General features: G+C 52.3%; 50 protein-coding genes and 8 pseudogenes (1 of these 58 running past the window's edge). 32 read left to right on the top strand and 26 right to left on the bottom strand.

Going from position 1 to position 57671, the window contains the following annotated elements; translation table 11 throughout:
- Both DO97_RS13100 and DO97_RS13095 read right to left on the bottom strand, forming a co-directional pair.
- On the bottom strand, positions 1-1313 hold the 5' portion of the coding sequence (locus tag DO97_RS13100) for a form I ribulose bisphosphate carboxylase large subunit (protein ID WP_036534144.1). The gene continues 118 nt to the left of window position 1, outside the view; the window shows 1313 of its 1431 coding nt (coding positions 1-1313); its start codon is at positions 1311-1313; the stop codon falls past the left edge of the window.
- 259 nt (positions 1314-1572) lie between these two features.
- A complete protein-coding gene (locus DO97_RS13095) occupies positions 1573-2409 on the bottom strand; it encodes a carbohydrate ABC transporter permease (protein ID WP_036534142.1) in 837 nt (278 codons plus the stop codon).
- A gap of 350 nt (positions 2410-2759) precedes the next feature.
- On the opposite strand from DO97_RS13095, the gene DO97_RS13090 reads away from it, so the two are divergent.
- The 3 genes from DO97_RS13090 (at position 2760) to DO97_RS13085 (ending at position 5008) form a co-directional block, all read left to right on the top strand.
- Entirely contained in the window at positions 2760-3506 is a 747-nt protein-coding gene (locus DO97_RS13090) for a creatininase family protein (RefSeq protein WP_036534139.1), read from the top strand.
- 191 nt (positions 3507-3697) lie between these two features.
- Positions 3698-3844, top strand: a complete 147-nt coding sequence (locus tag DO97_RS25185; RefSeq protein WP_204368622.1) for a hypothetical protein — start codon at positions 3698-3700, stop codon at positions 3842-3844.
- A 264-nt stretch (positions 3845-4108) separates the two neighbouring features.
- Positions 4109-5008, top strand: a complete 900-nt coding sequence (locus DO97_RS13085; RefSeq protein WP_204368621.1) for an EF-hand domain-containing protein — start codon at positions 4109-4111, stop codon at positions 5006-5008.
- 77 nt (positions 5009-5085) lie between these two features.
- Here DO97_RS13085 and mraY read toward each other — a convergent pair whose 3' ends face one another.
- Both mraY and DO97_RS13075 read right to left on the bottom strand, forming a co-directional pair.
- The gene (mraY, locus tag DO97_RS13080; protein WP_338038682.1) at positions 5086-6186 is read right to left on the bottom strand and encodes a phospho-N-acetylmuramoyl-pentapeptide-transferase; all 1101 of its coding nucleotides are present in this window, start codon (positions 6184-6186) and stop codon (positions 5086-5088) included.
- A gap of 58 nt (positions 6187-6244) precedes the next feature.
- Positions 6245-6484 (bottom strand): DUF3134 domain-containing protein, encoded by a 240-nt coding sequence (locus tag DO97_RS13075; RefSeq protein ID WP_036534136.1) that lies wholly within the window; start codon positions 6482-6484, stop codon positions 6245-6247.
- Between the two features lie 87 nt (positions 6485-6571).
- Here DO97_RS13075 and DO97_RS13070 point away from each other — a divergent pair, with 87 nt between their 5' ends.
- Both DO97_RS13070 and DO97_RS13065 read left to right on the top strand, forming a co-directional pair.
- The gene (locus DO97_RS13070) at positions 6572-7159 is read left to right on the top strand and encodes a PAP/fibrillin family protein (protein ID WP_036534133.1); all 588 of its coding nucleotides are present in this window, start codon (positions 6572-6574) and stop codon (positions 7157-7159) included.
- A 15-nt stretch (positions 7160-7174) separates the two neighbouring features.
- Complete coding sequence (locus DO97_RS13065) at positions 7175-8023, top strand: PD-(D/E)XK nuclease family protein (protein WP_036534131.1); 849 nt, start codon at positions 7175-7177, stop codon at positions 8021-8023.
- A gap of 1 nt (position 8024) precedes the next feature.
- Here DO97_RS13065 and gyrA read toward each other — a convergent pair.
- Together gyrA and DO97_RS13055 are read right to left on the bottom strand one after the other, a co-directional pair.
- A pseudogene (gene gyrA / locus DO97_RS13060) lies at positions 8025-10603 on the bottom strand (DNA gyrase subunit A).
- A 337-nt stretch (positions 10604-10940) separates the two neighbouring features.
- Complete coding sequence (locus DO97_RS13055) at positions 10941-11135, bottom strand: hypothetical protein (RefSeq protein ID WP_036534128.1); 195 nt, start codon at positions 11133-11135, stop codon at positions 10941-10943.
- Positions 11136-11219: 84 nt separating this feature from the next.
- Between DO97_RS13055 and moaA the strand changes: the two are divergent.
- A pseudogene (moaA, locus tag DO97_RS13050) lies at positions 11220-12210 on the top strand (GTP 3',8-cyclase MoaA).
- Between the two features lie 20 nt (positions 12211-12230).
- Here the strand turns inward: moaA and DO97_RS13045 are convergent.
- Entirely contained in the window at positions 12231-12860 is a 630-nt protein-coding gene (locus DO97_RS13045) for a 4Fe-4S single cluster domain-containing protein (RefSeq protein WP_036534126.1), read from the bottom strand.
- A gap of 243 nt (positions 12861-13103) precedes the next feature.
- On the opposite strand from DO97_RS13045, the pseudogene DO97_RS13040 reads away from it, so the two are divergent.
- From DO97_RS13040 to DO97_RS13030, 3 genes and pseudogenes are all read left to right on the top strand, one after another.
- Positions 13104-14072 (top strand): annotated as a pseudogene (locus DO97_RS13040) (sodium-dependent bicarbonate transport family permease).
- A gap of 4 nt (positions 14073-14076) precedes the next feature.
- Positions 14077-14385, top strand: coding sequence for a P-II family nitrogen regulator (locus DO97_RS13035; protein ID WP_036534124.1), 309 nt, complete (start codon positions 14077-14079; stop codon positions 14383-14385).
- An 82-nt stretch (positions 14386-14467) separates the two neighbouring features.
- On the top strand, positions 14468-15190 hold the full coding sequence (locus DO97_RS13030; RefSeq protein ID WP_036534123.1) for a carbonic anhydrase: 723 nt from the start codon (positions 14468-14470) through the stop codon (positions 15188-15190).
- On the opposite strand, the gene DO97_RS13025 is transcribed toward DO97_RS13030, so the two are convergent.
- A complete protein-coding gene (locus DO97_RS13025; RefSeq protein ID WP_052128715.1) occupies positions 15187-18477 on the bottom strand; it encodes a glycoside hydrolase family 15 protein in 3291 nt (1096 codons plus the stop codon). The two genes, DO97_RS13030 and DO97_RS13025, sit on opposite strands and share 4 nt — an antisense overlap.
- A gap of 26 nt (positions 18478-18503) precedes the next feature.
- A complete protein-coding gene (locus DO97_RS26685) occupies positions 18504-18716 on the bottom strand; it encodes a hypothetical protein (RefSeq protein ID WP_239651716.1) in 213 nt (70 codons plus the stop codon).
- Here DO97_RS26685 and ggt point away from each other — a divergent pair.
- Complete coding sequence (ggt, locus tag DO97_RS13020) at positions 18715-20388, top strand: gamma-glutamyltransferase (protein WP_239651715.1); 1674 nt, start codon at positions 18715-18717, stop codon at positions 20386-20388. The genes DO97_RS26685 and ggt overlap by 2 nt on opposite strands.
- Here the strand turns inward: ggt and DO97_RS30280 are convergent.
- Positions 20385-21078 (bottom strand): annotated as a pseudogene (locus DO97_RS30280) (glutathione binding-like protein). The gene ggt and the pseudogene DO97_RS30280 sit on opposite strands and share 4 nt — an antisense overlap.
- Positions 21079-21389: 311 nt before the next feature.
- Here DO97_RS30280 and DO97_RS13010 point away from each other — a divergent pair.
- Entirely contained in the window at positions 21390-22820 is a 1431-nt protein-coding gene (locus DO97_RS13010; protein WP_239651727.1) for a GTP-binding protein, read from the top strand.
- 23 nt (positions 22821-22843) lie between these two features.
- Positions 22844-23296, top strand: coding sequence for an SRPBCC family protein (locus DO97_RS13005; protein ID WP_036534120.1), 453 nt, complete (start codon positions 22844-22846; stop codon positions 23294-23296).
- A 15-nt stretch (positions 23297-23311) separates the two neighbouring features.
- On the opposite strand, the gene DO97_RS30275 is transcribed toward DO97_RS13005, so the two are convergent.
- From DO97_RS30275 to DO97_RS12995, 3 genes and pseudogenes are all read right to left on the bottom strand, one after another.
- Positions 23312-23689: an alpha/beta hydrolase gene (locus tag DO97_RS30275; RefSeq protein ID WP_420805874.1), complete on the bottom strand. Its 378-nt coding sequence runs from the start codon at positions 23687-23689 to the stop codon at positions 23312-23314.
- Positions 23688-23960 (bottom strand): annotated as a pseudogene (locus tag DO97_RS30270) (alpha/beta hydrolase); the annotation flags it as partial. The pseudogene DO97_RS30270 and the gene DO97_RS30275, both read right to left, overlap by 2 nt.
- A 356-nt stretch (positions 23961-24316) precedes the next feature.
- Positions 24317-24838: a hypothetical protein gene (locus tag DO97_RS12995; protein WP_036534115.1), complete on the bottom strand. Its 522-nt coding sequence runs from the start codon at positions 24836-24838 to the stop codon at positions 24317-24319.
- A 297-nt stretch (positions 24839-25135) separates the two neighbouring features.
- Here DO97_RS12995 and hemF point away from each other — a divergent pair.
- The 4 genes and pseudogenes from hemF (at position 25136) to DO97_RS12975 (ending at position 28883) form a co-directional block, all read left to right on the top strand.
- Positions 25136-26180, top strand: a pseudogene (gene hemF / locus DO97_RS12990) (oxygen-dependent coproporphyrinogen oxidase).
- 104 nt (positions 26181-26284) lie between these two features.
- Positions 26285-26995: a photosystem II biogenesis protein Psp29 gene (gene psb29, locus DO97_RS12985; protein WP_036534113.1), complete on the top strand. Its 711-nt coding sequence runs from the start codon at positions 26285-26287 to the stop codon at positions 26993-26995.
- Between the two features lie 166 nt (positions 26996-27161).
- On the top strand, positions 27162-27830 hold the full coding sequence (locus DO97_RS12980) for a hypothetical protein (RefSeq protein WP_156120563.1): 669 nt from the start codon (positions 27162-27164) through the stop codon (positions 27828-27830).
- A gap of 873 nt (positions 27831-28703) precedes the next feature.
- A complete protein-coding gene (locus tag DO97_RS12975) occupies positions 28704-28883 on the top strand; it encodes a hypothetical protein (protein ID WP_036534109.1) in 180 nt (59 codons plus the stop codon).
- A gap of 111 nt (positions 28884-28994) precedes the next feature.
- Here DO97_RS12975 and DO97_RS23205 read toward each other — a convergent pair whose 3' ends face one another.
- The 6 genes from DO97_RS23205 to tsaE form a co-directional block, all read right to left on the bottom strand.
- Positions 28995-29210 carry an SGNH/GDSL hydrolase family protein gene (locus DO97_RS23205; protein ID WP_052128714.1) on the bottom strand — a complete coding sequence of 72 codons (216 nt, stop codon included), beginning with the start codon at positions 29208-29210 and terminating at the stop codon, positions 28995-28997.
- Entirely contained in the window at positions 29194-29490 is a 297-nt protein-coding gene (locus DO97_RS23200; protein WP_052128713.1) for an SGNH/GDSL hydrolase family protein, read from the bottom strand. The genes DO97_RS23205 and DO97_RS23200 overlap by 17 nt, the downstream gene beginning before the upstream one ends.
- The gene (locus DO97_RS23195) at positions 29453-29635 is read right to left on the bottom strand and encodes an SGNH/GDSL hydrolase family protein (protein ID WP_156120562.1); all 183 of its coding nucleotides are present in this window, start codon (positions 29633-29635) and stop codon (positions 29453-29455) included. Before DO97_RS23195 ends, DO97_RS23200 begins: the two co-directional genes overlap by 38 nt.
- 80 nt (positions 29636-29715) lie before the next feature.
- Positions 29716-30048, bottom strand: coding sequence for a DMT family transporter (locus DO97_RS12965; protein ID WP_036534108.1), 333 nt, complete (start codon positions 30046-30048; stop codon positions 29716-29718).
- A 31-nt stretch (positions 30049-30079) separates the two neighbouring features.
- The gene (locus DO97_RS12960) at positions 30080-30604 is read right to left on the bottom strand and encodes an FKBP-type peptidyl-prolyl cis-trans isomerase (RefSeq protein ID WP_036534103.1); all 525 of its coding nucleotides are present in this window, start codon (positions 30602-30604) and stop codon (positions 30080-30082) included.
- Positions 30605-30642: 38 nt separating this feature from the next.
- Positions 30643-31221, bottom strand: coding sequence for a tRNA (adenosine(37)-N6)-threonylcarbamoyltransferase complex ATPase subunit type 1 TsaE (tsaE, locus tag DO97_RS12955; RefSeq protein ID WP_081980745.1), 579 nt, complete (start codon positions 31219-31221; stop codon positions 30643-30645).
- Positions 31222-31450: 229 nt separating this feature from the next.
- Here tsaE and DO97_RS12950 point away from each other — a divergent pair, with 229 nt between their 5' ends.
- From DO97_RS12950 to aptA, 3 genes are all read left to right on the top strand, one after another.
- Positions 31451-32593 (top strand): EAL domain-containing protein, encoded by a 1143-nt coding sequence (locus DO97_RS12950; protein WP_239651712.1) that lies wholly within the window; start codon positions 31451-31453, stop codon positions 32591-32593.
- 298 nt (positions 32594-32891) lie between these two features.
- Entirely contained in the window at positions 32892-33263 is a 372-nt protein-coding gene (locus tag DO97_RS12945; RefSeq protein ID WP_036534097.1) for a hypothetical protein, read from the top strand.
- Between the two features lie 68 nt (positions 33264-33331).
- Positions 33332-34663 carry an omega-aminotransferase AptA gene (gene aptA / locus DO97_RS12940; RefSeq protein WP_036534095.1) on the top strand — a complete coding sequence of 444 codons (1332 nt, stop codon included), beginning with the start codon at positions 33332-33334 and terminating at the stop codon, positions 34661-34663.
- 41 nt (positions 34664-34704) lie between these two features.
- On the opposite strand, the gene DO97_RS12935 is transcribed toward aptA, so the two are convergent.
- Positions 34705-36186, bottom strand: a complete 1482-nt coding sequence (locus DO97_RS12935) for an aminobutyraldehyde dehydrogenase (RefSeq protein ID WP_036534214.1) — start codon at positions 36184-36186, stop codon at positions 34705-34707.
- Between the two features lie 344 nt (positions 36187-36530).
- On the opposite strand from DO97_RS12935, the gene DO97_RS12930 reads away from it, so the two are divergent.
- From DO97_RS12930 to DO97_RS12910, 6 genes are all read left to right on the top strand, one after another.
- Positions 36531-37271, top strand: coding sequence for an amino acid ABC transporter ATP-binding protein (locus tag DO97_RS12930; RefSeq protein ID WP_036534212.1), 741 nt, complete (start codon positions 36531-36533; stop codon positions 37269-37271).
- A gap of 31 nt (positions 37272-37302) precedes the next feature.
- On the top strand, positions 37303-38211 hold the full coding sequence (locus DO97_RS12925; RefSeq protein ID WP_239651711.1) for an ABC transporter substrate-binding protein: 909 nt from the start codon (positions 37303-37305) through the stop codon (positions 38209-38211).
- Between the two features lie 71 nt (positions 38212-38282).
- A complete protein-coding gene (locus tag DO97_RS12920) occupies positions 38283-38915 on the top strand; it encodes an amino acid ABC transporter permease (RefSeq protein ID WP_204368619.1) in 633 nt (210 codons plus the stop codon).
- 23 nt (positions 38916-38938) lie between these two features.
- Positions 38939-39580, top strand: coding sequence for an amino acid ABC transporter permease (locus DO97_RS12915; protein WP_052128710.1), 642 nt, complete (start codon positions 38939-38941; stop codon positions 39578-39580).
- 1 nt (position 39581) lies between these two features.
- Positions 39582-39791 carry a hypothetical protein gene (locus DO97_RS25180; RefSeq protein ID WP_052128709.1) on the top strand — a complete coding sequence of 70 codons (210 nt, stop codon included), beginning with the start codon at positions 39582-39584 and terminating at the stop codon, positions 39789-39791.
- 95 nt (positions 39792-39886) lie between these two features.
- On the top strand, positions 39887-41428 hold the full coding sequence (locus DO97_RS12910; RefSeq protein WP_156120561.1) for a hypothetical protein: 1542 nt from the start codon (positions 39887-39889) through the stop codon (positions 41426-41428).
- Positions 41429-41471: 43 nt separating this feature from the next.
- Here DO97_RS12910 and ychF read toward each other — a convergent pair whose 3' ends face one another.
- The 4 genes from ychF to DO97_RS12890 form a co-directional block, all read right to left on the bottom strand.
- Positions 41472-42560 (bottom strand): redox-regulated ATPase YchF, encoded by a 1089-nt coding sequence (ychF, locus tag DO97_RS12905; RefSeq protein ID WP_036534092.1) that lies wholly within the window; start codon positions 42558-42560, stop codon positions 41472-41474.
- A 594-nt stretch (positions 42561-43154) separates the two neighbouring features.
- Positions 43155-43457 (bottom strand): hypothetical protein, encoded by a 303-nt coding sequence (locus DO97_RS12900; protein ID WP_036534089.1) that lies wholly within the window; start codon positions 43455-43457, stop codon positions 43155-43157.
- Between the two features lie 708 nt (positions 43458-44165).
- On the bottom strand, positions 44166-47078 hold the full coding sequence (locus DO97_RS12895) for a cation-translocating P-type ATPase (RefSeq protein ID WP_036534086.1): 2913 nt from the start codon (positions 47076-47078) through the stop codon (positions 44166-44168).
- 116 nt (positions 47079-47194) lie between these two features.
- Positions 47195-47698, bottom strand: coding sequence for a pentapeptide repeat-containing protein (locus DO97_RS12890; protein WP_036534083.1), 504 nt, complete (start codon positions 47696-47698; stop codon positions 47195-47197).
- A gap of 14 nt (positions 47699-47712) precedes the next feature.
- Between DO97_RS12890 and DO97_RS12885 the strand changes: the two genes are divergently transcribed.
- The gene (locus tag DO97_RS12885) at positions 47713-48165 is read left to right on the top strand and encodes a YraN family protein (protein WP_036534080.1); all 453 of its coding nucleotides are present in this window, start codon (positions 47713-47715) and stop codon (positions 48163-48165) included.
- A gap of 24 nt (positions 48166-48189) precedes the next feature.
- Here the strand turns inward: DO97_RS12885 and DO97_RS12880 are convergent, their stop codons facing one another.
- A complete protein-coding gene (locus tag DO97_RS12880; protein ID WP_036534207.1) occupies positions 48190-48579 on the bottom strand; it encodes a hypothetical protein in 390 nt (129 codons plus the stop codon).
- A gap of 318 nt (positions 48580-48897) precedes the next feature.
- Between DO97_RS12880 and metH the strand changes: the two are divergent.
- Positions 48898-52450 (top strand): annotated as a pseudogene (gene metH, locus DO97_RS12875) (methionine synthase).
- A gap of 647 nt (positions 52451-53097) precedes the next feature.
- Positions 53098-53385, top strand: a complete 288-nt coding sequence (locus DO97_RS22260; protein ID WP_036534077.1) for a Mo-dependent nitrogenase C-terminal domain-containing protein — start codon at positions 53098-53100, stop codon at positions 53383-53385.
- A gap of 112 nt (positions 53386-53497) precedes the next feature.
- Here the strand turns inward: DO97_RS22260 and DO97_RS12865 are convergent, their stop codons facing one another.
- Positions 53498-54940, bottom strand: a complete 1443-nt coding sequence (locus tag DO97_RS12865) for a DHA2 family efflux MFS transporter permease subunit (RefSeq protein ID WP_036534074.1) — start codon at positions 54938-54940, stop codon at positions 53498-53500.
- A 107-nt stretch (positions 54941-55047) separates the two neighbouring features.
- Between DO97_RS12865 and DO97_RS12860 the strand changes: the two genes are divergently transcribed.
- From DO97_RS12860 to DO97_RS31255, 4 genes and pseudogenes are all read left to right on the top strand, one after another.
- Positions 55048-55278 carry a hypothetical protein gene (locus DO97_RS12860; RefSeq protein ID WP_036534071.1) on the top strand — a complete coding sequence of 77 codons (231 nt, stop codon included), beginning with the start codon at positions 55048-55050 and terminating at the stop codon, positions 55276-55278.
- A 462-nt stretch (positions 55279-55740) separates the two neighbouring features.
- On the top strand, positions 55741-57045 hold the full coding sequence (locus DO97_RS21135) for a pentapeptide repeat-containing protein (protein WP_052128706.1): 1305 nt from the start codon (positions 55741-55743) through the stop codon (positions 57043-57045).
- Between the two features lie 236 nt (positions 57046-57281).
- Entirely contained in the window at positions 57282-57518 is a 237-nt protein-coding gene (locus DO97_RS12850) for a hypothetical protein (protein ID WP_036532085.1), read from the top strand.
- A pseudogene (locus tag DO97_RS31255) lies at positions 57518-57671 on the top strand (type II toxin-antitoxin system PemK/MazF family toxin); the annotation flags it as partial. The gene DO97_RS12850 and the pseudogene DO97_RS31255, both read left to right, overlap by 1 nt.

Raw genomic sequence — 57671 nt, 5'->3', positions numbered from 1 at the left:
AGGTCACGACCTTCGTTACGAGCTTGGACGCAGGCTTCCAAAGCCACACGATTAGCGGTGGCACCCGGTGCATTCCCCCAGGGGTGACCCAGGGTACCACCCCCAAATTGCAGCACTGAGTCATCCCCGAAGATTTCAACCAGCGCTGGCATGTGCCATACGTGGATACCACCGGACGCAACGGCCATCACCCCCGGCATCGATGCCCAATCCTGGGTGAAGTAGATGCCCTTGGAGCGGTCTTGCTCAATGTAGTTTTCCCGCAGCAGATCGACGAAACCCAGGGTGACGGCTTTGTCACCTTCCAGTTTTCCGACCACTGTTCCGGTGTGGATATGGTCACCACCGGACATCCGCAGGCACTTGGCGAGGACGCGGAAGTGCATCCCATGGTTCTTCTGACGGTCAATCACAGCGTGCATGGCGCGGTGAATGTGCAGCAGCAAACCATTGTCACGACACCACTTAGAAAGGGTGGTGTTGGCGGTAAAGCCAGCCGTCAAGAAGTCATGCATGATAATGGGCATTTCCAGTTCTTTGGCGAACTCAGCCCGCTTCAACATTTCTTCGCAGGTTGCAGCCGTACAGTTGAGGTAATGTCCCTTGATTTCACCCGTTTCAGCCTGGGCTTTATGAATGGCATCGGCAACAAACAAGAAGCGATCGCGCCAGCGTTGGAACGGTTGGGAGTTGATGTTTTCATCGTCTTTGGTGAAGTCGAGACCACCACGGAGACACTCATACACCGCACGACCGTAGTTCTTCGCCGATAGACCCAGCTTGGGCTTGATGGTGCAACCCAGGAGGGGACGACCGTACTTGTTAATTTTGTCACGCTCGACTTGAATCCCGTGGGGTGGGCCTTGGAAGGTCTTCAAGTAGGCAACGGGAATCCGTAGATCTTCCAAACGCAGGGCTTTCAGGGCTTTGAACCCAAACACGTTCCCCACAATGGAGGTCAACATGTTGGTCACAGAACCTTCTTCAAATAGATCCAGGGGATAGGCGATGAAGGCGATAAATTGGTTGTCTTCACCAGGAACGGGTTCGATATCGTAGCAACGACCTTTGTAGCGATCGAGGTCAGTCAACAGGTCAGTCCACACGGTTGTCCAGGTGCCGGTGGAAGATTCGGCTGCGACAGCGGCTCCCGCTTCTTCCGGTGGGACACCGGGCTGAGGAGTCACACGAAATGCCGCCAGAATATCTGTATCTTTGGGGGTGTAATCCGGAGTGTAGTACGTTAGTTTGTAATCCTTAACTCCGGCTGAATACCCAGCTTTGGCCTGGGTTTTTGTTTTCGCGTAAGACATACTTACCTTCCTAAAAAATCTGAATGCTCTAGACAGACCTGTCTCGCTAGTAATGGACTCTAACCAACTAACGCTCCACCCGCAGACACATGAGACGAAGAAATTGAGTTCTCTCTATGGGGTGTATAGAGACCGGGACAACTTGAATATATCAGGGATCACATAAGCAAAACTTCAGAACTTCTTGACCCATTTATAAGTATTCTTGTAGTGTTAATTTTTGTAATATAGCGCTGTATATGTTTACGATCCCCAGATGTCAGCCTTTAACGCCACTTGCTGCTTCTGTGGGCACAATATAGCGCTGCATGACCAAGAAAAAGAGAATAATTGGCGCGATCGAAATCACAGAACCCGCCGCAATGAGTCGCCAGTCCAGGGAAAAGGTTCCCGCTAAGGTCGCGACTCCCAGGGGCAGGGTATAAAGTTCTGGACGATCCAGGACAATTAACGGCCAGAGAAAGTCGCTCCAGGAGCCGATAAACACAAAAATAGCCAGGGTGACCAAGGCCGGTCGAATCGAGGGCAGCATCACGTACCACCAAATGCCCAACTCCGTGCACCCATCCATCCGCGCTGCTTCCTCAAGTTCCTTCGGAACCCCTTGAAAGGCCTGTCGGAGGAGGAAAATCCCGAATGCTGAGGCGATCGCCGGAAAAATCAGCCCCAAATAGGTATTTTTCAGGTGCAGTTGCACGGTCAAGATATACAACGGGATCATTACAATTTGAAACGGAATCATGATCGTGGAGACGATCGCAGCAAAAATGATCTCTCGTCCCCGAAAATCCAGTCGAGCCAACGGGTAAGCCGCTAAGGACGACAAGCATAGGTTCATGCCTACGGTTAAGATTGCAACCACAGTGCTGTTGAACAGATAGCGACCAAAGGGATTACTTTGCCAGACTTTGATAAAATTCTCAACAGTGGGGTGGGCTGGCAGAAATTGTGGGGGAAATTGAAAAATATCTTCAGCGGCGGATTTGAAGGCCGTACTCAGGAGCCAGAGCAGGGGAACCAGCATCCCTAGGGCGATCGCTGTCAGCAACCCGTACATCAAGATCACTTGCCACCATTTTTGCTTTTGACTCAACATGGTTTCCGGGGTTTTTGGGACGAAAGATTGCAGCCTTTGATTGTCAGGTTGGGCAACACTTGCCCAAAAGCATATCAGCGCCTGTGATCAACCGGGATATCCAAAAGGATGGTGCTGAAGAAGACTGCAAGCCCATATCTTTACGTACTCCATGCTGATTTGCTTGATTTTATAGTGTTGGTCAAGTAGCTTAGAACCTTCTCAGATGAGCAACCGTGGATCCTGGGAGGCGGTCTAACAGGCCAGATTTGGCTGATGGCTCATCGAAGCCATCCAGAACCGCTGGCTAGAATCAGAGCAGGTGTCAGAGGATGTCGATCGCCCTCGGTTCATTCTTGTTTGGAGTCCCCATGCTATTGCATTTAAGTACCTGGCCGGAAGTAGAAACCTATTTGCAGCGATCTCAGGGCATGATCATCCCCATTGGGTCTACCGAGCAGCATGGGCCGACGGGCTTAATTGGTACCGATGCCATCTGTGCTGAGGCGATCGCCCAGGGGGTAGGAGCTTCTACCCAAGCCATGGTTGGCCCCACGATCCCTGTCGGCATGGCCCTCCACCACACCGCTTTCCCAGGCAGTATCAGCCTCCGACCCAGTACCCTGATGTTGGTGGTTCGAGACACCCTCACCTGTTTGGTGCGTACTGGGTTTACCCGCTTCTTTTTTATTAATGGCCATGGGGGGAACATTGCAACCCTGCGAGCTGCTTTTTCAGAAACCTACGCCCATGTATCTGACCTCAACTTACCCCAGGGAGAACTCGTTCGGTGCCAATTGGGGAATTGGTTTACAGGCAGTGCGGTGATGAAGTTGGCCCGCGACCTCTACGGGGATCAGGAAGGATCCCATGCCACCCCCAGCGAAGTTGCCGTCACCCAATATTTGTACCCGGAGGCTCGAAAGCAAGCTGCACTCTCACCGGATGTGAGTCCAGACCATAGCATCTACGGAGCAATGGATTTTCGCCGCCGTTACCCGGATGGCCGCATGGGTTCTAACCCAAATCTGGCAACCCCCGAGCATGGGCAACAGTTCTATGAAGCCTCGGTCAAAGAACTCAGCCAAAGCTACCTGAAATTTATGAATGAACTCTGAAGCCACCTAGAGCAGTAAGGCTGCCCACCCCCTCAGTTGGGGATAGAGAAATGTTAGGGCAGCACCGAGCAGAGCATTGCTAGCAGTCCATTGGCCAAACCGAATACTCCAACCACCTGAGCCACTTTCCCATAAGTTGCTAGGGCGATCGCGTTATGTTACAACCCAGCAGATAGCAAAGGATGAAGAAAATGAATAAAACTCTCAAGGTGGCGCTGCTATTACTACCGCTGATCATTTACATGGGAGTTTATTTCTATCTTGCGACTAGTTTTACCACAGAAGTTGATTTCACCAAACAAAAAACTAGCCCTCTGTGCCGCCTCTATCGTTTGTAATTTCTATGTCCTGTATTATCACTATACGACTCCGCCCCATCCTAAATTTTTAATGCTTCCGGCACGAAAATTTTCCATTCGAGTACATGCGATTTCAGGAATCATAGAATTACTCTGTGGCATCGTCGCTTTTTTTAGTAGCGATCCGACTATTTGGGCAACCCTAATGGCTCTGTCAGCCATTATCGGACACATCACTTCGTCAAGTTATCAAACGCCAATTGTCTTTGGTGCTAAGGCGATTATGGTACCCTCCTACATCTTTTGCGTCGGGTTGCACTTGTATTGTGCCGTACAACTACTATTAAATCCAGAATCAACCGTGTGGTTATTAAATACTTTTTTGGTACTGAATATTTACGTCTGGTGTCGAGTTTTTTATTTTTATTTTCAACCCTTGGTATCTTCAAAGAATCCCTTTATTCTAGTTCCATATTGGTTGCTGGCTTCTTGATATTTCCAGCGGTTTTAGGGCCCTTGGGAAATCTATCTTTAGTTGGGTTTTTACTATGCTATATCGGCTTGTACAACCTCATAATGCAGCCTACCCAAGAAGAAAAAATTAGTCTCGTTCGTGAAAGTACTAGACAAACGTTAATTAACGAGCCTGCTAGAGAATTGTGGCTCAGTAATAATTTCAATATTACTGCTGGGGCCAGCGATCGCGAGATAGCCAGATCCGTTTTTGTCCAGTTAGATACAGATGGCAATGGTTGGCTAGACAAGGAAGAAACCAAAGAGATTTTGAAAAAATGGCAAGTCCCCAATAGTTTCGTGGAAGCCTTTATTAGTCAAAAGGGCACAAATGAAGGTTTTAGTTTTGAATTATTTTATGAACATGTCTGGCAAATCCCTAGCGTCAAGCAGCGGCTAACAGCGGCTCAAAGTCAAAATGAATATTTATCCAAAGATCCTAAAACCATTGGCGACGAAGAAAGGGCCAAAATTGTATTCAGTCAATTGGATATTTACCGCAATGGCTTTTTAGATTTCTTTGAAATCCAGACCTTGCTCCTGGAGTGGGGCTTACCAGAGGAGGAAGTACAACAGTATCTCAGAATGTATGATTTGAATGGCGATAGAAAATTTTCCTTCGAGGAATTCTTTCAATATATGCGACCCATCTGGTCTTTTGCTTTCTCAAAGATACTTTATCGCTCCTGACAAAGGATCAGTTCCAAACGGAGGGATCGCCTAGCATCTTTGCAATGCTCCTCAACTGAATTGAGATCACACAATTTTTAGGGCAGCACCAAACAGAGTAGTGCTAGTAATCCATTGACTAGATAAAACACCCCAACCACCTGGGTTTCTTTCCAGCCGGATAGTTCCAAATGGTGATGGAAGGGAGCCATTTTCAAAAGCCGCTTACCCACTCCATCCGGCCCTTTTGTGGCTTTGTAGTAACTCACCTGGGCAATCACCGACAGGGTTTCCAGGAGAAATAAGGTACTGAGAAGGAGTAACGCCCATAAGGTATTACTCAGGAGGGCGATCGCCGCCAAGGCTCCCCCCAAGGCCAGGGAACCCGTATCCCCCATAAATACTCGCGCTGGGTGGCGATTATGGACCAGAAAGCCCAGATAGCCACCGCTGAGACTGGCACAGAGCAACATCAGTCCGGGAAAAGCTGGTGCAATTAAGGCTCCCAATCCCAAGAGGGCGATCGCCCCGGTTCCTGCCGCCAAACCATCCAAACCATCCGTCAAGTTCGTGGCATTACTTTCCGCCACAGGCACAAACCAGGCTAGGGGCCAGAAGAACAGCCCCAAGGGAAGCGCAAGCCCCCAGGGAAAGGACATCGTGCTCAGTTGGGGCTGACTCCAAGCCAACCAGAGGCAAAAGAGGGCACTGAACCCAATCTGCAAGGCCAGCTTCATACGCGGCGATATCCCTTTGTTGGATCGGCGGCGGAGAATTTGCCAGTCATCGAGCCAGCCGATAAAACTGTAGGCCAGGGTGAGGGTTGCCGTGGCAATCACATAGACAAAATCAGAGGACGTAATTCCCAAGGTTAATCCGGCCCAAATCAAGGCGATCGCCACCGCCACAGGGACGAAAAACAACCCACCCATCGTCGGGGTTCCGGCTTTCTGCAAATGGGCTTGGGGGCCATCTTCTCGAATCACCTGCCCAGCCTTTAAGGCTCGCAGTAACGGTACGACCCAATAGCCCACCCCCGCAGTCACCAGGGCACTGGTAACAAGGGGGAAGGTCAAGGATAGAGGCGGGGGATGACCCCAGAGATGATCCAGAATCAGAGCCGTTGCACCTAACCCCCCCCCCGAGCAGCAGCAGCAAATGGGTACCGGAGAGGGGGAAACTACGGGATACGTTAGCACTCACGCCTCAATTCCCTCAACTGTTGAGAAGCTGTCATGTTTGAGCGGGTGACGGGCACTAATCTTCTAAATCCAGAACCTCGTCATCGTCGTCATCGACTTCATAGGTGTTGTCATCGCCACCCATCAACTCTGAAATTTCTTCGCCGTCTGCCGGATAGTCAAAATCATGACCATCACGAGCCAGCAACCGTCCACTGCTTTCCAGCCAGTTCAGGATCGAAGCCCCCGGTTTGAGGGGAATTACGGCTGCCCGTTGTTCACGAGGCTCTTCACGCAGGGAAGGGTTGTAGACCATACTTGGGGTTAGACTCGATAAACAGTAGATCTCAGTCTTTCATCTTAAAACAATTAGCCAACCGCTGTGGTCAGAAGGACGTAGGCAATGATGACAAAGACGACTCTCTTACAGGCGATCGCGGGGAAAAATCGGGGATTACTGGCGACGGAAACGGAAAAACAAGCGATCCTAGCGGCGATCGCCCAATTGGAAGGCTACAATCCCACCCCCCAGCCAACGAAGGCCGCCGCTCTCCTCGACGGGGATTGGCAGTTGATCTACACCACCAGTCGAGACATTCTCGGCATTAACCGTTTTCCCCTGGTTCAGCTTGGCCCGGTTTACCAATGTATCCGGGTTGAGGAGTCAAAACTCTACAATATTGCTGAATTGCAAGGCCTCCCCTATCTAGAGGCAATTGTCAGTGTGGTGGCTCGGTTTCAAGCCGTCTCCGACTGTCGGATATCGGTACAGTTTGAGCGCTCCCTGCTGGGTTTTCAGCGACTGATAGATTATCGATCGCCCGCCCACTTAATTGAACAACTCAAAACTGGGCAGCGCCTGTGGGCGTTGGATATCTCCCTAGAAAAACAAGAGCGTCTGGGCTGGGTTGATATCACCTATCTCGATCAGGAACTGCGGATTGGGCGCGGCAATGAGGGCAGTGTCTTTGTGCTGGTCAAGACATCCTAGATCGAGGGTTACCCCATGGCAGCAATTTCCACCCCACCCTTAATGCGGCTGTCTCAGGGACATCTGAATGTGCTGGCAGACTGCCCCCGCAAGTTTCAATACCTCTATTTAGATCACCTCGGCTCCCCGATTTCCTCCGAACAGCACGATCGCCAAACCTCGGGGAGTCGCTTTCACCTGCTGATGCAACAACGAGCGTTGGGGTTACCCATTGAGCCTTTGACAGCAGGTGATCCCCAACTGCACCAGTGGCTGAACGCCTTTGTGTTGGCAGAAGCAGAAATTTTAGGGAGTGCTGAGACCACCGCCCCTAATCTCCCTGGTAGCCTCACGCCTTGGCGTCAGAGTGAATATCCACGATCGCTCTACTGGCAAGACTTTTGGCTCACTATTATCTGTGATCTGCTGATCGCGGATGGTCAACAGGCTCAAATTCTAGACTGGAAAACCTATCCTCGGCCCCAGCAGCACCGCTGGCTGGCAAACAACTGGCAAACCCGGCTGTATCCCTTTGTCCTCACGGAAACCAGTCCCTATACACCGGAGCAAATTTCCATGACCTACTGGTTCTTCGACACGATGAGCGTGGAGGGAGCAACCCCTAGCCCCCAAAGCTTGACCTTTGCGTATAATACCGCCCTGCATCAGCAGACTCGGCAGGATCTCACCACTCTCTTGAACCAACTCAGGGGCTGGCTGCGAAACTACGAACAGGCACAACCCTTTCCCCAAGTTGCCCTCTCCACCGGGCAATGTCCTAGCTGCCCCTTTGCGTGCCGCTGTCAGCGCAGTTCTCAGCCAGCGACCGCGTTCCAGGCCACCAAGATTCCAGATCTAGCCCAAATTCCAGAAATCGCCCTGTAGTTTACTCCTCTTCTTCGGCGGTGGGAGGCACCAACGCCACGGCCACCACGGCATCGTCTTCATCTAAGCGTTGCAGTCGCACCCCTGTTGCCATTCGCGACTGGTGGGAAATCGCATTGGCCGCCTGACGGATAATAATTCCCCGACTGGTGACAATCATCAATTCATCATCGGCGTTCACCACCCGCAGGGATGCTAGACGATCTTGGGATTTGCGAAATTTGGTGGAGAGGACTCCGTAGCCCGCCCGATTTTGTAGGCGAAACTGGGAAACTGGCACTCGTTTGCCATAGCCCCCCATGGTGACCACCAACACCCACGGCCCCTGTTCCGGTAGGCAGGTACTTTCCTCTAAGGGTGCCTCATCGGTGATCTCAACCTCAGCCACCTCAAGTTCGGGCTCTTCGGTGGTTGGTAGATTGGCGATCACTTGAGCCGAGAGGATATCCATGCCAATGAGGTTATCTCCCTGACGCAAGGCCATGGCTCTGACACCGCGGGTCGCCCGCCCCAAGGGGCGAAGCTGTTCATGGTTGGCTCGGAAGTGGATGGACATGCCGTTGCGAGAGCCAATGATAATGCTATCTTCAGGAGTGGCTCGTCGCACCCACCGCAGTTGATCCCCCTCTTCCAGGGAAATTGCTATCAGGCCATTGGCGCGAATATTACTAAAGGCCGCGAGAACGGTCTTTTTGATGTAGCCCCCACTGGTCAGCATCACCAGATATTCCTGGTTACTGAACTCAGTGACTGGGACGATTGAGGTGATTTTTTCGTCCCGTGGGATCGGTAAGAGTTGGACAATCGGCACTCCCCGGCTGGTGCGAGAGGCCACGGGAATTTGATAGGCTCTCAGGCAGTAAGAGACACCGCGATCGCTGAAGAACAAGACACTATCGTGATCACAACAGGTGAGGAAGTGCTCGACCCCATCATCTTCCTTCATGCGAGTGCCTGACTTACCGCGAGTCGCACGACTCTGGGACTCAAAGGTATCCACGGGCATCCGCTTGATATACCCCTGCTCCGTCAGCAGGATGACGGCCTTTTCATTGGCAATCAGATCAACATCACCAAGTTCCCCTTCGGCGGCTTCAATCACCGTGCGACGGGGGGTGGCGAAGGTGGTTTTCAGTTGGGTAATTTCAGTTTGAATGATCTCCAGAATCCGCTCACGTCGCTCTAGGATGTCTAGGAGATCGGTAATTTGGACTTGTAAGTCTTCGTGTTCCTGCTGGATTTTTTCCGCTTCTAAGGCCGTCAATCGGCGGAGCTGCATCTGGAGAATCGCATCCGCCTGGGGTTCCGACAATCCATAGGTACTAATTAATTCCTGGCGGGCGGTGGGGGCATCTGCGGCATGACGAATCAGCACAATAATGCTATCCAGGTTCGTCAGAGCAATGAGTAATCCTTGGAGAATGTGATCCCGTTCCTCGGCTTTGCGGAGTTGATATCGGGTGCGTCGGGTGATCGATTCCACCCGAAAGTCTAAAAACACCGTGAGAAATTGCTTCAGGGCCAGGGTTTGGGGTTCACCATTCACCAGTGCCAACATATTGACACCGAAATTGGCCTGGAGGGGGGTCTGCTTGTAGAGGTTGTTGAGCACCACCCTGGGGTAGGCATCGCGCTTCAGTTCAATCACCATGCGCATGCCGTCGCGATCGCTCTCATCCCGGATATCAGAAATGCCCTCCAGTCGCTTTTCGTTGACCATTTCGGCAATTTTTTCAATCAGAGCCGCCTTGTTGGTCTGGTAGGGTAGCTCGGTGATAATAATTGCTTCTCGATCGGGGCGGCCTGGATGTTCCAGGGTCTCAATGGTCGCCACCCCCCGCATGGTGACAGAGCCTCGGCCTGTGGTGTAGGCTTCCCGAATGCCGCTAGTGCCAATAATTTGAGCCCCTGTTGGGAAGTCAGGCCCTGGGATGTAGTGCATCAAATCGATATCGGTCAGCTCTGGATTCTCAATCAGGGCACTAAGACCGTCAATCAGTTCGCCTAAATTGTGGGGCGGAATATTGGTGGCCATCCCCACCGCAATCCCAGAGGAGCCATTGAGCAGCAGTTGGGGAATCCGAGCCGGCAATACCAGGGGCTCTTGTTGGGAGCCATCAAAGTTGTCCCCAAAATCAACGGTTTCTTCCTCAATGTCTCGCAATAAGGCCTCTGTGGTGAGGGATTGCAGGCGACACTCGGTGTACCGCATGGCGGCGGGGGGTCGTTGTCAACGGAGCCGAAGTTGCCGTGACCATTGATCAACGGCGATCGCATGGAGAAGTCCTGAGCCATCCGCACCAGGGCATCGTAGACAGCCGTATCCCCGTGGGGATGGTATTTACCCAACACTTCCCCAACCACACGGGCACACTTGCGAAAGGGACGGTCAGGCATCAGACCCAACTCGTGCATGGCGTAGAGAATCCGACGATGCACCGGTTTGAGTCCGTCGCGGGCATCTGGTAGCGCCCGACCGACAATCACGCTCATGGCATATTCCAGGTAGGAGCGGGACATCTCAATCCGCAGGTCTGTGGGGACGATTCGCTCTTGAGTGGGTTCCTGGGAAAAAGTCATCGGGTCAGCCGCTCCAAAAATGCAAATTAAAGATTGGACAACTAAATTAAGTGGTTCAGAACTAATGCCGAAAACCCTTAAATTAACTGCCCAAAACAGTTCGAGACGCTACAATTTTACCACACTCCATTCACCACACCTGTAAAACCCAGACTGAGCACTCACGGGGGTGGCTTTGCATGGTATTTGAGACAGCCCATTTTTGATCCTAAGACTAACGTCAATCATGGCAGTTTCTTCGCCTCAATACTGGAATTTAACCAATGAAAAACCAAGGTTTATGGGTTTAATTTCCCACCGAGGAAATCTGAATTGAACTGACAATTACCTGAGTAATCTAAGCCCCCTGGTAGTTGTGGAGAAGCTCACTCCCTTCAACTTCCTGAAGCATCAAGTCTGAGATTTGAGTCCACTGCTGCCAGTGGTGAGGAAGAACTTGAAAACAATGATGGCTGGTGGCAATCCCTTTGTTGGTCTGCCGCCAGAACTGATGCCCATCGGTAATACCACAGTTAGGGGGATTCTCCACCATGGCAGCGGCAAGAGTTCAATGATTGCAAGTATTGAAAATTGGGAATCAAGTCCTTATCTAGTTCAGATCAGTCACAATAGGAGCATGAATCAGGTCGACTACCTTCGGATCAGCCTCATAGACCGCTGTAACTTCCGCTGCCTCTACTGCATGCCAGAAGCAGAGGAGCTTGACTATATTTTGCAGCAGGATCTATTGACCCATGGGGAACTGCTGAGGCTCCTGGAAGAGGTGATGATTCCAGTGGGGTTCACCCGGTTTCGGCTCACAGGGGGAGAACCCCTGTTACGTCCCGGTGTGGTGGATCTGGTGCGGGCGATCGCCGCCTTGCCTGAAACTCAAGATTTAGCCATGACCACCAATGGCTTCTCCCTGGCAACCCTGGCGCAGGATCTCTATGATGCGGGGTTGCGGCGCATCAACATCAGTCTTGATTCCCTCAACCCAGAAACCTTTGACCAGATTGTTGGGGGGCGGCATCGCTCTCGCTGGCAGCAGGTTTGGCAGGGTATTCAGACCGCCCACCAGGTGGGGTTTGATCCCCTGAAGCTAAACGTGGTGATTATCCCTGGGGTTAATGATCAGGAAATCTTAGATCTAGCTGCCTTAACCCTGGATCGCGGCTGGCACGTGCGGTTTATTGAGTTTATGCCCATTGGGAATTCCCATCTCTTTGGCGATCGCGGTTGGATTGCTTCCGAAGAATTGCGGCAGCGGATTCGAGCCCGCTGGGGTCTGATGGCCGGTCAAGTCAGGGGAAATGGCCCTGCGGATGTCTTCCAAATTCCTGGAGCCAAGGGCACCCTGGGGTTTATCAGCCAAATGTCAGAATGTTTCTGCGATCGCTGCAATCGCGTGCGCCTATCTGCGGATGGCTGGTTACGACCCTGCCTGCTGAACGAAACCGGACAAATCGATTTAAAAAACAGCTCTGCGCCAAGGAGCTACTGGGGCGGAACTGCAACACCAGGTACAGCAACTACTCGCCATCAAGCCCGACATTAACTTTAAAGATCGCAATGCTGGGACAACCACCGGAACCTACGCCCGAACCATGTCTCAAATTGGGGGTTGATGAGGTTGCTGCGGCAGATCCTAGGAATCAGCCAGCATCATTTGACCTTGGTAGCCCGTAACAATCCGGCTGCCGTCCTTGAGAATATGAATTTCCATTTGGTCACTGGCCCAGGTGAGACGATCCTTGAAGGCCGGATTGAAGACATGTACCCGCTGGTTACTGGACGAGACGAGAGACTCGGGGGAATGGATGGCCAAGGACTGGACATAGGCCCCGTCAATTAAAAGATCAAGCTGTGCCAGCAAGTCCTGAACCCCTGCTGGCGACTGATCCGACTGTAATTGTTCCAGGGTGAAGCCCGTAAATGACAGGACATTTAACCCCGCTGCTTTGACTTTACGAGCCAACTCAGCCAAGGCCGGGGCTTGCCAAAAGGGTTCTCCCCCCGAGAAGGTGACCCCTTGATTGCGAGGATTGCTCAGAATCTTGTGAACCAGAGCCTCTACCCCAATCAGCTGATTGATTTCAAAAGACCAGGAATCTGGATTAAAACAGCCCGGACATTCCCGCAAACATCCCTGTACCCAGATCACGGCCCGACTCCCAGGGCCGTTCACCTCTGACTCGTCTACGTATCCCATGATGTTGAGATAACCGGGGGGAATGGCTAGCAGATCAAGGTACGGGTTCGTTTTATGATTTTTCATCAGACTCCCTCCATGAATGTGATGTCAGGGACTGCACCCTTGGAGATCGAATCCTTAGGGGGGATACGCCAAAGATCTAGTTAAGAAACGGTTATTCTAAGTCTGACAATTCCTGATCCACTTCATCATCTCATTGACATGGGGGGACAGGACACGATAAATCATGATTCAACCGTTACACTCGTTTTTCAGAATGCAAAGTTTTTTAAACTTTCGGCTATATCAGCCTCAAGGGGGATGGACATGGATACCAGTTTGATCATATCCAATATCTTGAATCCACCGATCCTGTTTTCTTTTTGGGGATGATGGCTGTTTTTGTCAAATCCGACCTGGAAATTCCTGCCCCTGTCCCCAAGCTTCTCTCGCTGTATCTGCTATTTGCCATCGGGTTTAAGGGAGGGGTGGAGCTGATCAAGAGTGGCATGTCCCAGGAAGTCGGTCTGACCCTCCTGGCTGCGGTGTTGATGGCTTGCGTGGTGCCGCTGTACACCTTTTTTATTCTGAAACTGAAACTTGATACCTATGATGCCGCAGCGATCGCGGCCACCTACGGTTCCATCAGTGCTGTTACATTCATCACCGCAAGTGCCTTTCTAACGGCACTGGGCATTAATTTTGATGGCTATATGGTCGCAGCCCTGGCACTGATGGAGTCTCCAGCGATCATTGTCGGTTTGATTCTTGTGAATCTGTTTACGGAGGATGAAAAGCGTGAATTTTCCTGGTCTGAAGTGCTACAAGAAGCATTTCTTAACAGTTCAGTTTTCCTGCTCGTGGGCAGCCTTCTGATCGGTGTATTGACGGGAGAACATGGTTGGCAAGTCTTGGAACCCTTCACTCAGGGACTGTTCTATGGCGTTCTCACCTTCTTTTTGCTGGATATGGGACTAGTCGCCGCGAGAAGAATTAAAGACTTACAAAAAACCGGCGTTTTTACTGATCTTGTTTGCCATACTGATTCCTATACTCAACGCAGGTATTGGGTTGCTGATCGCTAAATTCATTGGTATGCCCCAGGGCAATGCACTCCTGTTCTCCGTCCTCTGTGCGAGTGCTTCCTACATTGCTGTCCCAGCAGCAATGCGGATGACGGTGCCGGAAGCAAATCCCAGTCTGTATGTTTCCACGGCACTGGCGGTGACATTCCCGTTCAACATCATTGTGGGAATTCCAATTTATCTGTATGTAATTAACCTGTTTTGGAGATAATCCCATGCATCTCGTTAAAAAAATAGAGATTATTGCCAACTCATTTGAACTAGAGAAGATCGTGGATGGTTTAGATAAATCAGGTGTCCATGGTCATGCCGTGATTCGCAATGTTGCCGGTAAAGGATTGCGAGATAGTGAAGATTTAGACATGACCATGCTCGACAATGTTTATATTATCGCGTTCTGTATGCCGGATCAGGCTAAAGCAGTGGTTGAAAATGTTCGACCACTCCTGAATAAGTTTGGGGGAACCTGTTATATCTCAGATGTGATGGAGATTCGCTCGGTTAAATGTGTGGCATCGCTGTGAAGCAGAGAGGATGAAAAATCCATGATCAAGGAGACTGAACGTTTTTATTTTTTCATCCTCCCATCTGTTCTGGAGAATCAATATGGATCACAACAAGCATTTTATCGGTCGTCGCAATCTGCTAAAACTAGGGTCGATGAGAGCCCTGGGGTTAACAGCAGCCGCCAGTAGTTTGCTCTGGCGAGTTAAACCGGTTCACGCTGCCGAATTATCAGCGATCGCGCCATCATCCCTCTCTCCCAGTGCCGCGCTGCAAAAATTAATCGAGGGCAATCAACGATTTGTCCAGCATCATCCTCAATACCCTGATCAGTCTGAGTTACGGTTACGGGAAGTTGCTCAAGCCCAACATCCATTTGCTACGCTTTTGAGTTGTGCCGATTCACGGGTACCGGCTGAGATAGTTTTTGATCAGGGCATTGGAGATATTTTCGATGTGAGAATTGCCGGGAATATCGCTACGCCTGAAGCGATCGGCAGTATTGAATATGCGGTGGTGCTGCTAGGGACACCGTTGTTGATGGTGCTCGGTCATGAACGCTGTGGAGCCGTCACCGCTGCGGTTCAAAACGAAGCCCTCCCCGGTGAGATTAGTACCTTTGTTGAGGCCATTCTGCCAGCGGTGAAACGGGTTAAAAATCAGTCCGGTGATCTGGTGGACAATGCGGTAGTTGCCAATGTGCGCTATCAGATCGAACAGTTGCAGCGATCGCCGCTGCTCATGGAGCGGATGCAGTCCGGTAAATTGAAAATTGTGGGAGGACGATACGACCTCGATACAGGAATCGTGAAGATGATTGCTTAGTGAACGGTTAACAGGTCTAGGGTTGCTGTCTCTAGATTGGTCTGTGCCAATTTCATCAAGAAGCGGAGGGCTTTGGCAATGTAGCTAGCGCAAACGTAAGGAGACGTTGCGTAGAACGATCGCCATGCCAGTCCTTTCTGTTGATCGTAGTCATGACTGTGTTGAGGGTGTCGGTCTAACCAAGCGAGGCGAACCGCATGACCAATGAGGACATCTAGAACTAGATAATCCTCAATTTGTAACGCTGGGTTTTGCGCCGCGATCGCTGCTAGTTCCATGAGTGCTTCTATGTTGACCTGACGGTATTCGGGAGCCTGAATTTTGTTCAGTAGATGCTCCACTCGCAGGGCAAAATTTTTCTCTCCTGGGGTCATTTCTGCCAGAATCAGATCACTGTCAAGGCGATTGCGGCGATCGAGCTTATCGCCAATCACTAATCCTTTACAATGCTGCATCACCTGCCAAACCTTGGGATAAAAGCCCTTAGGGACTCGGTTTAGTCCGCCATCCCTCTGGCGTTGCAACAACCAGTTGGTGGGGCTTTCTGAATCGGTCTCTGCAATCACAACCCACTGAATTGATTGTTGCTGCTTGACATGCAGCGATTCCAATTGGAAGAGGGTTTGATTCAGATCGGCATAACCAACCAGCACTTGGCGCAACCGCATTTTGACCTCGAAGGGGCTCAGCCGCATCAAGTATTCGTAAGCCTCATCCTGGGTAACCTGCAACTCCTGGGCTAGTTCGCTGGTGATCAGCAAAATCAGATAGCCGACTCGCAAGGTCAGCAAGCCATCAAATAATTGCGGATCAGTTTTGATCAGCACACTGATGTAAATGATGATTTCCTGAGTCAGGGGCGGTTCTCGCACATCCTTGCTACTGAAAGCGGCAATCTTGGCCATGACATCCGCAGACGGCATGGGGCTGGTGATCAGGGATGCCTCGTTATAGGATTTACCCACTGCAATCTGTTTGCCTTGGATCAGAATGCTAGTGACCGCATCTCCCAGACCAATATCCACTTTATCCATCAAACCAGCCGCGCGGCGAATGATCGCCCAGAGTTGCAGTTGTCCGGCCTTGAGATAAACCTCATGCAACAAATCGGCAACGGTGAGGGGAGAACTGGCCTCTAGCAAGCCAGCGTCTAATCCTGTGTCAAAGTCCAGCCCCCTTAATTGGGTAAGGGTTTCTAGTAAGTCGATTTGCTCGTAGAGATTAGCAGACTGACGCAGGGTGGTCAGCAAGCAGGAGACATCGGTTTCAGATTCCAGTAAAAATTCCTGGGTATTGCTTAAGGGATGATTGGCCTTGGGGTCAGCGCGTAAAACCTCAGCCAGGGGTGACACCCCCTGCAAGGGAGCCTCGGAGAACTGAAAGTCATGAATAAAGTCAATCCGTTCCGTTCCTGCCGTGAGCATCAGTTGATTCAGGGAACCTAGTTTCACGGTGACCCCGTTGCAGTTCCCCTCCTGCAATTCATTCAGCAGTTTCAGCAGGGGGGATTGATCGATGCCCCCAGTGCGGCCAATGTCAAACATTGTTTGGGTGAGCATCAGTGTCATGGTGGGGCGGCCTAAGTGATGCCAGTGGCGCTGAATGTAGACCAGTTCGCCCTTAATCTGAGACACCAAAAAATGGTAATCAAGGGTGAGATAAAATTGCTGCTGATCGAGGAAGGCGGGCAAAAACACAAGCGTAGTGCCGCGAATACGGAAAATTTTAGAGGTGGTGAGACTGCGCAGACGGCGAATCGGGCGTCCCGTCAGCCGCAGCTTGTCATTGCGACCAATCTGGTAGTAAATTGCCGATAATTCATCGGCTTGGCGCACCTGGATCGGGGCAATTTGTTGGGGGGTCTGGGTGGCGATACCGTAGGTTGCCAATTCTGCCTGGAGAGTTTCGTTTTCTGCAAGCAGGGCGATTTGAACCATGGGGGGCTGATCGGTTCTAATCCGCCGGTGGCGTCCCAGGGGATCGATGTCTCCCACGGCTAAAAGACTGTCCCGCAGCAGTTGCCCCAGTAGATAGAGACTTTGCGCCCAAACCAACGGCAGGTTGGCATTGGGGAGCCGGGGCTGGCTTTGGGGGATCGCCCGTTCGGCTTCAATGGCAGCCGCAGGGAGAAAAAACAGCTCCGGCAATAGTTGATAGCCATTCTGCTCCACCAGGAGAGATTGCAGCTTTTGATGGTAGGACTCGACTTGATCGCGATCGCCGCGAAACAAGGCATCAAGTAAGAGGTAGGTGAAAAATAAGGGCCACTCACACTCAATATGTTCAAACTGCTTCAGTTCCCATGGCTCGTAGTGCAGACGGCTTGCATCTTCAATCACCGTCTGGTGTCCATCTCGCAAGAAGCGTTTACAGCCATATTTCCCCTCCAGCTTGGTGACAACATCGGTGCGTGTCCGTTCCACCAAGGCGGCATCCTCAATGGCAAAGGCGGGATAGCCAATCACACTTAGGAGGGCTGCATCGACCTCCTTGGAACCGGATTCCCTCGGAAGCAGCGATCGCAGAGTTGTGCGTGCCCGAGCAATTTCATCCAACAGCACATGAATCACCGAAGCTTGACTGCCCCGCATACCAAATAAATTCAGGCCATTGATGGCTTCCAAGGCTGCCTTTGCCATGCCCACAGAACTGGCATTGAGTTCTGGGTTCCCTTGATTGGCTTTGTTGCCGCGTTCCCAGATGCCGTAGTCCGGAGTGCGATAGGCTCGCCCAATGTAATAGACCAGGTTTTGGACAAAGTTGACTTCGTCTTGGGTGAAGATGATCTGTAATCCAGAGGCGATCATCTGGGACAGCATCAACAGGTAAAGCGAGGTAGCATCCAGTTGCAAGTGTCCCCACTGTTGATCCCCGACAACGGTTGCCGCAGTGCTGGTGTCGTACTTGGCATGGAGGGCATCCAGAGGTGCTTGGGTGACTTTAAACCGCTCGACTTTTTCGACCTGCTGCATCATGGCAAACAGCAACCCCCGCATCAGCTTCACCACACTCTGCTCGAGTTCATAGGTGCGCCCCTGGTCGCTCTCTAACTTCCGGTAGGCCAGTGCCAGTCCCCAGACGGCCAGAATGCTGTAAACGTTGTCTCTCACCCAGGCATCGGTGTAGTCGCCGTGGGCATTAATCGCCGTGCTGGCAGGCAGTAGCCCCGTTATCGGATGTTGGCGAGAGAGAATGATCGCTGTTACCTGCTGGTAATAGGTATCTAATCTGGATGCAAGGGGAGCAGCGGGGGGCGGAGCAACGTCGATGGAAGGGAAAATAGTCATGCTCAGGCGTGTCTAGAGTGGCAGAATCAAAGAATCAAAGCGTGATCGAACGGATTGTTGTCGAGAATGTTTGCAACGTTGTTAAGGGTAAGGGTTGAGGCCAACCGTTTCACCATCATACGAATCAGGGCAGCGATCAGCCATCTTTCTCGAGCTGGGGCGGTTTGCGGGGTGCTGCTGGCGGTGGGGTTATCGGCACAGGTCGTGTCGTCCACCCCTGTCCGTGGACAACGGGGCATGGTAACGTCGGCCCATCCCTTGGCGAGTGAGGCGGGGGTGCAGATGCTGCAACAGGGCGGCAATGCAGTGGATGCAGCCGTGGCCACAACCCTGGCAATTTCCGTCGTCGAACCCTTTTCGGCTGGCATTGGCGGTGGCGGCTTTCTGCTGATGCGGTGGGGGCAAACCGGAGAGATCAAAGCCCTGGATTTTCGAGAACGGGCACCCCTGGCCGCCTCTCGGACCATGTTTCTGGATGCGGCGGGTCAGGTACGCCCCCGTGCGAGTACCGATGGCTATTTGGCAGTTGCCACACCAGGAACGGTGGCGGGGTTGTTTGAGGTACAACGGCGCTATGGTCAATTACCGTGGGCAACGGTGGTGGCTCCCGCAGTGCGGCTAGCCCAGACTGGTATTCCTGTCACCCCCCATCTGGCTGCGGCGATCGCTAGACAGCCGACACTGCAACAGCAACCAGCGGCTAGGGCTATTTTTGCCCCCCAGGGGCAGCCGTTGCAAGTGGGAGATCGCCTGGTGCAGCGAGATTTGGCTCAGACCCTCCAAGTCATTGCCCAAAACCCGCAAGCCTTCTACACCGGAACCATTGCCCAGGCGATCGCCCAGGATATGGCCGTCCATCGCGGGTTGGTGACCCTGGCCGACTTGCAGCACTACCGCCCCCTTTGGCGTCAACCCGTCTGCGGCGACTTTCGCAGGATGCGGATCTGCTCCATGCCCCCTCCCTCTTCCGGTGGGGTTCACCTGCTGCAAATCCTCAATATTATCGGAGACACGGATCTTAAGGCCATGGGTTGGCATGATCCCCAAGCACTGCAACTGATAATTGAAGCCATGCGGATTGCCTATGCGGATCGGGCTGAATATTTGGGTGATCCGGATTTTGTCACCGTGCCGGTGGCGGCACTGATCAACCCTGGCTATGGCCAACTCCGCCGCCGCGAAATCCTGCCCGATGCGGCTCTCCCTTTCCCGTCCATCCGCCCCGCCTCTGCGGCGATGTTGCAACGGTTTGGCTCCCCTTTCCCTCGCAGTCGGAAGAGTTCCAGCACCCCCAGGGCGATCGCCGTGGGACACCCCCTGACACCAGAATCGACCGAAACCAGTCACCTCAACACAGTGGACAGTGCCGGAAATGCCGTCAGCCTCACCTTTACGATTAACCTGGGCTTTGGATCTGGGGTGGTCGTGCCGGGGACGGGCATTGTGCTGAACAACGAAATGGATGATTTTGCCATTGCCCCCGATGTGCCCAACGCCTTTGGTCTCGTGGGACGCGACGCCAACGCCATCGCCCCCGGTAAAACTCCCCTCTCAAGCATGACCCCCACCATTGTTACGGAAAACAACCAATTGCGGCTGGTTGTAGGTGCCCCCGGCGGCAGCACCATCATTACCACGGTTCTGCAAGTGCTCCTGAATGTCCTGGTCTACGACATGGATGTCACCACTGCGATCGCGGCACGCCGCCTGCACCATCAGTGGTTACCGGATCAACTGCGGGTGGAACCCTGGGGTTTGGACAGTCTCACCCTTGGGGAGCTGCGCCGCCGGGGCTACCAGATTCGCACAGGGGGCACCTGGGGAAATGCCTCGGCGATCGTCCGCACCGCCAACGGCACCCTAGCGGGAGCTGCTGATCCACGCGGGGAAGGGGCTGTAGCTAATTACTAGGGCGATCGCCGTCCCTGGTTAAAGAGAATGTTCCTAGATGCATCGGTGGAGATTGACTGGGTCTTGAACTCCGTGGCTTTGGCATAGGCACGGATCACCGCAGGGCGGACTTGGATCGACTCAAACCAACGTTTGACGTTGGGGAAATCATCAAGATTTAGCTGCTGCATTTCGTAGGGCACAACCCAGGGATAGGCTGCGATGTCAGCGATGGAATAGTCTCCGGCAATAAAGGCGCGATCGGTCAGCTGCTGATCCAAAACTCCATACAGGCGTTCCGTTTCCTTCACATATCGCTGGATGGCGTAGGGAATCTTCTCCGGAGCATAATGCCCAAAGTGATGATTTTGCCCCAGCATTGGCCCCAGCCCCCCGATCTGCCAGAATAACCACTGCATCACTTCAAATCGCCGCCGCAGATCCGAGGGCAAAAATTTTCCGGTTTTTTACTGCCAGGTATTGGAGGATGGCCCCGGACTCGAACACAGGGATCGGTTCACCGCCATCCCCAGGGGCTAGATCGACGATGGCGGGAATGCGATTATTGGGCGAAATTTTGAGAAACCCTGGCTGGAACTGATCACCCTTGCCAATATTAATCGGTTGGATGGTGTAGGGTAGCTCGGCTTCTTCTAGATAAATTGTGATTTTGTGCCCGTTGGGAGTTGTCCAGTAGTAAAGGTCAATCATTTCCCCTCCGAAAAATCGTTTTAGCCGTTCTCATTGATGTTGCCTTGCATTCTATCCCGCGGGTCAGATAGCTTGGTCTGTCGAGACATATCGCCTCTCTTACAACCCTGCATCCATCAACTAAAACTGAACAGCCGACTAGACTGGAGAAGGAAAGGACACACTGGGTTAAGCAGTGGCCCGTGGTAAGCATCGTCTCTGGAGAGCAGTTTGTGGTCTCGTCGTTCCCTGATTTTCCTCCCCACTCTTCCTGGTCAGATGCATCCGCTGCTAAGGATGCCCAGTTCCCAGATGAGGATCTAGATGCAACCCTGCTGGGTTTTGAGCAGATTCAAGCTGAATTGACCTATAAGCAAGCCCAAGATGCCCTCCGAGAAATGGTCTCAACCCTAAACCTGACACCCCAAGAACAGGTGGGCCTAGAAACAGAAATTCAGAGCCTCGGCTTGATGCTAGATAAGCTAGAGCGGCAGGTAATCCATATTGCCGTCTTTGGCATGGTGGGGCGGGGGAAGTCATCTGTATTAAATGCCTTGCTGGGGCAGGATGTTTTCCAGACCGGGCCAATCCACGGTGTCACCCGCGATCGCCAATCAGCTTCCTGGCATCCTGGGGGAACCCATTCTGGCATTGTGGTGCAGCGGCAGGGGTTGGCAGGCAGCGATGGTCGCGGCCTGTTCCGAGTCACCCTTCCGAGTTCAGGCCACTCCCAAGTGGAATTGATTGACACCCCTGGTATTGATGAAGTCGATGGAGAAACGCGGGAACTTCTCGCCCGTCAAGTGGCACAACAGGCTGATTTAATCTTATTTGTGGTGGCTGGGGATATCACCCAGATCGAACACAATGCCCTCTCAGAACTGCGCCAAGCTAGCAAGCCTATCCTCCTAGTGTTTAACAAGGTGGATCAGTACCCCGAAGCCGACTGTGAGGCGATCTACGCTAAAATTCGCGACGAGCGGGTGCGAGAGTTGTTGTCGGCGGAGGAAATTGTCATGGCGGCGGCCTCCCCCCTAGTGCCGACCCTCGAATATCGCACCGATGGCAGTCGGTCGGTGCAACTGGTCCGGGGCGAACCTCAGGTGCAAGATCTGAAGCTGAAAATCCTAGAAGTTTTACAGCGGGAAGGGATGGCGCTGGTGGCTCTCAACACCATGCTCTATGCCGATGATGTCAATGAACAACTCGTACAGCGCAAAATGCTGATTCGAGAACAGGCTGCCAATCAATTGATCTGGAACGGTGTCATCACCAAAGCAGTGGCGATCGCCCTCAACCCTTTAACGGTGGTCGATCTGCTCAGTGGAGCAGTGATTGATGTGGCTGTGGTGCTCTCTCTGTCTAAGTTATACGGCATTAGCATGACCCAGACGGGAGCCATCAGGCTATTGCAAAAAATTGCCCTCAGTATGGGAGGACTGAGTGCGAGTGAACTGCTAGCGACGTTGGGCTTAAGTTCGCTGAAAACCCTCCTCGGTGTCTCAGCCACCGCCACGGCAGGTCTGTCTCTAGGGCCTTATCTTTCCGTTGCAGTGACTCAGGCGGGGGTAGCCGGGGTCTCCTCCTATGCCCTAGGGCAAATTGCCAAAACCTACCTCGCCAACGGAGCGGCTTGGGGACCCGATGGCCCTAAAGCCGTCGTCAGTCGGATTCTAGCAACCTTGGATGAAAACTCAATCTTGAGTCGCATCAAGGAAGAGTTACACGCTAAACTCGATTGGCGGTATCGGGTACCGTCCTAAACCTTCCAGAAGAGCGTCTTCAGATGTTGCAGGTGTTTGAACAGTCGGTGCAGATTTGGGCCAGTGCCACCACTGTGGAGCGCTGTCTCAGCGATCGCACCCTGATGCACCGCTGGCTGAATCCCCTCTTGCGCTGCGATCCCGTGGGAGACTGGCGGGTGGAGTTAGGAAGTCAGTGCCGATTTGTGATTCAAACTCCCCTGTGGCAGCCAACGCTGGCTAGCACCGTGGTCGAACGAGAACCAGGGTTAATTGTCTGGGAGTTTCAGGGCTTTTTCCAAGGGCGAGATCGCTGGGAGTGCCAACCGATTACAGGGGGAACCCAACTGCGAAACCGTTTTGAATTTAAGATTCCCAACCCATTGGTGCAATTTGGCTTTAACGTCTTTGCCGCTCGCTGGACACAGGCAGACATGAAAGCACAACTCCTCCGCCTCAAACGTCTAGCAGAGGAGTTATATCAACAGCTGCCGTAGAGTTACTTAGAGAGGCTAGGGGATTGGGGCGGGAGTCATGCTAGGAACTGGAGTTGTCGTCGTCGTTGGACTTGTAATAGGAGCAGGAGACATCGTTGGCATTGGCGTTGCACAGCCACTGCCCAAACTAAAGCCAGGGAGCAAAGATGGTAACAAAGCTTGCAGACCTGAGAGGACTTCCGGCAGGTATTGACTATCCTTTTCAACTTGCTGATAAATCGCCATCGCTTTCTGACCGTTGATGGTGATATCTGAGGGATAACTCTGAATCAGACTCAAAACTGAAACTTGGTTGGATTGGGCTGCTGTGGTTAAGGCGGTTTGCAGGGCCTTTACCGGATCGCCACCCCCCGGCTGGGAGGATAATCTGCCCAACTTGTCCCAGGATGACACCACCGATATAGCTGTTAACCAGCCGTCCCATCGTCACCGAGGAAATGGGGATATTCTGAGTCAAAAGTTTTTGAACCTGCTCAGGCTTTTGATTGCTTAACTGCAATAGTTGTTTGATTAAATCAGAGGGCTGACCCGACTGAGCAAATGCCTGCAACTCAGTGACGGGCATTGCCTTTTGAATGGGGCCATACTGGAGTGTGATCGTATTGGCAGCCACTGCACCCGTAGTCTGCAAGAAAAGACTGATGCTAATGCCCAACACCAACATGAAACTGAGAACGATGAATTTAAACACTCGCTGACTGGAACCTGCGAAGCGGTGTCGCAGCCATGACAGGGGGCGGAACTGAGATGAGAAAATCACGGAGAAACTCCTAATGTTGATTTATTTAAAACCAGGCCACTCTAGTGTAACTATGTGAACCATCGCAATGCTGGGGTGATATCCTGGCATATTTTGAGCTGCCAAGCCGTTCTTGCCCGAGTGTTTTCCCGCTCTGTTGGGCCATGGTGGTCGAAGAATCTCAGTGCCAAATTTTATCAGGTGAGGTGACGCAATCCATGAAGCTTGAGTTAAGTACTGGTTAAATCCCTAGCTTCAACCAGTGCCTGACCTCTTTCACCCTAAAAATCAAAGGCTTGCTTCTTTCTAGGATGGACTTCTCCAGTAACTGCCGATAAGGTCGCTTGCTCCGCTGCCTGTGCCAGTGCTGCGGCGACTCTTGCAGCATGGGGCCGAATCAACGACCACAGCAGGGGAGATAGATATCCCCGGAGGGTGACGGAACACGAAATACACGTGCCGCAGAGGGTCGAATCTACCTGATAGGTCACTTGCTCTTCCACCCCAGGCAGGGCCAGAATGCGGACACTCAGTAATTCTCCGGGGCGGACTCGCTCCACAAACACGCGCACCGGAATCGGAATCAGGCGGGTCACGCCTCGATAAATCAATCCAGGTTTTGCTACCAAGCCATAGGGAACATTGGTGCTAGCAAGTAAGGGATGCCAGGAGACATCGGCTAAGTCTGTGACCTTCTGCCACAGAGCATCCACGGACGCAGAACTCAGCACCCGATAAGTTCGCACTAAAGAATATAATCGTTGATCACGACGGAGCAGCTTTGTCAGCCAAGAGCCTGCCATATAAATCTTCCTTCTGCCTCGCAGGAGATCGGTTCAAGATCAGGGAGCCTGCTCAGTTATGCAACTTCCTCAGGATGTATGCCGTAGCATACATAAACGGTTGAACCCTCCTGGGCATCAATCCGCTCTGTTAACCAGGCGATCGCTCTCAGGTACAGAGGTTGGCAATGGCAGACGTCGGTAGGAGGTTGACTCCACTGGATGATTCCTGAAGGCACAATTCGAGGTAGGCTAGATCAGCATCGTAGCACTCACCTGCTCTTCCCCCCAAAGTTGTGTTTGGATAGGCTTCTCCCTATGACTGCCCCTGCTTCCACCTCAGACGTTTCAACCTCAGCCCCAGGGCTGCTGCTGCCTCCTACAGATTCGCGTCAACGGGTGAGTGAGTTCTTGCGATCGCTCCAGGATGAAATTTGCCAGGGATTGGAAGTCCTAGACGGGGGCGGCACTTTCCAGGAAGATTCCTGGGATCGGCCAGAGGGGGGTCGGGGGGCGATCGCGGGTGATGTGTAACGGCAATCTCTTTGAACAGGGTGGGGTGAATTTTTCCGAGGTCTGGGGGGATCATCTGCCACCCTCAATTTTGCTCCAACGCCCCGAAGCCTCTGGGCATCGGTTTTATGCCACGGGCACCTCAATGGTGCTCCATCCCCGCAACCCCTACATTCCTACAGTCCACCTCAACTATCGCTATTTTGAAGCTGGTCCGGTGTGGTGGTTTGGGGGCGGGGCGGATTTGACACCCTACTATCCCTTTGCTGAGGATGCAGCCCATTTCCACCAAACCCTGAAGCAAGCCTGCGATCTCCATCATCCTGAGTATTACCCCACCTTTAAGCAGTGGTGTGACGAATACTTTTATTTGAAACATCGCCAAGAAACACGGGGGATCGGGGGCATTTTCTTTGACTATCAAGATGGTCGGGGTCAGCTTTACCGGGGGCCTGATACCAATGGCCCCGCCGCAGCCTACAGCAACCAATTGGGTGCCCTGGCAGAACGAACCTGGGAAGATTTATTTGCCCTGATTCAGGGTTGTGGACGGGCGTTTTTACCCAGTTATGTGCCCATTGCTGAGCGTCGCCGAAACATCGAATATGGCGATCGCCAGCGCAACTTCCAGCTATACCGCCGAGGCCGCTACGTCGAATTTAACTTAGTCTATGACCGGGGCACTATTTTCGGCTTGCAAACCAATGGCCGAACTGAGTCAATTCTCATGTCTTTACCGCCCTTGGTGCGCTGGGAATATGGCTACAAACCAGAACCCAACACCCCTGAAGCTGAGTTGTACGAGCGGTTTCTGAAGCCTCAAGATTGGGTTAACTGGTCTGCGTCGTAGCCATCTTGGATTCTGTGATCAAAATCATTCTGGGATCAAGCAACGACTGGCGCAGATCCGGTGAGAATGCCAGAATGGGATTAAATCTTACTTAAGTTTTGTCTGTGAATACTGTCCGCACTGTCTCAGATACGAAGCGAGCATTCTACAACATTCACACTCGCCCCATTAATGCGATCTACCGCCGGGTGGTGGAAGAATTGATGGTAGAAATGCACCTACTGTCCGTCAATGTGGACTTTCGCTACGATCCCATCTATGCCCTGGGGGTAGTGACCGCTTTTGAACGGTTTACGCAGGGCTATTTGCCAGCACCGGATCAGCCTTCGATTTTCAATGCCCTCTGTGGTTCTCTGGGAGCCAATCCCCAACAATATCAGCAGGATGCGAATCGACTCCGGCAGGTGATGACGGGTTTGTCCCTCGAAGATCTCACGGCTTGGTTCCAGCAAACCCAGATTCCCCCTGGGGTTGAGGATGTGCAGGGACAGTTACAGGCGATCGCGGAGAATTCTCGCTTTAAGTACAGTCGACTGTTTGGCATTGGCCTGTTTAGTATCCTAGAGCTGGTTAGTCCCGACACAGCCAAAGAAGAGTTGCAGGCAACGCTGATTCTGAATCAGCTGAGTGAAGCCCTGCACCTGCCTGGGGATAAGCTGCAAAAAGACTTGGAGTTGTATCGCAGCAATCTTGAGAAGATCTCCCAGGCGAGAATCGTTTTGGAAGATGTGCTGCAAGCAGAGCGTAAAAAGCGGGAACAACGAGAACAGGCCAAAGAGGCCGTTGCTACACCACCAGATGCCGCTTTACCTTAGTTGGTTTCTATGATCAGCAAAAATATCGGTCTTGGTAGGACTCCTGCCCTTGGAGGAGATGTAAGACCAGACTCCCATAGAATTGCGATACTTCTCTCCGTACTTCCAAACATCCTCTCAATTCAACCAACCTTCATCCAGTTTAAGTTTGAGCAAAAGGGTAAAGATGTATAAAATCTTGCTAGACGGTTCGGCAATACCTGGAGATCGCAACACCCTCGGAGGCGCGCCTATCCTACCGCACGATTGCCCCCATCCCACTTGCCGAGAATGCGGGGAGAAGATGACGCTCTTCTTGCAGCTCGATATTCTCGAAGAATACGGTTTTCCTGCCCATACAGGGTCTCACCTGTTGGTATTCATGTGTCCGAACCACAACGATGTGCCGTTGCAATGCCAGGATGGATCGCGGGAGCCGAACTTCTGGGAAAAGGATCTTGGGACGTTCTGCTTGATGCTCCACGATCGCCGTTCGGACGAAGTGATTGGCAATGAAGATCCGGCACTCCTGCCTGTTAAACTGCGCCTAGAGGAATCTGAGGAAGAGATTCGGGTGCTGCATGGCGTGCAATCTGGGGAGGAGGTATTCAAAGTCGGCGGCGTACCGATGCGACTGGAGTGTCACGCTGAAGCAACTTGTGGGTGTGGTGCCAACATGACCTACCTCTGCCAACTGCCCGAATTTCTGGAATTTCCCAAAAAACCGGAAGCCTCTCCTCAGAAAAATTCAATTTCCAACAATCACTACGATCTGTTTCTCGGTAATATTGTTTATCTTCTGGCATGCGATCGCCATTGTCATCCTGAGGCTGTCACAGCCATTTGCGACGGTTGATAGATCTGAAGAATTTAGCTGAACCATATTGACAACCAAACTCATCACAGCCTAATACTACATAGCTGCTTAGGACAGTCCAAGTAGATTTTAGCTGATCTACTATAGCGGTTCCTCGTAGCATCAAGTGTACCTGAGTGAAGCAGGGAAAGGGTTTCAGCTTGTTACTTGTGCCACGCCAGATCGGTAACTACTGTGGCGCTGAGTTGGGTTGTTAGACCGTTCGATCCTTACTGGTGAGACATCATCCCTCACCTATCAGCCGCTCCGAGTCTCCGACAGCGGTTATCTTGGTGATCGCAATCCCAATTTCAATCCTGATCCCTGCAAGCACCGAGTTGGGTACAAGTTATTGCCATGAGCAATATTACTTATTGCTAGCTATTTGCGATCGCATTTTGGAAGGGTGCGATCGCTGCAAATGATCTGGATTGGCTCCAACCCTATTGCCTAGGTGCTGATGAGCACGTTGGGTTCAAAGGCTTGGTGGACATAGCTTTTCCCGAGGAATCCTATCTCAGCAGGTGACGAACATCACCGATCACCGATTCTTGTATCACCGACTACACTTTGCCCACCAGCGATAGTAAGGGAAGTAGAGACCTAGTCAGAGAGCTTCACCCATGTTAACTATCACTCGTGAAATCTTACCCCTTCCTTCGGTTATTACTTCAACCTCTGCACCATTGAGAGAGCAAAAGCCAAAACTATCTGCCCATTGGTTCGTAGATGAGAATGGCAAATTCTTCTGCCAATGGTTCGAAGACTAAACGGGATTTTTAGGAACAATCCCATCCCTCAAAATTTCTTCTACAGTAGAAACTCTATTCAAGCGCAAGATTCTAACCCCCCGAGCAAATTTGACAGGAAATTATGAACTTAGCATCTGTGATTCAATCGGTCTTGGAAACGCATCGTTTAACCCCAGATATTGAGGGTCAGATTCATGATTTGATCTGGTCAAGGACAGCAAATGAAGCTGATCTGAGTGCTCTGGAGCATCTGTTAGCGGGTCTCGTGTCAGGGGCGGTTCATTACACAGCCCATTCTTAAAACTCCTGAATTAATGCTCAAAGTCCCCTGGTACTGGAAAATATCAGGGGATTGAATTTAGAGGACGTTTTAAAAGGGTAGGCTTTAGTCTCAAATACAACGCAGATCTATTCAAGCTGGGGCAGACAGAATAGTCTCGACCAGCGGGGCGATCGCCCTCCCTAATTGATCGTGTGCCTCAACCCCCAGATGCACCCCATCTATGGGGCTACTTTGCACCACCTGGGCGCTATTGAAATAGTGACAGCCCAAGGTCTTCGCTACCAACGCATAGAGTTCTGGCAGTTGTTGGGAGGTAGACTCACCGCCACTAAAGACCAAGTGCATGATCCCAGACAGTGCCCCGAGGGGGGGTTGGGGCAATCACTAACACCTCGGGGACTTGATCCAGAGGCCCAGACGCGCTCCTCTGCACAATTTCCACCAGGGAACCGCAGCCCCGAGCAATGTCAGATGCCGTCGCTTTGAAGACAGGCTGCACATCATTGGTGCCCAGCATCAGAATCACCAGATCGATAGGGGCGTGGGACTCTAAAATCGTTGGCAGAAAAGCCCTGCCATTCCGACCGTTAAAAAACCGGATTTTCCCAATTGGTGGTTCGACCATTCAGGGCTTCTTCGATGATCCGACCTTTGGCTCCGAGGAGTTGCTGTAGGATGCCAGGCCAGCGTTGGGGAAATGGCATCCGGTTACCTGTGCCAGGCTCAAAGCCCCAGGTCAGAGAATCTCCATAACAAAGGATGGTTTTCATGGCATCACGCTCCATACTATTGGCCCTGCACCCGAGCTATGACTGCATCAGGGATAACATGTGCTGCCTGGACCACAACGTCAAGGGGGAGCAGTCTGGGAAAACAGATTTAAGACAATGACTCCAGCGAGAATCAGCCCCATGCCCAGGAAGCCTTGAGCATCAAGGGACTGACCGTACACCCACCAGCCCAGCAGGGTCACCAGGACAATGCCTAATCCACTCCAGATGGCATAGACCACTCCGACAGGAATGCTTTGCAGACACATGGACAAGCAATAGAATGCCACCGCATACCCAGCGACCACTACGAAACTCGGCAGCGGTTGGGTGAAGGACTGAGCTGCTTTTAACGCCGTAGTGGCAATGACTTCGGCCAGGATGGCGATCACTAGATAACCGTAGGCATTCATCGGCAATGACTCGGCGGTGAGAGTTGCCGCATTAATTGACTTTGAGTAATTCCACATCAAAGATCAGGGTGGCATTAGGGGGAATCACCCCACCCGCTCCCTGCTTACCATAGCCTAGTTCTGGGGGAATGATTAGCTGCCGCCGCCCGCCCACTTTCATCGTTCCTACCCCTTCATCCCAGCCTTTGATTACCTGACCGACGCCAATGCGGAACTGGAAGGGTTGGCCGCGATCGCGGGAACTGTCGAACTTCGTGCCATCCTCAAGGGTACCTGTATAGTGCACGGTAACCATTTGGCCGTTACTGGGGGTTGCACCTGTGCCCTCTTTGATATCCACATATTTCAATCCAGAGGGGGTCGTAATCGTTGTCATAGCTGAAAGAGTCTCCACAGGGGTTTGAGCAATTAAGGGCGCATCAGCAGTCTGTGTCACCACTGGTAGAGTTGGTAGTTGATCCGCAGTGGCCGTAGGTTGACCAGGGAGCAACTGAGCAACGAGCAATACCAAGCAGCAGGCCAGCACCACCCCGGCACTGATTAAAATTTCTTTCAAGATAAGTCCTCCATAATCGGTTGAGAGGGATGCCTCTCTCAGTGTATCGGAGGAGTGTCCGTCTCCTGAATCAACCAAGCTGATCCCATCCCAGAGCGACGAAACTGCTCCAGCCATGCCAGAGAAATTGCCCCGACGGCTGCCATCACAACCTGGCGACTCCCGCCGGACAGCCCACTCGGTTCTAGGGCATTGAGTAGGGAGCGATCCGCTGTTGGATCATCTCGGAGGCATAGCCTGAGGTAATCTGTGGGGCGATAGGGCAGGCGCTCAGCCCACTCAATGGCAACCACTCCCGGTAAAACCTCCCCACCTTCCCAGTAAATCTCGGGTTGCAGTGACCCCACCTCCTGGGGATCAAGGCGATAGAGATCGAAGTGGTACAGGGGGAGACGACCTTCCAGATACTCACAAATCAGGGTAAAGGTCGGGCTGGTGATCGCATCGATAATGCCCAAGCCTGCCCCAATACCCTGGACGAGGGTTGTCTTCCCACTGCCCAAGGTGCCCTCCAAGAGCAGGACAATCCCAGGGGGGTAGGTTTGGCCTAACTGATTGCCCAGCGATCTCATGGCGGCGGCATCTGGAATCCGATAGTTCAGAGGGGAGAGAGACATCAACCAAGGGAAGAAAAACCCTAGGAATTATATACGAGAGCGGATTTCAATATGTATTATGGGAGACTCCATTCGATCGTGGTTATAGCGTTCAATAGAGCCTATAGACAAACAACTTTTAACGAACCTTTTTCATCGTCAGCCCCCATCTTTTCAAGTTTTTGGCTTTCACGGCTCCATCCCGTGATCCATGCAGCGGCTACATCAGGTTTCAAAAGGTTTGAAAACAATGACATTCCCTTGGAAACTCAATCGAGACGGGGCCAAGATGTTACTCCCAGACTTGCCCAGGATTCTGACTGAGCCGTTTGCCAGTCAGCAGGAAGCCCTGAAGCTGGTAATTTACCCCGATACCCCTACAACCAACCACGCCTTTCTCCAGCTTGGGTTTCAAGCGATTCCTGAGGCTGAACAACTTCTCTACTTAGAAGTGACAGACGGTCTGGTGACCCCCGTGTTCCTGCAAATCAGTCAGGTGATTCCAGAAATTAGCCTCCTATCCTCTCGGTTCTCCCTGACGAGATCGCCCTTAACGCCGCAAACGCTGCTGCTGGAGTTTCTGAAAGCTCAGCCTTTGAGCCAAGTGACTCAACCCGCAAAGTTTTCCTGGTTTGTCCAACTGTTAACCCAGCAGCAACTTTTCTTTGTTTATCAACCCATTTTCCACCTCGCTACGGGAGAGATTTTCGGTCATGAGTGTCTGGCTCGTGCCTTTGACGATCAGGGGCATCATTGCAATGGTCAGCAACTAATTAACGCTGCCCTCTCCACTAATCTGGCCTATGAGTTTGATAGTTTAGCCCGCACAACATGTCTGGAATCCATCGCCCATCTTCAGACATCCCAGGTGTTTTTTATCAATATTTTACCCAATGCCATCCTGTGCCATCCCCAGTCTCTAGCGAACAATTATCAGCAAGTTTTAGATCTCGGTCTCCAACCCTCTCAAATAGTGTTTGAGCTTACTGAAGTTGAAATTTTGACCCGCAGTCCCGAACTTTTGTGCCTGATTCATCAAATCCAGGAAAGGGGGTTTCAAATTGCCGTTGATGACCTCTGTGCCTCCGTCACCGTTGATCACTACTTCATGGATTTTCTCCCCAATATCATCAAATTGGATCGGCGATTGGTTCAGGGATGTTATCACCATCCCGTCAAACAAGTATTGATTAAAAGTCTGTTAAATTCTGCCCATGAATTGAGTGTACGAGTGGTTGCCGAAGGTCTAGAAATGGTTGAAGATATCCAGTTCTGTCAAGATCTAGGGGTGGACTACGGCCAGGGATTTGGCTTGGCGGTTCCGCAGCTAACACCGCAAGTAATCCCCTCACCCGCTCCTGCTTTGGTTGGCAGTGGATCGGCTTGGAATTAGCACGGGCCTGGACTTCACCTCAGATTCTCCATCCCTGAAGACTGGGCTGGAACTCCACGATGAATAATCACGAAATGTCCAGGCAGCAATTGCCCACTGAGTCTACTCAATCACAATTTCCCTATTAGAATCTGATCTGCTTGAGAGTCCTCACCTTGAAGCTTCGACCACGGAGGGTCTTTCTTTTACAGGGAGTGTCTTTCAGTTGCAAACGTTAAATGATTCAGCACTATCCGAGCGCAACTGAGTTTCTGCTTTTAGGATGAAGATGGCTGTTTAACGTCACTTGGGGCATCAGATGGAATCACCGCAGAAACAGATCTTGGTCTTGAGTGCCAAAATCGATGCTCTTAACAAAATGCTAGAGCAAGTCAGCAGTCAAAACTCTGAAATCTTATTGCGGGTTAAGCAGGGTTCAGAGGCCGAGGCTCATGATACGCACCTGAATTTCAGGCGTAGTTCCTATGCCTATTCCCCTGCCAAAAATCAAGACACGGGGATGACCCACAAAGATGTTTTGGTAGATAGCACGGGGATGGAAACCCAGGGAGGTGAACGATCCCTGTCCCCAGAAATTCAAATTCAGCGTCTAACGGCTCAATTGACGGCTGCCTACAACCGCATTGCCGCGTTGGAAGAGCAACTTTTAGCGCATCGCATGGTTCATTAGGTCTCGGTCTTGGGCAAGGTTAAACTGGAACAGGAAGACTGAATCATCATCCTGGTACTGGGTAACCTATGACTAGCTTCACCGTCGAGCAGACTTCACTAGATCTTGAAGCCTTCTGGATGCCCTTCACTGCCAATCGGCAGTTTAAGGCTCACCCCCGATTGTTGGTGGCAGCAGAGGGAATGTACTACACTGCCAGTGATGGCCGCTCGATTTTGGATGGGACGGCGGGGCTGTGGTGTGTCAATGCTGGCCATGGTCGGCGAGAGATTGCCGAAGCTGTGCATCGCCAGTTGCTGCAACTCGACTTTGCCCCCACTTTCCAGATGGGGCATCCTGGCCCCTTTGAACTGGCAGAGCGATTGGTGAAGCTGCTCCCAGCGGATCTGAATCATGTCTTCTTCACTAACTCTGGATCGGAGTCGGTGGATACGGCGCTGAAGATTGCGATCGCCTACCAAGGGATTCGGGGACAGAGCAAGCGCCGACGACTGGTGGGGCGACAGCGTGCCTATCACGGGGTGAACTTTGGGGGCGTGGCCGTGGGGGGCATTGGCAGTAATCGTCAATTCTTTGCCGATCTGACACCAGGTGTTGATCATCTGCCCCATACCCATGATCTGGAGAAAAATGCCTTTACTCGGGGTCAGCCCCAGTGGGGTGGGGAACTAGCAGATGCCCTAGAGCAAATCATTACCAATCGGGGAGCCGAGACCATTGCCGCCGTGATTGTGGAACCGATTGCCGGAGCTACGGGGGTGTTGTTGCCACCGCTTCACTATCTGCAACGCCTGCGGGATATCTGCGATCGCCACGACATTTTGCTGATTTTTGATGAGGTGATCAGTGGATTCGGTCGCTTAGGCACCCCCTTTGCCACCCAGTACTTTGGCGTTATCCCCGACCTAGTGACCGTTGCTAAGGGGATCACCAACGGCAATGTTCCCATGGGAGCTGTTTTTGTCCGCCAAGGGATCTACGACACCATTACCCAGGCCACCCAGAATGGCATTGAATTCTTCCACGGCTACACCTACTCCGGGCATCCCGTGGCCTGTGCTGCCAGTTTAGCAACCCTTGATATCTATGAGCGAGAAGGGCTACTGACCCGTGCCCAACAGCTCGCGGCCCATTGGGAGCAGGCGGTTCACAGCCTCAAAGGCGCTCCTCACCTGATCGATATTCGCAATCTCGGGTTGCTGGCGGCCATTGAATTGCAACCCATTCCCGGTCAACCAGGGGCACGGGGGTTTGAACTCTTTCGCCGTTGTTTTGAGCAGGGGGTGTTAGTGCGAGCCGCCGGGGATAGCATTGCCTTCTCCCCACCTCTGATCATTGAACCCTCCCAGATTGACCAGATCTTTGCGACGGTGGCAGCGGTTTTGCCCCAACTCGCCTAGGGAGCTAGGACGCCATCCACTCAACGTTGAAGGCGTACCACCTAGTCTGCATCCCCAAAGGCGGTAAAGTGCCAGGGCTTTTTCGCCACACCCGTGAGATCAAACATCACATGTTTGGCAATGGAGTACTCTTCAAACGCATAGCGGGAGAGATCCTTGCCAAACCCCGATGCTTTAAACCCACCGTGGGGCATCTCAGAGGCCAAAGGGAGATGATCATTCACCCAAACAGTGCCAAACTCTAAGGCTTGGGAGACCCGCCAAGCACGGGTAATCTCTTGGGTCCACACCGAAGCCGCCAGTCCATACTGTACCCCATTGGCAACGGCGATCGCCTCGACTTCCGAATCAAAGGCATTGACAACCACAACGGGGCCAAAGACTTCTTCCTGCATGATCTCACTGTCAGCAGCGGCTCCTGTAAAAATGGTCGGCGGGTAGAAGAAGCCAGCCCCCTCCGGCAACCCACCTCCCAAATGCAGCGGAATCCCTAGTGCTACCGCCCGTTCCACAAACCCATGCACCCGTTGTCGTTGCAGAGCCGAGATTAAAGGCCCCATGTCCGTTGTTTCAGATTCAGGGGAGCCCATCCGCACCTGCTGGGAGAGTTCCGTAAACCGCGCCAGAAATTCGGCATAGCAGGAACGCTCCACCAGAATCCGGGTGGCAGCGGTGCAATCTTGCCCCGTATTGACATAGGCTCCGACGATGGCTCCTCGGGCTGCGGCCTCCAGATCCGCATCTGCAAACACAATCAAGGGGGCTTTGCCTCCTAGTTCCAGATGTACACGGGTGACTTTCTGAGCCGCCAGTGCCATAATTCGCTGCCCCGTCCGGGTCGAACCCGTAAAGGAGACCATGCGCACTTGGGGATGGGTGACTAGGGGTTCCCCTACGCTGGTGCCTTCCCCGGTAATTACATTAATCACCCCTGGGGGAAAGCCAACCTCCAGGGCTGTTTCAGCCAACATTAACGTGGTTAAGGGGGTTTGGGGGGCTGGTTTGATCACCACTGTATTCCCCGCCGCCACCGCAGGGGCAATTTTCCAAGCCGCCATCATCAGGGGGTAATTCCAAGGGGCAATGGAGGCCACAACCCCAATGGGTTCCCGACGCAGCACTGAGGTGTAGCCCCCAACGAATTCTTGGGAAGCTGTCCCATCTACTAGGCGAGCCTGTCCGGCAAAATACCGGAGGTTGTCAATGGCAAAGGGGATATCCCCGTTGGCCGCCAGCTTCATCGGTTTGCCGACATTGAGGCTTTCCATCCTGGTGAGGTCTACGGCCTTGGCTTCCAGGGCATCGGCCAACTTCAGCAGCAGCAGACTCCGTTCCACCGGAGCTGTTTTTGCCCAACTGAGAAAGGCGGTGGCAGCGGCAGCAACGGCTCGATTGACATCGGCGGCATCCGCTTGGGGAACTTCGGAGATCGCACTCTCGGTAGCGGGGTTGATCACCGCTGCCCACTGATGACCTACAGCTCCCACTGCTTCCCCATTGATGATCATATTGTACCGATCCATCCCCATTGCCTCCATGAAACGCCTGAACCTACTACCCCCAGGATCACCAGGTTGACCTGGATCTCAAACATTGACACTCTATCATCGGCACTGAAACTGGAGGGGGGGTGAAACATTTTTCCAGGTTTATCGACAAATGCCCACAGACAGGCTTGACAGTGGGCAATAGGGGTTAATAAGATACAGCCCAGTTCACTGCCCCCGCAACTTCACATCGTTTTCTCAATTGTCTATCAACCTTTGCCTAGGACTGTTGCATGGATGTGGATTCTGAACCGATCTATAAAGGTATAGCTGCGGCGCACTCCCTGAGATCGACATCGAGTGGGATCGATGCCGATGTGATTATCCAAGCGACTGGGCTGCATAAATTTTTCGGCGATCGCCACGTGCTCAAGGACGTGAATTTTGCGGTTCGCAAGCAAGAAGTCGTGGCCCTGATTGGCCCCAGTGGTTCTGGCAAAAGCACCCTGATTCGCTGTCTGAATGGGCTAGAGAGATATTCCCAGGGGGAAATTGTCATTGACGGCAACCGCTTGTACCCCGATCTGCCGATCAAACAACTAAGCCAAATTCGTCGAGAACTGGGGATGGTGTTTCAGAACTTTAATCTCTTTCCCCACATGACGGTGTTGCAAAACATCATTGAGGCGCCAATGCTGGTGCGTCGTATCCCCAAAGCCCAAGCCGTAGACCTGGCAGAGCAATTGCTGGCCAAGGTCGGACTCTTAGAGAAACGGGATGTCTATCCCAATCGTCTGTCAGGTGGGCAGAAACAACGGGTGGCGATCGCTCGAGCCCTGGCAATGCAACCCCGAGCGTTGTTATTTGATGAACCCACCTCCGCCCTTGACCCGGAATTAGTTGGGGAAGTTCTGAAGGTGATGCGAGATTTAGCGGCAGAGGGCATGACCATGGTCGTGGTCACCCATGAAATGCAATTTGCTCGAGATGTTTCCAGTCGGGTAGTATTTATTGCCGACGGGGCGATTATCGAGCAGGGAGAACCCCATGAATTCTTCCGACAGCCCCAACAAGAGCGTACCCAGCTGTTTCTAGAGCGGGTGCTTTCCACCTTACCCTGATACGAGCCACCAGATTGGAGCCGTGTTCCCCATGAATGACCGCATGCAGCGACGAAAATTTATCCAACGGATGGGTCAAACGGGAGGGTTGTTGACCTTGGGGGGAGCCTTACCCTTTGTGGTGTCGGCTTGCGCAGGGAATGTCTCGACTTCCTCCGGGGGGAGTTCCAACACTGCCTCTCCCGCCATCGTTCCCAGTCAGGGGCTGAAAACCCCTGGACTCCTGCAATGGGGTGCAGAGTACGTGGGTGGGGCGCCCTATGTGTTCAAAGATCCCCAAAACCCCAGTCAGTTGATTGGGTTTGAGGTCGAAATTGCGGCGGCGATCGCCAACCTCATGGGTGTCAAGCCCGCCCATGTCCAGACGGCCTATGCCCAGCTATCTGCCTCCCTGAGAGCCAACCAATTTGACCTGATCATGAATGGGTGGGAAATGAATGCCGACCGGGAGAAAACCCAGATCTTCTCAATGCCCTACTACCGCTACGGTCAGCAAATTGTGGTGCGCAGTGAAGATCCACGCTTTCAGAGTCAAACCCCGAGTAGCAATCTCTCCTTAAAAAACTTGGATGGCTTCACCGTTGGTACCGGTCTTGGCTTTAAGGCGGAGGAAATCCTGCGCTCATCCCCGCAGATAACCACCAAGGTCTACGAAGGCAACCTGCCCTTTGATGATCTGAAGCAGAAAAAGTTGGATGCGATTCTCATTGATCTGCCCATTGCTGCCTACTACGTCCTCGGCAGTGGCCCTAGTGGTGTCCCAGACCCGGCTTTAAAGCTAGTCGGGCAACCCATCTACCCCAATAACTATGTGATTGCGTTTAACAAGAACAGTCCCCAAGGGATGGCCCTACAATCCCAGATCAATCAGGCTCTAGAGATCCTGAAAAAACGACGGCACCCTCAAGACCATCTATCAGCGATGGCAGATGTGGAATGACCAGCAAGCTGAGATCGGAATTGTCTAGAGACTGGCAATGCAATTGATTCTGTCGGCACTACCAGAGTTTTTTGCGGGGGGCACTGAATACCCTGATCTACTGCGGTCTCTCCTTCCCGATCGCGGTCTTCCTGGGACTGGTGCTAGCAGCAATGTCCAGTTCCAATTCCATCTGGCTACGGGTGCCTTCCCGGATGTTTATTGAGGCAGCCCGTTGTACCCCCATCATTACCCAGGTGCTGCTGCTCTACTACGGGGTGGGGGCAGTGTTACTCAGCTTTAACCTTTCCACCTTCGCCAATGCCTGGGTCGCGGGGGTGATTTCCCTGGCCTTGAATTATGCCGCCTATGAAGCAGAGGTATTTCGGGCGGGCTTTCTGGGGGTTGACCCCGGTCAGACGGAGGCCGCTCTCTCTCTGGGCATGACTCCGGAGCAGAGTTTCCTGAAGGTTAAACTCCCTCAAGCCGTCCCCTTAGTGATTCCTCCCTTGGTGAATGACTTTATCTATATGCTCAAAGACTCCGCCATTGTCAGTGTGATCTCCGGCAGTGAGCTGACATCGGTGTTGCAGTCCTGGTCGATTCGTAATAGTAGTGATCCGCTGCCCCTCTACGTTCTGGCCTTAGTTCTTTATTTACTGATGAGTCTGCCCATTGCCTATATCGGTCGGACGTTTGAACAGAAGCTGCGGGCAGCGATGTAGTTCTTTTCTAGAGGATAAAATCCGTGATCACCCCTCCTTTTAGACTCTCGCCCCCTCAACAGCTGTGGCGACCTTCCAGTGAGTCCCTGTTCTATGGGGTGATGGCGGTTATTGGAGCTGTTTTTGTCCTCTACCTGCTGCACTTCCGGCAAACCATTGGGCTTTATTTCCCCTTGTTGTTGCAAGCCACGGGAGTCACGCTGCTGATTTCTCTGGTCAGCATGATCCTGGCTACCTTCCTGGGGGGCTTGGCCGTCTGGGGGCGCTTATCCAGGAGACGGGTCTGGCGCTGGCTTGCGATCGCCTACGTTGAGGGCATTCGCGGCACCCCTACCCTGGTGCAACTCCTGCTCTGGGGATTTGGCATTGGCACCCTGCTGTCACGGTTGGGGTTTGACCCCCATGGCCTTGCCTTCCAACTGATGACCCCCTTGCAAAGCAACAGCCTGGTGCCAGCGAACTTTAATTTCATTTTTTATGGAGTGTTGGGCTTGGGCTTTAATTATGGAGCCTACCTCACAGAAGTGTTTCGGGCTGGGATTGCATCAGTGGATAAAGGGCAGCGGGAAGCTGCCCTGAGCTTGGGAATGGAGCCTATTTGGATTCTGAGGCGGGTTGTTTTACCTCAAGCGATTCGGCTGGTGATTCCCCCCCTATACCAATAATTTGATTTGTGCGATTCAGGACAGTGCCTTGCTCTCTACCATTGGGGTGATGGAGTTACAACAGGTAGCAGCATCCTTTGCCTACCCCCAATTGGATGCCAATGTTAAGTTGTTCATTTTTGTCCTAGCAGCCCTGTTCTACTTTGCCCTCTGTTATCCATTAACACTGTTGTCTCGCTACCTGGAACGGCGCTTAGGCCAGGGTTTTTGAGGAGGGTGATCGGAAAAATTGACCGTCCTTCTGCAAGGGTATCTGAGTCAGCGTAGGGTAAAGTAACGGGTAAGTTAGTTCCTTTTTTCAGTGCCATGTCTGTAACTCAGCCTGCACCATTTCCCCGTAGCCTCGCTCAGTGTTTCAGAGGAGTTGCCCTCTCTGGCTGTCTGATGCTGGGTGGACTCTCGTTGCTTCCGGTAGCCCCAGCTAGGGGTGCCCCAGCGACGGCTGCTGCCCGGGCTGAACAGCGACAGCAACAACTCCGCCAAGTTCGGCCTGAAAATTACGATCTCAACCGCCATCCGGTCACCGATGCTCAAGAGCGTCATTGGCGCAATATCCTCTGGACAACTGCGGTGGTGGCTCCCCAGGATGAGTTTGTCGCCGACGCGGTGGATAACCTGTTGCACCTGACGGTCCGATCTGGATGGTCGCGATCGCAACAGCGCACCCTTGACATGGCGATGCAGGTCGGAACCCAACTGTACTTGAGCCGTTCCCCTGTCTATAGCCGCCTCCAGCAGCGTTTTCTGGAGATTCTCCAACGCAGTGGGGATTCTCAGTGGGTAGCGATGGCCTTGTCAAGTTTGCACAAAGGGGGAGTCTCCCTGGAACAACTGCAACAACTGAGTGATCAGGTGCGTCAACGCTTTCCCCGTTGGTCGGCGGATGTCTACCTCTACACCACGCTGCGGGATGTCAGCCAGAGCATCCATCCTGCCCCGATGCCGCCCCTGGCAGATCTACTGAATTGGGCGATCGCCCCTGGAGCATTGCAACTCTATGTGGTTTGTCAACCCGATCGCCGGGTTTTGTGCCTCACGGTGCTGAAAGATGGCAATGGCCAATTTGTCCGGGAATCGCTTGCAACCACCTCCGGCAACTTGGGGGGGCAACTTTGGTCTATGCCCCTGCTTTTGGAGTCCATCCACGGCCTGAGTTGGAACTTCACCCGTGGACAAACCCCCCAGGGTATCTATCGGATTCAAGGTGTGGTTCCCCAACCGGATCAACAGTTTTTCCGCGCCTATGGGCAGTTTTCCTTGGTGCAGTTGTTTGTCCCCTTTGAACCTGGTGTAAAGCAGTTTCTACCGGGACGTTCCGGCAGCTTCAGTGGCAATTTGCAAACCTATCAAGCCCTCCTGCCCCCTTCTTGGCGCAATTACTTCCCAGTTCAGCAGAGTTATTGGGCGGGCAAAATTGGTCGGGGATTGTTTCGGATTCATGGCAGTGGCGAAGCACCCGACTTTTTCAATGGCAAGCAAGGGACGATTGACAGCTTTAACTGGAATCCCACCATTGGCTGTCTGTCGGCTCTGGAACTTTATGATGAGTCTGGTCGGTTACTCCAGTCCGATATGCCCCGTTTGCTGGGTGCCCTCACCCAGATTGGGGGACAAAATTTCTCTGGCTACTTAATTGTGGTTGAAGTTCCAGGGACACCGGGAACATCCCTGTCCCTGGCCACCGTGGAATCCGCACTGGGAAGACATCAACCCATCCCAGTTGCCCAACCCCTGCCCTCAACCCCACCCATGCAATCTCCGCCACCCTATCACTATCAACCCCTAACACCGCTGTATCAGCCCGTGCGTCCCCTAACACCGCCCAGTGAGATACCGCCCGGATCTTAGGGAAGATGGATGACTGAGGGGAATGTTTCCCCTCCAACGACCTTCAGACGTTAAACAAGAAGTGCAGCACATCCCCTTCTTGAACGGTGTAGTCCTTGCCTTCACTCCGGACTAACCCTTTGCCTTTGGCAACGCCCATGGAACCCGCGGTCACCAGATCCTGGTAGGCCACAGTTTCAGCCCGAATAAATCCCCGTTCAAAGTCGGAGTGAATCACGCCCGCCGCCTCGGGAGCTAGCATTCCAGCTTGAATCGTCCAGGCACGGGTTTCCTTGGGGCCAGTGGTGAAATAGGTTCGCAGTCCCAGGAGTTCATAGGTTGCCTGAATCAGCGATCGCAACCCTCCTTCTGCGACCCCTAAGGACGCCAGAAAATCTGCCTGTTCATCGATCGGCAACTCTACCAACTCAGACTCCACCTGGGCAGAGACAATCACAACCTGCGCCTCGTCACTGGCAAAGGCTCTTACCTGCTCGACCCATTGGTTGCCCGTTGCCAGATCGTCTTCCGAAACATTGGCTGCATAGATCAAGGGTTTGCGGGTCAATAATCCCAGAGGCTTGATGATGGCGGCGGCTTCGTCGTCTAAAATGACGTGGCGAGCGGGTTGCCCCTGATCGAGTGTGGCACTTAGCTTCTCTAGAATTGTGAGTTCTAGCTGGGCCTCTTTACTCGTACGCGCCTGTTTGCGGGTGCGATCGATGCGCCGCTCAATTTGCCCTAGATCGGCCAAGGCCAATTCTAAATTAATCACCTCAATGTCTCGGATTGGATCAACCGACCCAGCGACATGAATGATGTCATCATTCTCAAAGCAGCGCACCACCTGCACAATTGCGTCCACTTCTCGGATATGAGACAGGAATTGATTGCCCAAGCCCTCTCCTTGACTGGCTCCTTTCACCAGTCCGGCAATATCGACAAATTCCACCCGCGTCGGCAAAATTTCTGCCGAACCTGAGATCCCAGCCAGCACTTGCAGGCGTGGATCTGGCACTGCTACAACCCCGATATTGGGTTCAATGGTACAAAATGGGAAATTCGCTGCCTGGGCTTTGGCGTTGGCGACGAGGGCGTTAAACAGTGTAGACTTGCCAACGTTGGGAAGTCCAACAATTCCGGCTCTTAGCATGGAAAACTATTTTTACAATTTTAATGACAGCATCACCTTTCTATCTTAGAGGCTATTTCCAGTGGACGCAGTAAGCTTCGAGGAATGAGACCCATCGCAATCTAGATCGAGACGCAATCAATTCTGAAAGGGTTTTACCCCTAGTCATATGCGTTTTGGATGTGCAACAACTTAGTTCTTGATCATGATGCTTTTGTCAGATCATCATTCTCTGTTGATTAAAGATCCAGACAGTAGCTCAATCAGCCCATTGATCTACTGGGAAACCCTATGCTCCTGATGCTTCTATAACTCATGGTTTACTTAGGATCTTCCTGGGTATTTTGCAGCTCCATAGCAACGTCTCTGCAGATTCACTTTGCTTCTCCATCAAGCTAGTTTCATCGAGCTGATGAAAATTGGAATACGCTGTCAAGTTCAATTCATCCAACGAAAAAACTCATTTTCTACCCTCATCCTGACTTTTCTACCTGCTTCTAGGAAGACAAATATAGTAATCCTAAAACAGCAGTAACAGCATGTGCAAAGGATGCCCTATTCCAGTCATTCCAGTATCTTGTGATTTAGAACTGAGAGCGGATTGCTATAGCCCCCTTAGCCATCTGCAAATTGAATAAATTCCTTGCCATTTTGTTCGAGGATGACGTTAGGTTGACGACTCCCAGGACTGGAAATTTGCTTCACCACAACCAGACCGCCACATAGGTGATCGCCCACCTGTACGGTTTGGTTGAGCGGCTGATCGGCCACTTGAACGATCGCCAGAGGTTTGCCTTGGGACTGCATAATCCCATTCACCGCTAACTGACAGGCCAACTTTTCCGGGGCTGGGATCGTCGCAGCGATCCCAGGGGAGAGGAGCGGCAGTGATCCCTGCCCCAGGGGACGGGGGGGCAAGGTTTTTAGGAAACCGACGGGAGAGGGGTGGCAGAGAAGGAACCTTGATCGGTGTCAACCGACGGAGTTGCGGGGCTGCGTTGACAGGGGGAGCAACACTGGCAATGGGGATGATGGGGGGTGTATCCGCTGTCACGACGACGGGGAGTAGGGCAAATTCTGCAAAGGGATCGCTGCGTCGACTGCCATGGGTAATTTGAGCCAATCGTCGATTTGGGTTAGTGGTGGGCAACAGGGACTCGGCCGCTGAGAGGCGGGGAGAAGGGGCTTTCACCCTCACCGGATCTTCTCTCCTATCAATTGGCCTGGTTTCTAAGGTGGATGGCAGGGGAGTGGGAGAGAGGCTGGGGACAGGTATCTCCTCGATAGAGGGTGGGAGTTGGAGAACCAAAGCAATCCCTCCGATCAGAGTGCCGAGGCATCCCAAACCCAGGATTCCCCAGCCAATCTTGCGACCAGTGGGGTTGACGGGTGGTGGTAGTTCCGGCGGAGGGTCGGTGAAAATCACCCGATTCCGAACGCTAATCAAGCGAAATGGTGCTTCCATAACTCCAGACTGTCGTTGATGACCAAATTGCTACTGTCCAGCCTAGGGTATCCTGACCCACTTCGGGTGCTGCGATCGCCACAGTGAGGGGATACCCCCAGATGAGATACTGGAGTGTCGCTATACTAATCAGCGCTAGAGCATTTTAGATTTAAGGTTGGCTAGCTACTGAAGGGTGCGCGCGCGTTCAGGTAGTGCTTGCGTAATTCTTCTGCACCGAGCAGGAGAGGCGGACAGGCAAGAAGCAGCAGCCACTGCCATGCAAACAGGGGGGCTGTTGCGAAAATTTTCCGCAATGGGGAGATATAGATGACTGCCAGGATCAGCAACCACTCACAGGCAATGCCCAGCCAGATCAGGCGGTTGCTGAAAAACCCCATGGGGATCACGGAGGCTCGTTCCGATCGACAGGCAAAAACATTGCCGTCCTGACAGGCCACGATCGCCGCCAGGGTCATGGTCGTTGCCTGGGCATAAATGCCGATGGTTGTGGCATCCGCAGTATGGGAGAGGATGGCAGGGGTCACCGCTTGCAGTTCCGATAATCCATAGCCGTGACTCCACCAAACGATAAAGAAAGCCAGCATTCCCAGGCCGGCTTCAATCACCCCCAGAAAGCAATATGCCCGCAGTAGCAGGGATCGATCTAAAAGCGGCTGAGTATGTTTGCGGGGTGGACGGCTCATGCTGCCAGCCTCTGCTTGTTCTGCTCCCAGCGCCAAAGCTGGCAGCATGTCGGTACCTAGATCGACCGCCAAGATTTGCATGATAATCAGCGCCGGGGGGATTTTCAGCGCCACCATGGCGAGAAAAGGAACCAACTCCGCTACATTGGAAGCCAGGATGTAGGTCATAAACTTGCGGATGTTCTGGTAAACCGTGCGGCCCTGCTCGATCGCCGCCACAATCGTGGCAAAGTTATCATCCAACAGCACGATATCCGCCGCCTCTCGAGCAACATCGGTGCCATTCAACCCCATGGCAATCCCAATATGCGCCGCCCGTAATGCTGGCGCATCGTTGACCCCGTCTCCGGTTACCCCAACCACATGGCCGAGATCTTTGTAAGCCTGAACTAGACGTAGTTTATGCTCCGGGGACATGCGGGCAAAGATCAGATTCGAACGGTAGGTGAGGATCTGCCGCAGTTGGGCATCCGAAAGATGTCCCATCCCTTCTCCGGTGAGGATTCGGACTTTGTCTTGCACCAAACCGATGCTGCGGGCGATCGCTTCGGCGGTTAACCCATAGTCTCCGGTCACCATGGTGACGGCAATGCCGGCCTGATGACAGTGAGCGATCGCAGCCTCAACCTCCGGACGGGGGGGGTCAAACATCGCCACCAGACCAATGAAGATCAGGGTTTGCTCCAGTTGTTGGGGGGGGGACTCCAGCAATTCTTGACGACCCTTGCGCACGGCCAAGCCCAGCACTCGAAATCCTTGACGAGCTAGGTCATCATTGGCAGTTGCCACCTGATCCCGATTCGCTTGACTTAACTCTTGTACCTGCCCTGCCCTGAGGATACCAGTGCAGCAACGCAAAACTTCTAGGGGTGCTCCCTTCGTGAAGCTGAGGTAGGGAAATTCATTGGGCCAAAGGTCTGCCCGTTGCCAGTCCAGTACCACGGTCATCATCCGACGGCGGGAGTCAAAGGGAACTTCCCGCAACCGGGGATACTGCTGCTGCAAGGTCTCTGGGCCCAGGTCAGCCTTCAGAGCCGCCACCAGTAAGGCCGCTTCCGTCGGATCGCCGATTTCCTGCCAGCTGCTAGAGTCCGTGAGATGAATGAGACGGGCATTGGAACACAGGGCTGCCCCCGCTAGCAACAACCGCACCTGCCAGGGAGCCTCAAGGGTCTCTGGTATCTCGATGCTGCCGGTGGTGGGATCATAGCCAACCCCCGTGACGGCAATCAAGGAAGTAGGGGAGGGAACGGAGGTTAAGGTGTCCGACGCTTCCCCATCCGGTATCCACAACGTTCGCACCGTCATTTCGTTCTTCGTCAGGGTGCCCGTTTTGTCGGTACAGATCACCGTCGTGGCACTCAAGGTTTCCACCGCCGACAGGCGGCGTACCAGAGCCTTTTGTTTAGCCATGCGTTGGACGCCGATCGCAAGGGCCAGGGTAACGGTGGGCAGTAAGCCCTCGGGTACCAAGGCAACGATGATGCCGATGGCAAAAATAAAGCTTTCCCTCACCTGCATCCCTACTAGAAAAGAGGTGAGGAGAAACACCAGGGTGCCCATGGAGAGGGCAATGATCGTTATCACGCGCACAATGCGAGCCACCTGCACCTCTAGGGTACTGGGTTCCCGTTTCACCAGGGTCGTCAGGCGGGCGACATGACCAAACTCCGTTTGGGCACCGGTGGCGTAGACCACGGCGATCGCCCGTCCAGCGGCTACAGTAGACCCCGCCAGCACCAGATTGCGGATTTCTCCCGGCGGTAAGGCTTCCTGGAGTGGGGTATCTCCTGGATGCATTAAGGGTTTTCCGGCTCGCAGGGGCACCATCTGCCGGGGTTGGGCAGGATCTGCTTCCCGAGCCACTGGCAAGGATTCCCCCGTCATTACTGAGATATCCAGGTACAAACTCTCCGCAGTAACCAATCGAGCGTCCGCCGAGACGCGATCGCCCTCCTCCAATTGCACGACATCGCCCCGCACTAAATTCCCAGCCAGAATTTGCTTCAGTTCTCCATCCCGGTAGACCTTTACCTGCATCGGCAGGACACTTTTGAGGGCGGTCAGCGCCCGCTCTGCCTGAAATTCCTGGGAGAAACTAAAAATGGCATTAATCCAGATCACGGCCCAGATGGCCCACCCCAGTTCCGGGGTGTGGGAAATAAACGCCAGAATTCCTGCCACCCAGAGCAACAAGGCCATGAAGTGGGTCAATTGGTCGATAAAACGCAGCAACAGCGGGCGTTGGGGAGCTTCCGGTAATTCATTGAGTCCAAATCGCTTTAACCGGGCTTCGGCTTCAGTTTCCGTCAATCCCTGAGCAGACGTGTCTAAGGCTTCATAGACTTCTGTAACCGTAAGAGCCCAAACCGGACTGTTGATGGTCATGGTCGGTTAAGCAAAATAACACCGCGATGCCATAGTCTATCCCGTATATCCAGCGGGTCGATCAACGAGGAGCAGCAATATCCATTGCCATTGCCTCTCCACCCTTGGTTCAGGATTTAATCACAGTTGAGCGTCTCACGGGTTCTCCGCCCGGTGACTGGGTTCACACCACTCGCACCTTTGCACAGCAATAGCTGGACATCCCGACGTAAGTCAACATTGGTGAAATCAGCCCCCTCGATCAAAGCTGCCTGAAACTTGGTGTTGAAGGCAAAGGCACCTTCCAGCACCACATCTTTTAAATTAGAGCCGGTGAATCGAGCGGTATCAAGGGTGGCATTGGCAAGATTGGCTCCTTCAAGGTTCGCTCCTTCGAGATTGGCCCCAAAGAAGCTCACCCCCTCAAGGTTGCTATGACTGAGGTTACTATTCCGCAGGTTGGCACTCGTGAAACTAGAATCTGTCAGGTCACGACCTGAGAGATCAGCATTGAGCAACGTGGCTCTGGTATAGTCGTCAGCGATCGCCGCTGGCACTCCGAGTACCAGTGTGCAAGTGAAAATCCAGCAGACTAGACTGAGAAAAGCCGTCACAAGCCAGTGGCATAGCCGAGAATTCATACGGGATTGCACCAGTGGGGAACCGCAATTCTTATTATCCTGATATTGGGGCTCAAGGTGAAGACTTTGTTGCTCAATGGCTAGAAGCCCAAGGATGGCTGATTCTCTACCGTCGCTGGCGGTGTCGCTGGGGAGAATTAGATTTGGTAGCTCACTACAGAGGAGAGGAGGTTCAGACTCCAAGAGCGGCAGCTTTGGCCTTTGTCGAAGTCAAAACCCGCAGTGCTAGTAACTGGGATGCCGATGGATTGCTGGCCATCACTGCTGCTAAACAGGCCAAACTTTGGCAAGCCGCACGGCAATTTCTGGCTGAGCATCCCTACCTTTCGGATTTACCCTGTCGCTTTGATGTGGCCCTCGTCAGATGCCAGCGTCCAGTTAAAGACCTTCGTCCAGGAACCCCAGTTCCCCCATCTCAGTTCCAACTCCACGAGTACATTCCAGGGGCATTTGACAACGGAGCTTAGGGGCAAACTGTATTAGGGTTGTGTCTAAGCGAGCGTCTCTGGGCAATATCCCAGTCCCATGACAAATTGGCGGCGAAACTCTTCAATTTCATCTCGGTCGGGCTTGCCATGGGAGACAACCGCGACCTGATAGTTATGCATCACTGAAATCGGTGACTGCCCCATTTCTAGACCCCAGAGTGCCATTTGCAGCCGAATTCCGGGTTCGTAGGAGATGCCTAACTCAGCCATAAAAGCTCGGAAGTTCCCATCCTGGAGAGGATTCAGAGCATGACTCATTTTAATCCGCACAACCCATCCGTCAATTTGATGAATCACGGTCATAAAACTAACGGGGAGATGCTGAGCTGAGTGCAGGTATTCAACAACTCTTAGAGTGAGGCTGGCATTTGCTAAGTAGCATAAATATTCCATGGTCAAGAGCCCAGCGAATGCTATGTCTCCATTGTTGCGGGGATTCACTGCACCCACTAGGGGCAAAGCCCCCGACCTGATATGGGGGGGTTTCCCCCAACTAACTCGATGAGAAATTGAGGGCGCTTGTGGTCACGTTACCGCACGGCGTTTTTATCCCTGATGTGGGTTCGGGGTCAGTTGATCGTCCCCAGGCAGGTAATTCTCACTAAATTCATGGCCTGCGATCGCCGAAATTTTGCAGAATAGATCAAAGATCATCATCAAAGCTCTGTTTCAGCCCTGGGTTCAGTTATTGCTGTATTTTGGCAAGCTCCTATGTCCCAATCCTTCCTCGATCGCCTGCACAGTCCCGATCGCCCCGTTCTGGTGTTTGATGGGGCCATGGGTACCTCATTGCATGCCCAGAACTTGACCACGGAAGACCGCGGGGGGCCAGACTATGAGGATTGTCCGGAATACCTGGTGATCTCGAAACCAGAGGCGGTGGAAAAAGTCCATCGCAGCTTTTTAGAGGTCGGGGCAGATGTGATTGAAACTAATACCTTTGGCGGCTCTACCCTGGTGCTGAATGAGTTTAACTTGGGCGATCGCGCCTACGAACTGAACTACAAAGCCGCAACCCTGGCAAAACGGGTAGCCAAGGAGTACTCCACCCTTGAGAAACCCCGCTTTATTGCCGGTTCCATGGGGCCAGGGACTAAACTCCCCACCCTGGGACACATTGATTACGACACCCTGAAAGCAGCCTTTATCCCCCAGGCAGAGGGTCTCTATGATGGCGGCGTTGACCTTTTTATTGTGGAAACCTGCCAAGATATTCTGCAAATCAAGGCGGCATTGAATGGCATTGAGGAAGTCTTCCAGCGGCGGGGCGATCGCCGCCCCCTGATGGTGTCCGTGACCATGGAACAGCAGGGAACGATGCTAGTCGGCTCTGAGATTGATGCGGTCTTAGCAATTCTTGAACCCTTCCCCATTGAGATTCTGGGCTTAAACTGTGCCACGGGGCCAGATCTGATGGCGGAACACATTCGCTATTTGTCCCAGCATTCCCCCTTTGTGGTTTCCTGTATTCCCAATGCTGGTCTGCCAGAGAATGTGGGCGGTCACGCCCACTACAAACTCACCCCCATGGAGATGCGGATTGCCCTGACGCGCTTTATTGAAGATCTAGGGGTGCAGATTATTGGCGGCTGCTGCGGTACTCGCCCCGCCCACATTCAACAGTTCGCTGAAATTGCCGCCACCCTAACGCCGAAACAGCGCCATCCCGAATTTGTCCCCGCTGCGGCTTCGATTTACAGTGCCCAACCCTATGAGCAAGACAACTCCTTTTTGATTGTCGGGGAACGCCTGAATGCCAGCGGTTCAAAAAAGTGCCGCGACTTGCTGAATGCCGAAGATTGGGATGGGTTGGTCGCCCTCGCCAAGGCCCAAGTGAAGGAAGGTGCCCATATCCTGGATGTGAATGTGGATTATGTGGGTCGGGATGGGGTGCGGGATATGCACGAGTTAGTGTCCCGCCTGGTCACCAATGTCACCTTGCCGTTGATGCTTGACTCCACGGAATGGGAAAAAATGGAGGCGGGACTCAAGGTGGCAGGGGGTAAGTGCCTGCTGAATTCCACCAACTTTGAAGACGGGGAACCCCGGTTTTATCAGGTACTACAACTCGCCAAAACCTATGGAGCTGGGGTGGTGATTGGCACCATTGATGAAGAAGGCATGGCGCGCACAGCGGATCAGAAGTTTGCGATCGCCCAGCGCGCCTATCGGGCGGCTTTGGAGTTTGGACTTCCGGCCCATGAGATCTTTTTTGACCCCTTGGCCTTGCCAATTTCAACCGGCATTGCTGAAGACCGCAGCAACGGCAAAGCCACCCTGGAATCAATCCAGCGAATGCGATCGCAACTCCCAGGTTGTCATATCTTGCTGGGGGTCTCGAATATTTCCTTTGGCTTAAACCCAGCGGCCCGTGTGGTCTTAAATTCCATGTTTCTGCACCTGGCAACCGCCGCTGGCATGGACAGCGCCATTGTCAGTGCCAATAAGATTTTGCCCCTCGCCAAAATTGACCCCCAGCATCAGGAAGTCTGTCGGCAATTGATTTTTGATCAACGGCGGTTTGAGGGGGCTGTCTGTATCTATGACCCCCTGACAGAATTAACCCGTCTGTTTGAGGGGGCGACCACCCAGCGCGATCGCAGTCAGGATGCCCTTCTACCCCTGGAAGAACGCCTAAAACAGCACATCATTGATGGGGAGCGCATCGGTCTGGAAGTAACTCTCAAAGCAGCCCTGGAACAATATCCCGCCCTGGAGATCATCAACACCTTTTTGTTAGATGGCATGAAGGTGGTGGGGGAACTGTTTGGATCGGGACAGATGCAGCTACCGTTTGTGTTGCAATCCGCCGAAACCATGAAAGCCGCCGTTGCCTTTCTAGAACCCTATCTAGAGAAAGCCGATGCTGGCAATAACGCCAAAGGCACCTTGATCATTGCCACCGTCAAGGGGGATGTCCATGACATTGGCAAAAATCTGGTGGATATTATCCTTTCCAACAATGGCTATCGCGTCATTAACCTCGGGATCAAGCAACCCGTTGATCACATCATCGAAGCCTTTGAGCAACACCAAGCCGACTGCATTGCCATGAGCGGCCTCTTGGTGAAGTCCACTGCCTTTATGCAAGAAAACTTGGAGAGTTTTCAACCAGCGGGGGATTTCAGTCCCCGTGATTTTGGGTGGAGCCGCTCTCACCCCCAAGTTTGTCCAGGAGGATTGCCAGAAAACCTATCACGGTCAGGTGATCTATGGCAAAGATGCCTTTTCCGATCTGCACTTTATGGATCAATTGATGCCAGCTAAAGCCGCAGGGCAATGGGATGATCGGCAAGGATTTTTAAATGGACAGGCAGGAGCCCAGCCAGCCCCCCTCCCGATGGACTCTGCAACCGTCACCCCCCCACCAACTCCCCAGGCAGCCGCTACCGAGCCCTTGCCGCTGCCTTCTACCGTAGAGGATACAACGCGCTCCGAGGCCGTTGATCCTCACATCCCCCGACCCACCCCACCCTTCTGGGGGACGCGGATTTTGGAGGGGAGTCAGATCCCCTGGCCGGAGGTGTTTGGATATTTGGACTTGCAGGCTCTGATTGCCGGACAGTGGCAGTTTCGTAAGCCACGGGAACAATCTCGGGAAGACTACGATGCCTTTCTCGCTGAGAAAGTCTATCCAATTTTGGAGCAGTGGCAACAGCGGGTAGTGGCTGAAAATCTACTGCATCCCCAGATTATCTATGGCTATTTCCCCTGCCAAGCGGCGGGCAACGCCTTAGATATCTACGATCCCGTCGATCCCGTCACCCCGATCGCCCACTGGCAATTCCCCCGGCAGCGATCGCTCAAACGTCTATGCATTGCGGACTTCTTTGCCCCCAAATCCTCGGGGCAGATCGATGTCCTGCCGATGCAGGCCGTGACGGTTGGGCAGGTAGCTACGGATGTTGCCAAGGAATTGTTTGAGGCCAACCAATACACTGATTACCTTTACTTCCACGGGTTAGCGGTTCAAGTCGCTGAAGCCCTTGCCGAGTGGGTTCATGCTCGGATTCGCCGTGAGCTAGGGTTGGGCGATCGCGAACCAGAGAGTCTCCGCGATATTCTGGCCCAACGTTATCCAGGGTCTCGCTATAGCTTTGGTTATCCAGCCTGCCCTAACTTACAGGATCAGCACCAGTTGCTGAAGTTACTGGGGTGCGATCGCATTCATCTGACCATGGATGAAAGTGAGCAACTGTATCCCGAACAGTCCACCACAGCAATCGTCACCTACCATCCCGCCGCCCAGTATTTCAGTGCCTAGACCAGAGTTAGGGAATCAGCGATCCCATTTGCTGAGTTTAAAGTTGACAGACTCCTGGGCAGGGGGTAATGGTTGCGCCTTTGAGCCTGGGGATTCGAGCTTTGAGCACCCTGACGGGAAGTAAGCTACATCCCCCCTGCTTAAATACTTGCCGTCATCTCGGGTACATTCTGGCTGAAGAATCCAGAAGAGTTTTGTGATCCTGCCCCCTGGCTCCTCAATTCTCGCCAAGGAGCAGCCAAACAGGGTTGAAAGTCATCCTGCCATGGGTTGGCTCAGGGAAAATTCATTGATAACTTTACAGAGACTCAGGCAGTCTTTACCCATCCTTCACCAATCCCAGCGGTTCCGACCCTAGGATTGAAGTATCTCCAACTAACGCTTCTTCAACCATAGAATCCTGGGAATTAAACTCCGATCTTGGCAGCTACAATCCATCGAGACGTTAGTTATTCACTTCTCAGAATCAGTACTTTTCAATGCATACCAACTTGTTACCAATTACGGCATTTTTCTCCTTACTTCCTGCAAGTATTGCCTTCTCCTTTGTTGTGTTTCAGGCACTCCAATCTGAACCTCAGAGCACCGTAAAATTTCCCTCTAATAACTGATAGTTCCGGCAGCAACCACCTGATGAGGCGCTCACCATGAAATCTGTATCTGTGATTAATTGGCACTATGACTCCTTACAGCCAATGCGCCACTGGTTAGAATCCACCGAGATCCATACCCCCGATGTTGCGCGGCTTATTTGCAAATTGATTCCAGCTCGCTGTCCCTTTGAACGCAACATCACTCTCTTTAACCACACCCTTTTGCGCATCCCGCCCCTGTGTAAGCTCAATCCTTTTTACGATCAACTCGTTGAACTGCGGTTCAAGGCGCTCTGTTATTTGGCCGATGAACTGGGTGAGGATATTAGCCTCTATTGCTAGGAGAGAATAAATGGCGGTTTTCCCTCCCCTGGGATCCATTCTGATTCCTGTCTCCTGAATTCTAATCATGGGGGCATTGCCATACCGAACCTGATTTTGCAGCAAGGCTGTTTCAATGTCCGACTTTAGCAGGCCGTTGGGGTGGCCAAAACAGTGTCGTTACCCCTCCCATAATCGCTAACAGCCCCGCCATAACTACAAATGTCCAATGGAGGCTAAAGATAAAGGTTGCGGATGGGATCGCACTCATACTATTCACTGCTGCGGATAGGTGACTATGGCTGCGAGCCAGGGCAAAAAATAGCGTCGCGGTGAAGGGAACGCCAATGGTTTGCCCCAATAAGATGGCTAGGGTTGCTAATCCCGAAGCCATGCCTAATTGTTCAACCGGAGCCGCACTTAAGAGGGCAGTATTGTTCGGGGCTCGCCACATCCCTAAGCCAATGCCCAGCACCCCATCTGCCAGCATATAGCGCAGGGAGGTGAGCTGGGTATCAAAGCCACTGACCAATAAACAGCCTCCGATCAACAGCAACAAACCCAACAAGCTCATTGGTCGGGTGCCAACCTTATCGGCTAAACGACCCGCGAGGGGAGTAATAATGCCACTGAGCAAGGGCGCAGTCACCATCAACAACCCCACCTGCTCCGTGGGCAGTTTGAGTTCCAGTTGCAGAAAAAACGGGAAAATCAATACCCGACCCATGACAACGGTGTAGACAACCAGTGCCCCTAACAGGCTGAGACTGAGCACTGGCCGCCGAAACAGAGATAGATCGAGCATCGGTGCCACCATCCGCTGCTCAATCCAGAGAAAAATCCCAAGGGCGATCGCGGTACTCGTCAGCAACACCAAGGGGGCAGGGTGAGTAAAACCCAATTTCTGACCTGCTGTCATCCCCATAGAAAAACTCACCATCACCACGGTGAAAACTAAGGCTCCCCAACCATCAAAGCGTTGCTTCACGGTGTGGTCTACCCGCGAGGCCGGAACCAACCGATAGATCATCACACTGGCAATGATGCCAATGGGTACATTGATCAGAAAAATACTACGCCAGTCTCCCCATTTTAGTAGCAATCCTCCAATGGTTGGCCCCATAACCGAACCAACCGAGAGAATTGCGGCGGCGATCCCAATTGCCTGTCCCCGTTGAGAACTGGGAAACACCTCCGCAACAATGGCGAAGCCAAGGGCTGCCATCAGCACAGCACCAAGTCCCTCCAGTACCCGGAAACCAATCAACCATTCAACGGAGGGGGCTAAGCCACACAGCAGCGAACTCAGGGTAAACAGCACCATCCCACTCAAAAATAGACCCCGTTTACCAAACATATCTCCGAGTCGAGCAACACTCAGAGTCAGGGCTGTAATCACCAGCAAATAGCTAACAATTACCCATTGCAGAACAGCAAACTGAGCATCAAATTCCTTTGCTAAAGTCGGCAGGGCAATGTTGACAATCATGGTGTCCAGCCCATACATCAGGAAGCCCAAGCTAATGCTGATTAAAGCCCACCAGTGACGAGCGGTGGCGGATTCAGGGGCGGACATCGGAGTAGTTGAGGAGGGCGGACTTTCCATGAGATTCAGTGAGTTGCTTCAGAACGGAGGAGGAAACCTATGCACTATCCAACCATATTTGAGGAGCGGTCATTCCTATGGCTAATTGCTGTTGGGTTCTCTCAGTGCTGCGATCGGATGATTTCGACAACTACAGCCCCACCTATCGGCACTGGGATGAGATGCAGCGATTTCCGCACCCAGGCATACGCTCCGGCAGCACTGCGAAGCAATCCTCTACGGTATTGGTGAGTGTTCAGCGTCCCAAAACATGTCTGGGTGAGATCGCCTTCAAGCCCTGGCTTTCCGAACCGTGGTTTGAAGGGTAATGATGGGTGTGCGATCGCCCCCAAACAACGGTGTAGTTTTTTAAGGGTTTGCACCGACGTTAAACGTCCCGAAACATTTTCTGTGTTCAGCGAACGGTTGGGTACAATGGCAGTGTTTGTGGGAGTTGAGCCGTTGGGAGAGATGGGATGAGGGCGATCGCTCGTGGTAGAAATTTGTAGCCATTACGGGTTGAAATCGTCAAAGGGCGATCTCGATATAGATTGAACTCACAGTACGCATAACCAATCATTTCAGCAGATGGTATGGAGATCCTTTCGGGGATGCAGAGTATTGTTACCGCCGCTGAATTCAGCCGTTAGCTTGCTTAAGTTGTCGGCAAAGACAAGACCTGGAGATTGCCGATTTGACCATCGGGTTAGCTAACCACTGGACGATTTGAAAATTTTTGGATAAAACTTTATTGGTGAAGTAGCCATTGGGTAGGTTGGAAAGGATCAAAGATGGCTAATGAACTGCATCTAGCTCAACTGGGAAACGGATCTGATCACTGGAACGATTGGATATACGATAATCTAAAAATACAAGAAAAACCTGACTTTAGTAATGCAGATTTACAAGGAATTGAACTGAGCGGGGCGAACTTCATTGCGGCTGATTTTAGTGATTCGGATCTTCGTGAAGCAGGATTAATTGATGCAGATCTCGAGCTTGCTAATTTCCACAATGCTGATTTAAGTAAAGCTCTTTTAGTTGGTGCATCTCTTGGTGGAGCAAGTTTAGTTCAAGCAAGGCTCTGTGGCTCGGATCTTACTGGTGCAAACTTAAATGGAGCGCAGTTCGTTCATGCTGATTTAAGGGGAGCTATACTTCACACAACACAAGCTTTAGGTACAAATTTTACAGGAGCCAATCTTACAGGAGCATGTATCCAAGACTGGAATATTAACAGCAGCACTACGCTTGAGGGTGTAGTTTGCGATTATGTTTTCTTGAAGCATGAAGAGGACTGGGCAAGCGGAACAGAGATTTTTTTAGAGCGTCGTCCCCGAGATGAGAGTAGAAACTTCGCTCCGGGTGAATTTGTTGCACTTTTTCAGAAGGCATTAGAAACAGTTGATCTCATCTTTATAGATGGAGTTGATTGGAAAGCATTTTTTCAATCCTTCCAAGAACTGAGGGCGCAGTATGGTGAAGAAAACCTCTCTGTACAAGCAATTGAAAAGAAATCAGGTGATGCGTTTATCATTCGATTAGAAGTTTCTTCTTCAATTGACAAAGCAGTTCTTGAAAACCAACACGATAGTCTGTACAAAGAGAAACTAGCGATTATTCAAGAAAGAATAGCTTTTCAAGATGAGCAATTGAATTTTTATCGGCAGCAAGTACAGATTGAGCGCCAAAACAATACGAATTTATTAGGAGTTATTCAAACGATGGCAGAAAATCAATCGCCCAAGTATGATATGCGTGGTTCTAATTTCGGGAATTTCGCTGATACAGTTCAAGCTGGTGGTAAGCAGCAAAACGTTCAGCACATTTATGCTTCAGAATCTAAACAGTCCCTTGCTGAGGCTGCTCAAGAAATTCAGGCTCTTCTTAAGCAGTTAGAATCAACTAATCCTCAAGCAACTGAAGATCAACAGATGGCTTATGTAAACTCTGCTATTCCACCTACTTTAAAGCAACGGGTTGTTGCTGCATTAAAGGAGGGGGGCGAAGCCGCTATTGATGAATTTTTGCTGGAAAATAAATATTTGAAGGTGGGGAAAGCTGTTATAAAAGGTTGGGTACAGACCAATGGATAATTAGATATTTCTCTAGTCCTTGCCAGCAACCTAACACTTCACGGCAGCGGACGGACGAAAGCCGCTGGTGCTGAGTTTAAGGTTTTCTGCCGCCGCTGCGTTTTGCCGTTAGCTGGCTTCGATTTTGGGCTGGGGGGTACAGAAAGGCTATCTGCTGGTATTTACCTGCGCTGGTTCTTGCAGTTTTGGTATAACCAAGGTATGACTGAAGAGTAGGAATTTCAGTTAAGATCGCTATGAAAACTGCAATTTCCCTTCCAGATTCAGTTTTTGATGAGGCGGAAGCACTGGCCCAACAGTTGGGATTGTCACGCAGCGAGCTTTACACGAAAGCGTTGCAAGCATATTTGAAAAAGTACAACCGTAATCAAATCTTGCACAAGCTGAACCAAGTTTACTCCCAAGAGTCTTCTGAACTAGATCCTACGATAGCAAAGATGCAATATATGTCTCTCCCACGTGAGGATTGGTAATGTATCGGGGGGAAATTTGGTGGGCGAATTTACCTGATCCAGTAGGTTCAGAGCCTGGATACCGCGTCCCGTTTTAGTCGTTCAAGATGATACCTTTACTCAAAGCCGTATCAATACAGTCATCGTTGTCATTATCACTTCAAATATTCAGTT

The organism is Neosynechococcus sphagnicola sy1, assembly GCF_000775285.1.
In the GTDB taxonomy this organism is placed as follows: Bacteria; Cyanobacteriota; Cyanobacteriia; order Neosynechococcales; family Neosynechococcaceae; genus Neosynechococcus; species Neosynechococcus sphagnicola.
The sequence above is the reverse complement of the archived record's forward strand: the minus strand, read 5'-3'. Positions and strand labels throughout refer to the sequence as shown.

What these genes read in the sequence shown, in the direction of transcription:
- DO97_RS13095 (WP_036534142.1), bottom strand. Translation starts at nt 2,409, where the DNA reads ATGTTGAGTCAAAAGCAAAAATGGTGGCAAGTGATCTTGATGTACGGG.
- DO97_RS13090 (WP_036534139.1), top strand. Translation starts at nt 2,760, where the DNA reads ATGCTATTGCATTTAAGTACCTGGCCGGAAGTAGAAACCTATTTGCAG.
- DO97_RS25185 (WP_204368622.1), top strand. Translation starts at nt 3,698, where the DNA reads ATGAATAAAACTCTCAAGGTGGCGCTGCTATTACTACCGCTGATCATT.
- DO97_RS13075 (WP_036534136.1), bottom strand. Translation starts at nt 6,484, where the DNA reads ATGGTCTACAACCCTTCCCTGCGTGAAGAGCCTCGTGAACAACGGGCA.
- DO97_RS13070 (WP_036534133.1), top strand. Translation starts at nt 6,572, where the DNA reads ATGATGACAAAGACGACTCTCTTACAGGCGATCGCGGGGAAAAATCGG.
- DO97_RS13065 (WP_036534131.1), top strand. Translation starts at nt 7,175, where the DNA reads ATGGCAGCAATTTCCACCCCACCCTTAATGCGGCTGTCTCAGGGACAT.
- DO97_RS13055 (WP_036534128.1), bottom strand. Translation starts at nt 11,135, where the DNA reads ATGGTGGAGAATCCCCCTAACTGTGGTATTACCGATGGGCATCAGTTC.
- DO97_RS13045 (WP_036534126.1), bottom strand. Translation starts at nt 12,860, where the DNA reads ATGAAAAATCATAAAACGAACCCGTACCTTGATCTGCTAGCCATTCCC.
- DO97_RS13035 (WP_036534124.1), top strand. Translation starts at nt 14,077, where the DNA reads ATGCATCTCGTTAAAAAAATAGAGATTATTGCCAACTCATTTGAACTA.
- DO97_RS13030 (WP_036534123.1), top strand. Translation starts at nt 14,468, where the DNA reads ATGGATCACAACAAGCATTTTATCGGTCGTCGCAATCTGCTAAAACTA.
- DO97_RS13025 (WP_052128715.1), bottom strand. Translation starts at nt 18,477, where the DNA reads ATGACTATTTTCCCTTCCATCGACGTTGCTCCGCCCCCCGCTGCTCCC.
- ggt (WP_239651715.1), top strand. Translation starts at nt 18,715, where the DNA reads ATGGTAACGTCGGCCCATCCCTTGGCGAGTGAGGCGGGGGTGCAGATG.
- DO97_RS26685 (WP_239651716.1), bottom strand. Translation starts at nt 18,716, where the DNA reads ATGCCCCGTTGTCCACGGACAGGGGTGGACGACACGACCTGTGCCGAT.
- DO97_RS13005 (WP_036534120.1), top strand. Translation starts at nt 22,844, where the DNA reads ATGTTGCAGGTGTTTGAACAGTCGGTGCAGATTTGGGCCAGTGCCACC.
- DO97_RS12995 (WP_036534115.1), bottom strand. Translation starts at nt 24,838, where the DNA reads ATGGCAGGCTCTTGGCTGACAAAGCTGCTCCGTCGTGATCAACGATTA.
- DO97_RS12980 (WP_156120563.1), top strand. Translation starts at nt 27,162, where the DNA reads ATGTATAAAATCTTGCTAGACGGTTCGGCAATACCTGGAGATCGCAAC.
- DO97_RS12975 (WP_036534109.1), top strand. Translation starts at nt 28,704, where the DNA reads ATGAACTTAGCATCTGTGATTCAATCGGTCTTGGAAACGCATCGTTTA.
- DO97_RS23205 (WP_052128714.1), bottom strand. Translation starts at nt 29,210, where the DNA reads ATGCACTTGGTCTTTAGTGGCGGTGAGTCTACCTCCCAACAACTGCCA.
- DO97_RS23200 (WP_052128713.1), bottom strand. Translation starts at nt 29,490, where the DNA reads ATGGTCGAACCACCAATTGGGAAAATCCGGTTTTTTAACGGTCGGAAT.
- DO97_RS23195 (WP_156120562.1), bottom strand. Translation starts at nt 29,635, where the DNA reads ATGAAAACCATCCTTTGTTATGGAGATTCTCTGACCTGGGGCTTTGAG.
- DO97_RS12965 (WP_036534108.1), bottom strand. Translation starts at nt 30,048, where the DNA reads ATGAATGCCTACGGTTATCTAGTGATCGCCATCCTGGCCGAAGTCATT.
- tsaE (WP_081980745.1), bottom strand. Translation starts at nt 31,221, where the DNA reads ATGTCTCTCTCCCCTCTGAACTATCGGATTCCAGATGCCGCCGCCATG.
- DO97_RS12950 (WP_239651712.1), top strand. Translation starts at nt 31,451, where the DNA reads ATGACATTCCCTTGGAAACTCAATCGAGACGGGGCCAAGATGTTACTC.
- DO97_RS12945 (WP_036534097.1), top strand. Translation starts at nt 32,892, where the DNA reads ATGGAATCACCGCAGAAACAGATCTTGGTCTTGAGTGCCAAAATCGAT.
- aptA (WP_036534095.1), top strand. Translation starts at nt 33,332, where the DNA reads ATGACTAGCTTCACCGTCGAGCAGACTTCACTAGATCTTGAAGCCTTC.
- DO97_RS12935 (WP_036534214.1), bottom strand. Translation starts at nt 36,186, where the DNA reads ATGGATCGGTACAATATGATCATCAATGGGGAAGCAGTGGGAGCTGTA.
- DO97_RS12925 (WP_239651711.1), top strand. Translation starts at nt 37,303, where the DNA reads ATGAATGACCGCATGCAGCGACGAAAATTTATCCAACGGATGGGTCAA.
- DO97_RS12910 (WP_156120561.1), top strand. Translation starts at nt 39,887, where the DNA reads ATGTCTGTAACTCAGCCTGCACCATTTCCCCGTAGCCTCGCTCAGTGT.
- ychF (WP_036534092.1), bottom strand. Translation starts at nt 42,560, where the DNA reads ATGCTAAGAGCCGGAATTGTTGGACTTCCCAACGTTGGCAAGTCTACA.
- DO97_RS12895 (WP_036534086.1), bottom strand. Translation starts at nt 47,078, where the DNA reads ATGACCATCAACAGTCCGGTTTGGGCTCTTACGGTTACAGAAGTCTAT.
- DO97_RS12890 (WP_036534083.1), bottom strand. Translation starts at nt 47,698, where the DNA reads ATGAATTCTCGGCTATGCCACTGGCTTGTGACGGCTTTTCTCAGTCTA.
- DO97_RS12880 (WP_036534207.1), bottom strand. Translation starts at nt 48,579, where the DNA reads ATGGAATATTTATGCTACTTAGCAAATGCCAGCCTCACTCTAAGAGTT.
- DO97_RS22260 (WP_036534077.1), top strand. Translation starts at nt 53,098, where the DNA reads ATGAAATCTGTATCTGTGATTAATTGGCACTATGACTCCTTACAGCCA.
- DO97_RS12865 (WP_036534074.1), bottom strand. Translation starts at nt 54,940, where the DNA reads ATGTCCGCCCCTGAATCCGCCACCGCTCGTCACTGGTGGGCTTTAATC.
- DO97_RS12860 (WP_036534071.1), top strand. Translation starts at nt 55,048, where the DNA reads ATGGCTAATTGCTGTTGGGTTCTCTCAGTGCTGCGATCGGATGATTTC.
- DO97_RS21135 (WP_052128706.1), top strand. Translation starts at nt 55,741, where the DNA reads ATGGCTAATGAACTGCATCTAGCTCAACTGGGAAACGGATCTGATCAC.
- DO97_RS12850 (WP_036532085.1), top strand. Translation starts at nt 57,282, where the DNA reads ATGAAAACTGCAATTTCCCTTCCAGATTCAGTTTTTGATGAGGCGGAA.